At 72.2% G+C, this 56,407-nt stretch carries 52 protein-coding genes (1 of these 52 only partly in view); 33 read left to right on the top strand and 19 right to left on the bottom strand.

The window, feature by feature from the left end; translation table 11 throughout:
- The 6 genes from ACFCXS_RS29270 to ACFCXS_RS29245 all read left to right on the top strand — a co-directional run.
- Positions 1-404 carry the 3' end of an NUDIX domain-containing protein gene (locus ACFCXS_RS29270; RefSeq protein WP_376646345.1) on the top strand. It extends 640 nt beyond the left edge of the window, so 404 of the gene's 1,044 nt are visible here — the last part of the coding sequence; the start codon falls outside the window, past its left edge; the stop codon is at positions 402-404.
- 306 nt (positions 405-710) lie between these two features.
- Entirely contained in the window at positions 711-1,742 is a 1,032-nt protein-coding gene (locus tag ACFCXS_RS29265) for an ABC transporter permease (RefSeq protein ID WP_376646344.1), read from the top strand.
- Between the two features lie 80 nt (positions 1,743-1,822).
- Positions 1,823-3,508: an ABC transporter substrate-binding protein gene (locus tag ACFCXS_RS29260; RefSeq protein ID WP_376646343.1), complete on the top strand. Its 1,686-nt coding sequence runs from the start codon at positions 1,823-1,825 to the stop codon at positions 3,506-3,508.
- A gap of 74 nt (positions 3,509-3,582) precedes the next feature.
- Complete coding sequence (locus ACFCXS_RS29255) at positions 3,583-4,575, top strand: ABC transporter permease (protein ID WP_376646342.1); 993 nt, start codon at positions 3,583-3,585, stop codon at positions 4,573-4,575.
- A gap of 26 nt (positions 4,576-4,601) precedes the next feature.
- Complete coding sequence (locus ACFCXS_RS29250) at positions 4,602-5,702, top strand: ABC transporter ATP-binding protein (RefSeq protein WP_376646341.1); 1,101 nt, start codon at positions 4,602-4,604, stop codon at positions 5,700-5,702.
- On the top strand, positions 5,699-6,826 hold the full coding sequence (locus ACFCXS_RS29245) for an ABC transporter ATP-binding protein (protein WP_376646340.1): 1,128 nt from the start codon (positions 5,699-5,701) through the stop codon (positions 6,824-6,826). The genes ACFCXS_RS29250 and ACFCXS_RS29245 overlap by 4 nt, the downstream gene beginning before the upstream one ends.
- A gap of 123 nt (positions 6,827-6,949) precedes the next feature.
- Here the strand turns inward: ACFCXS_RS29245 and ACFCXS_RS29240 are convergent, their stop codons facing one another.
- Complete coding sequence (locus ACFCXS_RS29240) at positions 6,950-8,305, bottom strand: dipeptidase (RefSeq protein ID WP_376646339.1); 1,356 nt, start codon at positions 8,303-8,305, stop codon at positions 6,950-6,952.
- 189 nt (positions 8,306-8,494) lie between these two features.
- Between ACFCXS_RS29240 and ACFCXS_RS29235 the strand changes: the two genes are divergently transcribed.
- Positions 8,495-9,736, top strand: coding sequence for a geranylgeranyl reductase family protein (locus tag ACFCXS_RS29235; protein ID WP_376646338.1), 1,242 nt, complete (start codon positions 8,495-8,497; stop codon positions 9,734-9,736).
- On the opposite strand, the gene ACFCXS_RS29230 is transcribed toward ACFCXS_RS29235, so the two are convergent.
- Entirely contained in the window at positions 9,720-10,169 is a 450-nt protein-coding gene (locus ACFCXS_RS29230; protein WP_376646337.1) for a nitroreductase family deazaflavin-dependent oxidoreductase, read from the bottom strand. The genes ACFCXS_RS29235 and ACFCXS_RS29230 overlap by 17 nt on opposite strands.
- Before the next feature lie 173 nt (positions 10,170-10,342).
- Between ACFCXS_RS29230 and ACFCXS_RS29225 the strand changes: the two genes are divergently transcribed.
- The 3 genes from ACFCXS_RS29225 to ACFCXS_RS29215 all read left to right on the top strand — a co-directional run bounded on the left by ACFCXS_RS29225 (position 10,343) and on the right by ACFCXS_RS29215 (position 13,036).
- A complete protein-coding gene (locus ACFCXS_RS29225; protein WP_376646336.1) occupies positions 10,343-11,038 on the top strand; it encodes a TetR/AcrR family transcriptional regulator in 696 nt (231 codons plus the stop codon).
- Between the two features lie 100 nt (positions 11,039-11,138).
- Positions 11,139-12,374: a sensor histidine kinase gene (locus ACFCXS_RS29220; RefSeq protein ID WP_376646335.1), complete on the top strand. Its 1,236-nt coding sequence runs from the start codon at positions 11,139-11,141 to the stop codon at positions 12,372-12,374.
- Complete coding sequence (locus ACFCXS_RS29215; RefSeq protein ID WP_376646334.1) at positions 12,371-13,036, top strand: response regulator; 666 nt, start codon at positions 12,371-12,373, stop codon at positions 13,034-13,036. Before ACFCXS_RS29220 ends, ACFCXS_RS29215 begins: the two co-directional genes overlap by 4 nt.
- Here ACFCXS_RS29215 and ACFCXS_RS29210 read toward each other — a convergent pair.
- Entirely contained in the window at positions 12,997-13,281 is a 285-nt protein-coding gene (locus ACFCXS_RS29210) for a DUF6332 family protein (protein WP_376646333.1), read from the bottom strand. The two genes, ACFCXS_RS29215 and ACFCXS_RS29210, sit on opposite strands and share 40 nt — an antisense overlap.
- Before the next feature lie 80 nt (positions 13,282-13,361).
- Positions 13,362-14,849 (bottom strand): MFS transporter, encoded by a 1,488-nt coding sequence (locus ACFCXS_RS29205; protein WP_376646332.1) that lies wholly within the window; start codon positions 14,847-14,849, stop codon positions 13,362-13,364.
- Positions 14,850-14,935: 86 nt separating this feature from the next.
- Between ACFCXS_RS29205 and ACFCXS_RS29200 the strand changes: the two genes are divergently transcribed.
- Positions 14,936-15,331 (top strand): MarR family winged helix-turn-helix transcriptional regulator, encoded by a 396-nt coding sequence (locus tag ACFCXS_RS29200; protein WP_376646331.1) that lies wholly within the window; start codon positions 14,936-14,938, stop codon positions 15,329-15,331.
- A gap of 16 nt (positions 15,332-15,347) precedes the next feature.
- Here the strand turns inward: ACFCXS_RS29200 and ACFCXS_RS29195 are convergent, their stop codons facing one another.
- The 3 genes from ACFCXS_RS29195 to ACFCXS_RS29185 all read right to left on the bottom strand — a co-directional run bounded on the left by ACFCXS_RS29195 (position 15,348) and on the right by ACFCXS_RS29185 (position 18,301).
- A complete protein-coding gene (locus ACFCXS_RS29195; RefSeq protein WP_376646330.1) occupies positions 15,348-16,076 on the bottom strand; it encodes a maleylpyruvate isomerase family mycothiol-dependent enzyme in 729 nt (242 codons plus the stop codon).
- A 65-nt stretch (positions 16,077-16,141) separates the two neighbouring features.
- Complete coding sequence (locus tag ACFCXS_RS29190) at positions 16,142-17,020, bottom strand: SDR family oxidoreductase (RefSeq protein ID WP_376646329.1); 879 nt, start codon at positions 17,018-17,020, stop codon at positions 16,142-16,144.
- Between the two features lie 99 nt (positions 17,021-17,119).
- Complete coding sequence (locus ACFCXS_RS29185; RefSeq protein WP_376646328.1) at positions 17,120-18,301, bottom strand: MFS transporter; 1,182 nt, start codon at positions 18,299-18,301, stop codon at positions 17,120-17,122.
- Between the two features lie 141 nt (positions 18,302-18,442).
- Here ACFCXS_RS29185 and ACFCXS_RS29180 point away from each other — a divergent pair, with 141 nt between their 5' ends.
- Positions 18,443-19,921: a glutamate-cysteine ligase family protein gene (locus ACFCXS_RS29180; protein WP_376646327.1), complete on the top strand. Its 1,479-nt coding sequence runs from the start codon at positions 18,443-18,445 to the stop codon at positions 19,919-19,921.
- A 2-nt stretch (positions 19,922-19,923) separates the two neighbouring features.
- Here the strand turns inward: ACFCXS_RS29180 and ACFCXS_RS29175 are convergent, their stop codons facing one another.
- Genes ACFCXS_RS29175 through ACFCXS_RS29165 form a run of 3 tightly spaced genes read right to left on the bottom strand, consistent with a single transcriptional unit; the run spans position 19,924 to position 22,614 of the window.
- On the bottom strand, positions 19,924-21,033 hold the full coding sequence (locus ACFCXS_RS29175; protein WP_376646326.1) for a Gfo/Idh/MocA family protein: 1,110 nt from the start codon (positions 21,031-21,033) through the stop codon (positions 19,924-19,926).
- On the bottom strand, positions 21,003-21,713 hold the full coding sequence (locus ACFCXS_RS29170; protein WP_376646325.1) for a ThuA domain-containing protein: 711 nt from the start codon (positions 21,711-21,713) through the stop codon (positions 21,003-21,005). The genes ACFCXS_RS29175 and ACFCXS_RS29170 overlap by 31 nt, the downstream gene beginning before the upstream one ends.
- A gap of 49 nt (positions 21,714-21,762) precedes the next feature.
- Positions 21,763-22,614 carry a class I SAM-dependent methyltransferase gene (locus tag ACFCXS_RS29165; RefSeq protein ID WP_376646324.1) on the bottom strand — a complete coding sequence of 284 codons (852 nt, stop codon included), beginning with the start codon at positions 22,612-22,614 and terminating at the stop codon, positions 21,763-21,765.
- A gap of 106 nt (positions 22,615-22,720) precedes the next feature.
- Here ACFCXS_RS29165 and ACFCXS_RS29160 point away from each other — a divergent pair, with 106 nt between their 5' ends.
- On the top strand, positions 22,721-23,152 hold the full coding sequence (locus tag ACFCXS_RS29160; RefSeq protein WP_376646323.1) for a helix-turn-helix domain-containing protein: 432 nt from the start codon (positions 22,721-22,723) through the stop codon (positions 23,150-23,152).
- 95 nt (positions 23,153-23,247) lie between these two features.
- Entirely contained in the window at positions 23,248-24,516 is a 1,269-nt protein-coding gene (locus ACFCXS_RS29155) for an MFS transporter (protein ID WP_376646322.1), read from the top strand.
- 16 nt (positions 24,517-24,532) lie between these two features.
- Here ACFCXS_RS29155 and ACFCXS_RS29150 read toward each other — a convergent pair whose 3' ends face one another.
- The 3 genes from ACFCXS_RS29150 to ACFCXS_RS29140 form a co-directional block, all read right to left on the bottom strand.
- The gene (locus tag ACFCXS_RS29150) at positions 24,533-25,330 is read right to left on the bottom strand and encodes a DeoR/GlpR family DNA-binding transcription regulator (protein ID WP_376646321.1); all 798 of its coding nucleotides are present in this window, start codon (positions 25,328-25,330) and stop codon (positions 24,533-24,535) included.
- Between the two features lie 70 nt (positions 25,331-25,400).
- Positions 25,401-26,375 carry a 4-hydroxythreonine-4-phosphate dehydrogenase PdxA gene (gene pdxA, locus ACFCXS_RS29145; protein WP_376646489.1) on the bottom strand — a complete coding sequence of 325 codons (975 nt, stop codon included), beginning with the start codon at positions 26,373-26,375 and terminating at the stop codon, positions 25,401-25,403.
- A gap of 74 nt (positions 26,376-26,449) precedes the next feature.
- The gene (locus ACFCXS_RS29140; protein WP_376646320.1) at positions 26,450-27,691 is read right to left on the bottom strand and encodes a four-carbon acid sugar kinase family protein; all 1,242 of its coding nucleotides are present in this window, start codon (positions 27,689-27,691) and stop codon (positions 26,450-26,452) included.
- A gap of 218 nt (positions 27,692-27,909) precedes the next feature.
- On the opposite strand from ACFCXS_RS29140, the gene ACFCXS_RS29135 reads away from it, so the two are divergent.
- The 9 genes from ACFCXS_RS29135 to ACFCXS_RS29095 all read left to right on the top strand — a co-directional run bounded on the left by ACFCXS_RS29135 (position 27,910) and on the right by ACFCXS_RS29095 (position 37,105).
- Positions 27,910-29,508: an ABC transporter substrate-binding protein gene (locus ACFCXS_RS29135; protein WP_376646319.1), complete on the top strand. Its 1,599-nt coding sequence runs from the start codon at positions 27,910-27,912 to the stop codon at positions 29,506-29,508.
- A 3-nt stretch (positions 29,509-29,511) separates the two neighbouring features.
- On the top strand, positions 29,512-30,441 hold the full coding sequence (locus ACFCXS_RS29130; protein WP_376646318.1) for an ABC transporter permease: 930 nt from the start codon (positions 29,512-29,514) through the stop codon (positions 30,439-30,441).
- Between the two features lie 3 nt (positions 30,442-30,444).
- Positions 30,445-31,359 carry an ABC transporter permease gene (locus ACFCXS_RS29125; protein WP_376646317.1) on the top strand — a complete coding sequence of 305 codons (915 nt, stop codon included), beginning with the start codon at positions 30,445-30,447 and terminating at the stop codon, positions 31,357-31,359.
- Positions 31,356-32,186 (top strand): ABC transporter ATP-binding protein, encoded by an 831-nt coding sequence (locus tag ACFCXS_RS29120; RefSeq protein ID WP_376646316.1) that lies wholly within the window; start codon positions 31,356-31,358, stop codon positions 32,184-32,186. Before ACFCXS_RS29125 ends, ACFCXS_RS29120 begins: the two co-directional genes overlap by 4 nt.
- Positions 32,183-32,995, top strand: coding sequence for an ATP-binding cassette domain-containing protein (locus tag ACFCXS_RS29115; protein WP_376646315.1), 813 nt, complete (start codon positions 32,183-32,185; stop codon positions 32,993-32,995). The genes ACFCXS_RS29120 and ACFCXS_RS29115 overlap by 4 nt, the downstream gene beginning before the upstream one ends.
- Positions 32,992-33,972 (top strand): aldo/keto reductase, encoded by a 981-nt coding sequence (locus tag ACFCXS_RS29110; protein WP_376646314.1) that lies wholly within the window; start codon positions 32,992-32,994, stop codon positions 33,970-33,972. The genes ACFCXS_RS29115 and ACFCXS_RS29110 overlap by 4 nt, the downstream gene beginning before the upstream one ends.
- Before the next feature lie 29 nt (positions 33,973-34,001).
- Complete coding sequence (locus tag ACFCXS_RS29105; protein WP_376646313.1) at positions 34,002-34,796, top strand: HpcH/HpaI aldolase/citrate lyase family protein; 795 nt, start codon at positions 34,002-34,004, stop codon at positions 34,794-34,796.
- A complete protein-coding gene (locus ACFCXS_RS29100) occupies positions 34,793-35,980 on the top strand; it encodes an exo-alpha-sialidase (protein ID WP_376646312.1) in 1,188 nt (395 codons plus the stop codon). The genes ACFCXS_RS29105 and ACFCXS_RS29100 overlap by 4 nt, the downstream gene beginning before the upstream one ends.
- Positions 35,981-36,088: 108 nt before the next feature.
- A complete protein-coding gene (locus ACFCXS_RS29095; RefSeq protein ID WP_376646311.1) occupies positions 36,089-37,105 on the top strand; it encodes a LacI family DNA-binding transcriptional regulator in 1,017 nt (338 codons plus the stop codon).
- Here the strand turns inward: ACFCXS_RS29095 and ACFCXS_RS29090 are convergent.
- Positions 37,102-41,046, bottom strand: coding sequence for a glycosyl hydrolase (locus tag ACFCXS_RS29090; protein WP_376646310.1), 3,945 nt, complete (start codon positions 41,044-41,046; stop codon positions 37,102-37,104). The genes ACFCXS_RS29095 and ACFCXS_RS29090 overlap by 4 nt on opposite strands.
- A gap of 209 nt (positions 41,047-41,255) precedes the next feature.
- On the opposite strand from ACFCXS_RS29090, the gene ACFCXS_RS29085 reads away from it, so the two are divergent.
- From ACFCXS_RS29085 to ACFCXS_RS29070, 4 genes are all read left to right on the top strand, one after another.
- Positions 41,256-42,512: an MFS transporter gene (locus ACFCXS_RS29085; RefSeq protein WP_376646309.1), complete on the top strand. Its 1,257-nt coding sequence runs from the start codon at positions 41,256-41,258 to the stop codon at positions 42,510-42,512.
- Positions 42,513-42,605: 93 nt separating this feature from the next.
- Complete coding sequence (locus tag ACFCXS_RS29080; protein ID WP_376646308.1) at positions 42,606-44,069, top strand: arabinose isomerase; 1,464 nt, start codon at positions 42,606-42,608, stop codon at positions 44,067-44,069.
- A 191-nt stretch (positions 44,070-44,260) separates the two neighbouring features.
- Complete coding sequence (locus ACFCXS_RS29075) at positions 44,261-45,010, top strand: LysR family transcriptional regulator substrate-binding protein (protein ID WP_376646307.1); 750 nt, start codon at positions 44,261-44,263, stop codon at positions 45,008-45,010.
- Positions 45,011-45,196: 186 nt separating this feature from the next.
- Complete coding sequence (locus tag ACFCXS_RS29070; protein ID WP_376646306.1) at positions 45,197-46,459, top strand: cation:proton antiporter; 1,263 nt, start codon at positions 45,197-45,199, stop codon at positions 46,457-46,459.
- A 318-nt stretch (positions 46,460-46,777) separates the two neighbouring features.
- Here ACFCXS_RS29070 and ACFCXS_RS29065 read toward each other — a convergent pair whose 3' ends face one another.
- Positions 46,778-47,434 carry a response regulator gene (locus ACFCXS_RS29065; RefSeq protein WP_376646305.1) on the bottom strand — a complete coding sequence of 219 codons (657 nt, stop codon included), beginning with the start codon at positions 47,432-47,434 and terminating at the stop codon, positions 46,778-46,780.
- Positions 47,435-47,882: 448 nt separating this feature from the next.
- Here ACFCXS_RS29065 and ACFCXS_RS29060 point away from each other — a divergent pair, with 448 nt between their 5' ends.
- The 4 genes from ACFCXS_RS29060 to htpG all read left to right on the top strand — a co-directional run bounded on the left by ACFCXS_RS29060 (position 47,883) and on the right by htpG (position 51,882).
- Positions 47,883-48,170 carry a DUF3040 domain-containing protein gene (locus tag ACFCXS_RS29060; protein ID WP_376646304.1) on the top strand — a complete coding sequence of 96 codons (288 nt, stop codon included), beginning with the start codon at positions 47,883-47,885 and terminating at the stop codon, positions 48,168-48,170.
- A gap of 195 nt (positions 48,171-48,365) precedes the next feature.
- Positions 48,366-49,076 carry a hypothetical protein gene (locus ACFCXS_RS29055; RefSeq protein ID WP_376646303.1) on the top strand — a complete coding sequence of 237 codons (711 nt, stop codon included), beginning with the start codon at positions 48,366-48,368 and terminating at the stop codon, positions 49,074-49,076.
- 116 nt (positions 49,077-49,192) lie between these two features.
- The gene (locus ACFCXS_RS29050) at positions 49,193-49,897 is read left to right on the top strand and encodes a class F sortase (protein ID WP_376646302.1); all 705 of its coding nucleotides are present in this window, start codon (positions 49,193-49,195) and stop codon (positions 49,895-49,897) included.
- A gap of 86 nt (positions 49,898-49,983) precedes the next feature.
- Positions 49,984-51,882 (top strand): molecular chaperone HtpG, encoded by a 1,899-nt coding sequence (gene htpG / locus ACFCXS_RS29045; RefSeq protein ID WP_376646301.1) that lies wholly within the window; start codon positions 49,984-49,986, stop codon positions 51,880-51,882.
- Between the two features lie 13 nt (positions 51,883-51,895).
- On the opposite strand, the gene ACFCXS_RS29040 is transcribed toward htpG, so the two are convergent.
- From ACFCXS_RS29040 to ACFCXS_RS29030, 3 genes are all read right to left on the bottom strand, one after another.
- Positions 51,896-52,147: a twin-arginine translocase TatA/TatE family subunit gene (locus ACFCXS_RS29040; protein WP_376646300.1), complete on the bottom strand. Its 252-nt coding sequence runs from the start codon at positions 52,145-52,147 to the stop codon at positions 51,896-51,898.
- Positions 52,135-52,800 carry a hypothetical protein gene (locus ACFCXS_RS29035; protein ID WP_376646299.1) on the bottom strand — a complete coding sequence of 222 codons (666 nt, stop codon included), beginning with the start codon at positions 52,798-52,800 and terminating at the stop codon, positions 52,135-52,137. The genes ACFCXS_RS29040 and ACFCXS_RS29035 overlap by 13 nt, the downstream gene beginning before the upstream one ends.
- A gap of 79 nt (positions 52,801-52,879) precedes the next feature.
- A complete protein-coding gene (locus ACFCXS_RS29030; protein ID WP_376646298.1) occupies positions 52,880-53,455 on the bottom strand; it encodes a TerD family protein in 576 nt (191 codons plus the stop codon).
- 145 nt (positions 53,456-53,600) lie between these two features.
- Here ACFCXS_RS29030 and ACFCXS_RS29025 point away from each other — a divergent pair, with 145 nt between their 5' ends.
- Positions 53,601-53,987: a BlaI/MecI/CopY family transcriptional regulator gene (locus ACFCXS_RS29025; protein WP_376646297.1), complete on the top strand. Its 387-nt coding sequence runs from the start codon at positions 53,601-53,603 to the stop codon at positions 53,985-53,987.
- A 6-nt stretch (positions 53,988-53,993) separates the two neighbouring features.
- Entirely contained in the window at positions 53,994-55,025 is a 1,032-nt protein-coding gene (locus ACFCXS_RS29020) for a M56 family metallopeptidase (protein WP_376646296.1), read from the top strand.
- 124 nt (positions 55,026-55,149) lie between these two features.
- Here the strand turns inward: ACFCXS_RS29020 and ACFCXS_RS29015 are convergent, their stop codons facing one another.
- A complete protein-coding gene (locus ACFCXS_RS29015; RefSeq protein ID WP_376646295.1) occupies positions 55,150-56,205 on the bottom strand; it encodes a sporulation protein in 1,056 nt (351 codons plus the stop codon).
- Between the last annotated feature and the right edge of the window lie 202 nt (positions 56,206-56,407).

The following is a 56,407-nucleotide window of genomic DNA, read 5'->3' as shown; positions in this document are numbered from 1 at the left end:
ACCGGGTGCTGCTCGTCGACCCCACGTACAAGGCCGGCTGGGAGTTCCCCGGCGGTGTCGTCGAACCCGGAGAGGCGCCCGCGCGCGCCGGAGTGCGGGAGGTCGCCGAGGAGACCGGCATCCACCTCGACGAGGTGCCGGGCCTGCTTGTCGTCGACTGGGAACGCCCCGCGCCCCCCGCGTTCGGCGGTCTGCGGCTCCTCTTCGACGGCGGCCTGCTGCACTCCGCCGAGGCCGGACGGCTGCTGCTTCCCGGCCCGGAGCTGCGCGCCTGGCGGTTCGTCACCGAGGCGGAGGCCGCCGACCTGCTGCCTCCCGTGCGCTACGAGCGGCTGCGCTGGGCCCTGCGGGCACGCGAACGCGGAGCCGCGCTCTATCTGGAAGCCGGGGTGCCGGTCGGCTGACGCCGGGCCCGCCGCCCGCCCCCTTTACCCGGCACGGGGGATTCCGAGGGAAAAGCAAAAGGAAACGCAGGCGTGGCCACGGCCAATCGCTGCCCAAGGAATCTCCCCGGAACACTCACGCCCCGGGTAATCGCATTCCCTGCTCTCGTCAACACTTTTCCATCTCAGCAAACAATCCCTTTTCTCGCCCCTGCGCGGCTTGACCGGGCTCGCACACGGTTGCGAAAGTCCGCAGAGTCTCACGGCGGAAGCAATGACCGCCACCCAATTTCCTTGCCTCAGGGGCAGATCCGGGATGTCCGTACGATGACCACGCAACACCAGCCGGTCGACACCGGCGGCGGCACCGCGCTGCTGCCCGAGCCGTCGACCCAAGGCTCCAGACCCGGCGGCACGGCAGTCGCCGGCCGCTCACCGGCCCGGATGGCCTGGCGGCGGATCAGGCGGGACAAGGTCACCACGGTCGCCCTGGCGGCCACTCTCTTGTTCATCGCGATCGCGCTCCTCGCCCCGGTGCTCACCGCACTGACCGGCTGGGGGCCGATCACCCCCGACAACAAGGCGATCAATCCGGACACGGGCAATTTCCCCTACGGATCGCTGGGCGGCATCAGCGCCGAGCACCTGCTCGGCGTCGAACCGGGCACGGGTTATGACCTGTTCGCCCGCATCGTCTACGGCCTGCGCACCTCGCTCTACGTGGGATTCGCCTCGGCGCTGCTGTCCACCGCGGTCGGTGTGGTGGCCGGGCTGGCCGCCGGATACTTCGGTGGCTGGGTCGACTCCCTGCTGTCCCGGATCATGGACGTCATGCTGGCGTTCCCGCAGCTGCTTTTCATCATCGCGCTCACCCCGGTGATCCAGAACGCACTGCAGACCAACAGTCACGGCGGCACCGACGAGAACCTCCGGCTCCTCGTCCTGGTCCTCAACATCGCGGTCTTCGCCTGGGCCTACACCGCCCGGCTGGTGCGCGGGCAGGTACTGTCCCTGCGCGAGCGGGAGTTCGTAGACGCCGCGCGGCTGATGAGCGCCGGCCGCCGCCACATCCTCTTCCGGCAACTGCTGCCCAACCTGTGGGCGCCGATCCTGATCTCCTTCGCGCTCGCCGTCCCGCAGAACATCACCACCGAGGCGGCGCTGTCGTACCTGGGCGTGGGTGTCATCCCGCCCAACCCCGACTGGGGAGCCGTGCTGTCGGACGCCTCCCAGTTCTTCCTCCAGGACCCGATGTACCTCTTCGTGCCCGGCGTCCTGCTCTTCCTCCTCGTGCTGGCACTCAACCTGCTCGGGGACGGCGTCCGGGACGCCCTGGATCCCCGCGCCCGGCGCGGCTGACAAGCCACCTTCTCCCGAGTGTCGCCCCGGCGGTCCCACGAACGGCCGCCGAGCCCGTAGCAAGAAACGGAGTTTCCCCCATGACGCGCACCACGCGTACCACGCGCAGATCGCGCACGGTCGCTCTCACGGCAACCGCCGTGGTGATCGCCCTCGGAGCCACCGCATGCGGAGGGTCCTCCGGCAACAGCGCCGGCGGCTCCCCGTCGAAGGGCGGCACGCTGACGATTCTCGACGACGCCGACTTCAACCACATCGACCCTCAGCGGACGTACACCACCGAGGGTTCGAGCATGGACTACGAACTCGTGCGCACCCTCACCGGATGGGACGAGACGGGCTCCCAGCCCAAGCTGGTCGGCGACCTGGCGACCGACACCGGAACGCCGAGCAAGGGTGCCACGGTGTGGACGTTCCATCTGCGCCACGGGGTCAAGTGGCAGGACGGCAGCGAGGTCACGTCGCAGGACGTCAAGTACGGCGTCGAGCGGGCCTTCTCCCCGGACATCAACGGCGGCCCGCCGTACGCCAGTCAGTGGCTGGTCGGCGGTGACTCCTACAAGGGCCCGTACCAGGGCAAGCAGCTGTCCTCGATCCAGACACCGGACAAGTACACCATCGTCTTCCATCTGAACCAGCCGGTCGCCGACTTCAACGAGACGACCGCGATGACCGGTTGGTCGGGCGTGCCCAAGGCCCACGACACGGGCGCCACGTACGACACGCATGTCTGGTCCGACGGGCCCTACATGATCAAGTCGTACACCAAGAACAAGGAAATGGTCCTCGTCCGGAACAAGAACTGGAGCCGGTCGAACGACCCGATCCGGCAGCAGAACCTCAACGAGATCGACGCGAAGTTCGGGCAGGACCAGGCCGCCATCGACCAGCAGATCAAGTCGGACGGCGGCTCCGCCCAGACCGCGATCACCCAGACGCCGATCGCCGGCTCCGACCTGACGACGATGGCAGGCGACCCCTCGCTCAAGTCGCGCTACTACAAGATCCCGGCCCCGGGCATCAACTACCTGGCGATCAACATGAACCGGGTCAAGGACCTGAAGGTCCGCCAGGCCATCGAGTACGCCATCGACAAGACCACGGTACGCGGCGCCTTCGGCGGTTCGGCCTACGGCAACTACGCCACCACGATGCTCGCCCCCGGCATCGACGGCCACAAGGACTTCAACCTCTACAGCAGCAACCCCGCCGGTGACCTCACCAAGGCCAAGGCCCTGATGAAGCAGGCCGGCACCCCCAAGCCGACGATGTCCCTCGCGGTGGAGAACATCCCCACGCACGAGCACTTCGCGGACGCCGTGAAGACCGCGCTCGCGAAGATCGGCATCACGGTGAACATCACCCCGATCGACAAGAACAACTACTTCAGCACCGTCGACAACGTGAAGAACCAGTACGACCTGACATGGGGCGACTGGATCGCGGACTGGCCCAACGCCTCCACCGTGCTGCCCACGCTCTTCGACGGACGCCAGATCAAGAAGCTCCCGCAGTCCAACAACGACCTCGCCTATCTGAACGACCCCAAGGTCAACGCGCAGATCGACAAGATCGGCAAGATGACCGACATCAAGCAGCGCAACGCGGCCTACGGGGAGCTGGACGAGCAGATCCTCAAGGACGCCGCCGTGATCCCGCTGATGTACATGAACTTCAGCGAGGTGAGCGGCTCGAAGGTCGGCGGTGTCATCAACGACTCGATCATGGCCGAACCCAGCCTGGTGCACGCCTACATCAAGCAGTGACGCAACCCCTCTGAACCCCGCCGGCGGCCTCGGCCGCCGGCGGGCACCCCACTCACGTCAGGTCCCGGCACCCCATGTTTCGTTACCTCATCAGACGCCTGCTGGCAGCGGCTGTGATCATGCTGGTGATCACCACCATCACCTTCTTCATCTTCTTCGCGCTGCCGTCCAACCCCGCGCTCCTGGCCTGCGGAAAGACCTGCTCGCCCTCCCGCCTCGCGGAGATCAAGCACTCGCTGGGCCTGGACCAGAGCTACCTGACGCAGTACTGGGAGTTCCTCAAGGGGCTGGCCGTGGGCCGTGACTACGGCGACCAGAGCGTCCGCATCCACTGCGGCGCGCCCTGCCTCGGCATCTCCTTCCAGACCGACACCCCGGTCCTGACGACGCTGCTCCAGGACTTCCCGGCGGACCTCTCCCTCGGACTCGGTGCCGCGGTGGCGTTCCTGATCCTGGGCGTCGGCCTCGGCACCGTCGCGGCGGTGCGCAGGGGCCGGGCCGCGGACAAGGCGGCGGTGGGACTCGCCCTGTTCGGTGTGTCGGTGCAGATCTACTTCATCGGTCTGCTCCTGCTCTACCTCTTCGTGGACAAGTTCCAGATCCTGCCGACGTCCGGCTACACGCCCTTCACCGAGGACCCGGCCGGCTGGTTCCAGGGGCTGATCCTGCCCTGGTCCACCCTCGTCATCGTCTACCTCGCGATGTACACCCGGCTCACCCGCTCCTCCATGCTGGAGGTCTTCTCCGAGGACTACATGCGCACGGCCCGCGCCAAGGGCCTGCCGGCCGCCACCGTCGTCCTCAAGCACGGACTGCGGGCCGCGATCACCCCGATCATCACCATCTTCGGCATGGACGTCGGCTCCCTGATCGGCGGCTCCGCGGTCATCACCGAGTCGGTGTTCGGCATCAACGGCATCGGCAAACTCGCCGTCGACTCCGTCCAGAACTCGGACCTGCCGGTCATCCTCGGCACCACGCTCTTCGCCGCGACGTTCGTCGTCCTCGCCAACGTCGTCGTCGACCTGGTGTACGGCCTCGTCGACCCGCGCGTGCGCCTCGCCTGAGCCCTTCTTCGTCCTTAGGAACACCCGTGTCCGTATCGACCTCACCGCAGCCCGCGGACGTCACCCCCGCGCCCGCACCCTTCCTCGACGTACGCGACCTGAGGGTGCACTTCCCGACCGAGGACGGCCTCGTCAAGTCCGTCGACGGCGTCTCCTTCACCCTGGAGAAGGGCAGGACCCTCGGTATCGTCGGCGAGTCCGGCTCCGGCAAGTCGGTGACCTCACTGGCCCTGCTCGGACTCCACAAGGGCACCCGCGCCCAGGTCTCCGGCGAGATCTGGCTGGAGGGCAGGGAACTCGTCGCCCTGCCCGAGGCCGGGATGCGTGCCCTGCGCGGCCGCACCGTCTCCATGATCTTCCAGGACCCGCTGTCCGCGCTGCACCCCTTCTTCACCGTGGGCTCCCAGATCGCCGAGGCCTACCGGGTGCACCACAAGGTCTCCAAGAAGGAGGCGAAGGAGCGCGCGGTCGAGATGCTGAAGCGGGTCGGCATCCCGCAGCCCGAGCGCCGGGTCAGGGACTACCCGCACCAGTTCTCCGGCGGTATGCGCCAGCGCGCGATGATCGCCATGTCGCTGGTGTGCGACCCCGCCCTGCTCATCGCCGACGAGCCCACCACCGCCCTGGACGTCACCGTCCAGGCGCAGATCCTGGACCTCATCCGCGACCTCCAGGAGGAGTTCGGCTCCGCCGTCGTCATCATCACGCACGACCTCGGCGTCGTCTCCGACATCGCCGACGACATCCTGGTCATGTACGGCGGCCGCCGCATCGAGTACGGCACCACCCGCGAGGTGCTCAAGCAGCCCCAGCACCCCTACACCTGGGGCCTGTTGCAGTCGATGCCGCACCTCGGCGGCGACGTCGGCGAACGGCTCAACCCGATCCCCGGCACCCCGCCGAGCCTGATCAACCTGCCGGACGGCTGCTCCTTCCACCCCCGCTGCGCCTACAAGGGCTGGGTGACGGAGGGCCGTTGCACGGCGGCACGGCCCGAACTGCGCCTCGTCTCCGGCAGCGAACGGCACCTCGCCGCCTGCCATCTGAGCGACGAGGCCAAGCAGGAGATCCGCGGCGGGGCCGGTCCGGAGGACCGGGACGCCGCGGGCGCACGGGCCGCGCGATGAAGCCGGCGGACGAAAGGGACCATGCCGTGAGCACCACCGAGCCCCGCACCGGACAGAGCACCGACCGCCCCGCCGGCGAGAGCCGCGGCGAGAACCTGCTGGAGGTACGCGGTCTGCAGAAGCACTTCCCGATCCGGCAGGGCATCATCTTCCAGCGGCAGATCGGAGCCGTCCGCGCCGTCGACGGCATCGACTTCTCGGTCGGCCCCGGCGAGTCGCTGGGCCTGGTCGGCGAGTCCGGCTGCGGCAAGTCGACCACCGGCCGTCTGATCACCCGGCTGCTCGAACCCACCGGCGGCTCCGTCGTGTTCGACGGCGAGGACATCACGCACCGGCCCGCCGCGCGGATGCGGGAGGCCCGCCGCAACCTCCAGATGATCTTCCAGGACCCCTACTCGTCGCTGAATCCCCGCCACACCGTCGGCACCATCATCGAGACGCCGATGCGGCTCAACGGCATCAACCCGTCCCAGGGCCACAAGAAGCGGGCCCAGGAACTCCTGGAGACGGTCGGTCTCAACCCCGAGCACTACAACCGCTACCCGAACGAGTTCTCCGGCGGCCAGCGCCAGCGCATCGGCATCGCCCGCGCCCTCGCCCTCAGGCCGAAGCTCATCGTGGCCGACGAACCCGTCTCCGCGCTGGACGTCTCCATCCAGGCGCAGGTCGTCAACCTGCTCCAGGACCTCCAGCGGGAGTTCGGCATCGCCTTCGTCTTCATCGCCCACGACCTGGCCGTCGTACGGCACTTCTCGGAGCGGGTCGCCGTCATGTACCTCGGAAAGATCGTCGAGGTCGCCGACCGCGAGTCGCTCTACACACGGCCCCGGCACCCCTACACGCACGCGCTGCTGTCCGCCGTACCCGAGGCCGACCCGGACGCCGTCGGACGGCGTGAGCGCATCCGGCTGGCGGGGGACGTGCCCTCCCCGATCGACCCGCCCTCCGGCTGCCGCTTCCGCACCCGCTGCTGGAAGGCGCAGGACAAGTGCGCCCTCGAGGAGCCCGTGCTGGTGCGCGTCGAGGGCAGCCCCTCCGGGCACCTGACCGCCTGCCACTTCCCCGAGGAGCCGTCCGTCACCGCGCGCGAGGAGGACATCGTGCTGGACCCGGCCCTCGGCTAGGGACCGTCGTTCGGGTCGGCCCGGCCGAGGGGGACGGCACCTTTCCCGGACGCGACACCGACATGGGACCGCGGCGGATGGCCCCCGTCCCCGGACGGGGGCCATCCGCCGCGGGCAGGGCGGTCAGCTCGCCGCGTAGTTGCGCAGGAACAGGGCCTCCGTCACCGACAGCCGCTCCAGTTCCTCGGGGGACACACTCTCGTTCACCGCGTGGATCTGCGCCTCGGGCTCGCTCAGCCCGATGAGCAGGATCTCGGCACGCGGGTACAGCGCGGCCAGCGTGTTGCACAGCGGGATGGAGCCGCCCTGTCCCGCGTACTGCATCTCCTGCCCCGGGTAGGCCACCGTCATCGCGGCCGCCATGGCCTGGTACGCGGGGCTGGTGGTGTCGGCGCGGAACGGCTGGCCCTGGCCGATCTGTTCGGTGCTCACCCGTGCCCCCCACGGCGTGTGCGCCTCCAGATGCGCCTGCAGCAGCTTGGTCGCCTCGCCCGCGTCCACGCCCGGCGGCACCCGCAGGCTGATCAGCGCGCGGGCACCCGCCTGCACGGACGGAGTGGCTCCGACCACGGGCGGGCAGTCGATACCGAGAACGGTGACGGCTGGGCGCGCCCAGATACGGTCAGCGACCGTCCCGGAGCCGATCAGTTCGACGCCGTCCAGGACCTTGGCGTCCTGCCGGAACTGCGCCTCCTCGTACTGCAGGCCTTCCCAGCCCGCGTCGGCCGAGAGACCGTCGACGGTCGTCGAGCCGTCCTCGGCGCGCAGCGAGTCCAGCACACGGATCAGCGCCGCCAGCGCGTCGGGTGCGGCACCGCCGAACTGGCCCGAGTGCAGATTGCCCGCCAGGGTGTCGACCTGGACGCGCACCAACGTCATGCCGCGCAGGGTGGAGGTGACGGTCGGCAGGCCGACGCGGAAGTTGCCCGCGTCGCCGATGACGATCGTGTCCGCCTCCAGCAGGGCGGGGTGCTCCTCGGCGTACCGCTCCAGACCGCCGGTGCCCATCTCCTCCGAGCCCTCGGCGATCACCTTCACATGGACGGGTACGCCGCCGTTGGCCTTGAGCGCGCGCAACGCCAGCAGGTGCATGACCAGGCCGCCCTTGCAGTCGGCGGCCCCGCGCCCGTACCAGCGCCCGTCCCGCTCGGTCAGCTCGAAGGGCGGGGTCGTCCAGGCGGCCTCGTCCAGCGGCGGCTGCACGTCGTAGTGGGCGTAGAGCAGGACGGTCTTCGCGCCCTCCGGGCCGGGCAGGTAGCCGTAGACCGACTGGGTGCCGTCGGGGGTGTCGAGCAGGGCCACGTCCTCGAACCCCTCGGCGGTGAGCGCGTCGGCGACCCAGCGGGCGGCGCCCTCGCTCTCGCTCCTGGGGAACTGGTCGAAGTCCGCCACCGACCGGAAGGCCACCAGTTCGGTGAGCTCCTGCTTCGCCCTGGGCATCAGCGAGGCGACGGTCTCGGCGACCGGATTCGACGGCATGGGCACGCTCCTCGTGGGTGCGACGTTGTCATGATGCGTACCTTCGGTACGCGTGATCGTGTGGTGCGGGCGCGTCCCCGTGTAAGGGCCACCCACGCCGCCGATCCTCCCACAGCGGCCTGCGGTGACCGCCGCCGTAGGATGCGGGAGACAGCGGCAGGCGGCTTTGATCGGGAGCAACAGACCATCGTGAGCAGCGAGAACTCTTCGGCGGACGACGTGCGGCAGGTGTGGGACGTCGTCGTGGTGGGCGCGGGACCCGCGGGCGCTTCGGCCGCGTACGCGGCGGCGGTGGCCGGCAGACGCGTGCTGTTGCTGGAGAAGGCGGAGCTGCCGCGGTACAAGACGTGCGGCGGCGGCATCATCGGCCCCTCGCGCGACGCCCTGCCGCCCGGCTTCGAGCTGCCGCTCAGGGACCGGGTGCACGCGGTGACGTTCTCCAACAACGGCCGCTTCACGCGCACGCGCCGCTCCAAGCAGATGCTCTTCGGGCTGATCAACCGGCCCGAGTTCGACCAGCAACTGGTCGAGCACGCGCAGAAGGCGGGCGCCGAGCTGCGCACGGGAGTCACCGTCCAGCGGGTCGAGCAGCACGGCTCGACGGTGCCCGACCGGCGCACCGTCGCCGTGGTCCTGCAGGGCGGCGAGGTCGTGCTCGCACGGGCCGTGGTCGGGGCGGACGGCAGCGCCAGCCGGATAGGGGCGCACGTCGGGGTCAAGCTCGACCAGGTGGATCTCGGTCTCGAGGTGGAGATCCCGGTGCCGGACACCGTCGCGGAGGACTGGAAGGGCCGGGTGCTCATCGACTGGGGTCCCATCCCCGGCAGTTACGGCTGGGTCTTCCCCAAGGGCGACACCCTCACGGTCGGGGTCATCTCGGCCCGCGGCGAAGGTGCAGCCACCAAGCGGTACTTGGAGGAGTTCATCGGCCGGCTGGGCCTCGCGGGGTTCGAACCGAGCATCTCCTCGGGGCACTTGACCCGCTGCCGCGCCGACGACTCGCCGCTCTCGCGCGGGCGGGTGCTGGTGTGCGGTGACGCGGCGGGGATGCTGGAGCCGTGGACCCGTGAGGGCATCTCCTTCGCGCTGCGCTCCGGACGGCTCGCGGGGGAGTGGGCGGTGCGGATCGCCGAGGCGCACGACGCGGTGGACACGCGCCGGCAGGCTCTCAACTACGCGTTCGCGATCAAGGCCGGTCTCGGGGTCGAGATGAGCGTCGGCAAGCGGCTGCTCACGGCGTTCGAGCGCCGTCCCGGGCTGTTCCACGCGGCGCTGACGGGCCTGCGTCCGGCCTGGAAGGCGTTCAAGGACATCACGACGGGCGCCACGACACTGGGCGAGATGGTCCGTCTGCGTCCGATGGCCCAGCGGGCACTGGCGGCGCTGGACGGCCGTCCCGCCGCGGCTTCGGAGGTCAGCTCCTCCGAGTGATCTCGAAGACGGGGTGGTCCGGGGCGATGCGGCGCAGCTCGTCGTCCGGGGAGTCGGGGCCGACGCCGTTGAAGAAGACCCCGACCTCCGCCTTCCAGTGCTTGAGGTAGGCGCGCAGGATCGGGGTCTTGTCGTCGTCACCCACCTCGGCGGCGGTGAAGGTGTCCACCTGCTTGCCGAGGTGCAGTTCACCGCCACCCGCGGCGCGCATGTTGTGCGTCCACTGCACATGGCCGCGGGGGGCGACCAGGTACTGCCTGTCGTCGAGGGTCAGCACGTTGACCGGGGTGGTGCGCCACTGGCCGCTCTTGCGGCCGCGGACGGCGAGGACGCGGGAGCCCCGGACGCTGATGCCGCGACGGGTCAGCCAGGCCACGGAGCGGTTGAGGACGTTGACGGTGAACCAGCCGGGCTTCTGGACGTGCGTGGCCATCGGGGCCCCCTCGTGTGATGGCGAAGCAGTGCTTCCTTTTGTGAGCACTGCTCTCGCTCTTTCCGGTGCCAGTCTGCATGAGACCGGCACGACAAAGCAAGAGCACTGCTCTCATTTTGCTTCACCGCTCTCATTTGTGTGCAGTGATCTGTATTCATGGGAGACTGGCGGGCATGAGCACCGCACACGGCGCCCGTGCCCGGGCCAGGATCGAAGTGACCGCGGCCATCAAGGACGAGGCCCGCAGACAGCTCGCGGCGGAGGGCGCCGCCCGGCTCTCCCTGCGGGCCGTCGCCCGTGAACTGGGCATGGTCTCCTCCGCGCTGTACCGCTACTTCCCCAGCCGTGACGACCTGCTCACCGCCCTCATCATCGACGCCTACGACTCCCTCGGCGAGAGCGCCGAGGTGGCCCACGAGGCCGCCCGCGACGCTGCCTCCGGCCCCTTCGAGCGCTGGATCGCGGTCTGCGAGGCGGTGCGGCGCTGGGCGCTGGAACATCCGCACGAGTACGCGCTCATCTACGGATCTCCCGTGCCCGGCTACACGGCCCCCGAGGTCACCGTCCCGGCCGCCGCCCGGGTCGGCCTGCTGCTCATCGGCATCACGCGCGACGCCCACCACGGCCCGGGCCTGGCCCGGCCCCCGCTGCCGGCCGGCCTCCGCCCGGAGGCCGAACGCATGACCGCCGACCTCGCCCCGGATCTCCCCCCGGAGGTCGTGACCGCACTGGTCGCGGCCTGGGCCCAGCTGTACGGACTGGTCGGCTTCGAACTGTTCGGCCAGTTCAACCGGGTGGTGGAGGACCGGGCGACGTTCTTCCGGCACGCGGCGGAGCAACTCGCCGGGGGAGTGGGGCTGGTGCCGTAGGTGTGCTGTCCCGGTGAGCGGGCGTACTTCCCGGGGAGTACGCGTGATCACCACGCGAGGGTGACGCGGCCGCGGGAGCGGGGCGTCTAGCGTGGCCGGTATGGACGAGCAGCGTGCGCGGGGCGGTCCGCCGCAGTGGTGGCGGCACGGGCCCGCGTCGCCGGACCGGTGGGAGGGGGGGTGGCCCTGGCGGTCCACGGTCCTCGTGACCGTGTTCGTCCTGGCCGGGTCGAACTTCGCCGCCCAAGGGCAGCAGGGCGAGCGGGCGGAGCTGGATCTCTTCGCACGGGCGCTGCTGCTGGTGGCCGCGGGGTCGCTGCTGTGGCGCAAGCGGTATCCGGTGGCCGTGGTGTTCGGCACGGCGGGCGCCGTCATGGTCTATCTGGGGGCCGGCTACCCCTACGGGCCGGTGCTCATCACCGTCGCCCTGGCCTGCTTCAGCGCCGTCGTCGACGGCCACCGCCGAGCGGCGTGGACCGCGATGGGCATGCTCTGGGCCGGGCACGTCCTGGTGGCGCACTGGCTCTTCAGGTGGCTGCCGCCGTCCGGGGACTCCGCCGTCTCCTGGGGAGAGGAGATCGTGGTCGCCACCTGGGTGGTGGCCATCGCGGCGGTGTCGGAGCTGTTCCGTGTCAGGCGAGAGCAGTGGGCCCGCGAACGGGCCGAGCGGGCCGAGGCCGCACGGCGGCGGGCCGACGAGGAGCGGCTGCGGATCGCGCGGGAGCTGCACGACGTCCTCGCCCACAGCATCTCCGTCATCAACGTCCAGGCGGGCGTCGGCCTCGCACTGCTCGACACCGACCCCGAGCAGGCCCGCACCGCCCTCACCACGATCAAGGACCAGAGCAAGGAGGCGCTCGGCGAGGTGCGCCAGGTGCTCGACACCCTGCGCGCCCCCGGCGCCGCGCCGCGCACCCCTGCGCCCGGCCTCGACCGGCTGCCCGAACTGGTGGAGCAGGCCGCGAGCGCCGGCCTCACAGTGGACGTCGAGGGAGAGCCGCCGCGCCTCGGGCCGGGCACGGACCTCGCCGCCTTCCGGATCGTCCAGGAGGCCCTGACCAACGTCGTACGGCACTCGGGTTCACGGTGCGCGCGTGTCCACCTCGCGCACGACGCGGGCGTCCTGCGGCTGCGCGTGGACGACGACGGACCCGCGACCGGTGACGACGCGGGCGGCAGCGGCAACGGGCTCGCCGGGATGCGGGAGCGGGCCGCCGCCCTGGGTGGCACCATCGAGGCGGGCCCGCGCCCCGACGGAGGGTTCCGGGTGCTCGCCGTGCTGCCGCTGTCGGCGTCCGCCGGCGCGTCCGCCGCACCGCAACAGGAGGACCGGTGATCCGTGTACTGCTCGCCGACGACCAGTCACTGGTGAGGGCGGGATTCCGGGCGCTGCTCGACGCACAGCCCGACATCGAGGTGGCCGCGGAGGCCGCCGACGGTGCGGAGGCCGTGCGCCGGATCCGTGAACTGCGGCCCGACGTGGTGCTGATGGACATCCGCATGCCGGAACTCGACGGCCTGGCCGCGACCCGGCAGGTCACCGCAGATCCGGACCTGGGGGACGTCAAGGTGGTCATGCTCACCACCTTCGAGCTCGACGAGTACGTCTTCGAGGCGATCCGCTCCGGCGCCTCCGGCTTCCTGGTCAAGGACACCGAGCCGGAGGAACTCCTGCGCGCCGTACGGGCGGTGGTCGCGGGCGACGCACTGCTGTCGCCGGGTGTGACGCGGCGGCTGATCTCCGAGTTCGCCTCCCGCTCCAAGGAACCGGCGGTGGCCGGCGCGCTGGACCGGCTCACCGAGCGGGAGCGCGAGGTGATGGCGTTGGTGGGGATGGGCCTGTCCAACGAGGAGATCGCCCGCCGCCTGGTGGTCAGCCCGCTCACCGCGAAGACCCACGTCAGCCGCACGATGGTGAAGCTCGGGGCCCGCGACCGGGCCCAACTGGTCGTGCTGGCCTACGAGTCGGGGCTGGTGCGGCCGGGCTGGCTGGGTTGATCCGCCCTCCGGAACCGGAGCAGCACACTGACGACCCGGGCGGCGAAGAGAACCGACGCGAGCACCAGACCGGCCCGCACCAGCAGGCGCTCCGGCGTCTGCGGCAGGTCGAAGAGCAAAGCGGGCCCGGCCATGGCCCCGAAGACCACCGCCGCCGCGAAGGCCGCACTGCACAGCGCGTACCCGATCTCGACGGTGATGGCATCCCGTTCGGCCTGACTGCGCCGTCCCCCGTGACTGGTCATACGGACGAGTCAAACAGGGGTGCGCCCGGCGGGCAAGGCAGCCCGCCGAGCGCACGGCCGGAGACGCTCCCCCGGTCGCGCTAGTCGCGTACGGCGACGCGCTCCGCCTCCTTCGGGGCGGACCTGGCGACGACGACGGACGGTCCCGCGGACTTCCTCCCCCGGCGGGGCCGCAGGCCGGTGAGGGTGATCAGCAGGCCGGCGACGGCGATGCCCGTGGCGACCATGAACCCGGGCCGGTAGCTGTCCAGGACGGCCTGCGGAGTGGGGTCCGCGGGGGCGCCGGCGGTCACCACGGCCGTGACGACGGCCAGGAAGATCGCTCCGCCGACCTGGACGGAGGTGTTGAGCAGGCCGGAGACCATGCCCTGCTCGTGGTCGTCGACGCCGTTGGTGGCCTGGATGTTGAGAGACGGGAAGACCAGGGCGCAGGCGGCGCCGATCAGCAGCATGCTCGGCAGGATCACCGCGGCGTACACCGGGTCCAGGTCGACGCGCAGGAACAGCGCGTACCCGAGAACCATGAGCGCGAAGCCCCCCGCGATCAGCCGCCGGGTGCCGAACCGGTCGACGATCGTGCCCACCATCGTCGACGACACCGCCACCAGCGCGCCCGCGGGCAGGAAGGCCAGCGCCGTGTGCAGCGCCGACCAGCCCAGCAGCGACTGCATGTAGAGCGTCGCCAGGAACTGGAAGCCGACATACGAGCCGAAGAACGCCATCGCGCCGAGCTGGGCGCGGATCTGGCTGCCGGAGCGCAGCACGCCGAGCCGGATCAACGGTCCCGCCGAGCGCCGCTCCACCAGGACGAACACCGTCAGCAGCGCGGCCGCCGCGAGGAAGGACAGCAGGGTGCGGGCCGACGCCCAACCGACCTCCGGTGCCTGGACGACAGTGAAGACCAGCAGCAGCATCGACGCGGTGCCGAGGACGGCGCCGGGGACGTCGTAGCCGTTGTGGTCCTTCTCCCGCTCGCTGCGCGGCAGCAGCTTCAGACCGGCGACGAGCGCGATCAGGGCGATGGGTGCCGGCAGCAGCATGGTCAGGCGCCAACTGGCCTCGGTGAGCAGGCCCGAGAGCACCAGGCCCATGGAGAAGCCGGTGGCCGCGCAGGTGGTGTAGATGGAGAGCGCGCGGTTGCGCAGCGGGCCCTCGGGGAACGTCGTGGTGATGATCGACAGGCCCGCGGGTGCCGTGAAGGCCGCGCTCAGGCCCTTGATGAAGCGGCTGGCGATGAGCAGCGGCCCCGAGTCCACGAGGCCTCCGAGCAGCGAGGCGAGTGCGAAGACGCCCAGCGCCACCAGGAAGACCTGCCGGCGGCCCAGCAGGTCGGCGGCGCGTCCGCCGAGGAGCAGCAGGCCGCCGTAGCCCAGGATGTAGCCGCTGACGATCCATTGCAGTGCTGAGGTCGACAGGCCGAGGTCGGCGCCGATGGACGGCAGGGCGACGCCGACCATGGACACGTCCAGGGCGTCCAGGAACATCGCGGCGCAGAGCACGAGCAGGGTGCCCCAGAGCCTTGGCGTCCAACGCCCCTCGGACGTGGGGGAGATGAGCGGAGAGGTCATACCCGGGACATTACATGCGTATGCATGGAATGCAAATGCATTTAATTCGGGTGCAACAATATCGGTTCTCTGTTACGGTGCGGCGCATGACGGCTCAGCAGGCCGAACAGGCCCTCGTGGCACAGTGGCGGGACATCCTGGCGCTGCACGCGCGTACGCAGTGCGAACTCGACCGGGCGCTGCACGGCCACGGTCTGTGCGCCAGTGACTTCGAGGTGCTCGACGTCCTCGCCGGGTGCCGGACGCCCAAGGGCACGCCGTCCTACCGCGTGCAGGAGATCTCCGAGCGGGTTCATCTGAGCCAGAGCGCGCTGTCGCGGCTGATCGCCCGGCTGGAGAAGGAGGGGCTCGTCGAGCGCGGCATGTGCCCCGAGGACCGGCGTGGCGTGAAGGTGTGTCTCACCGCCCGGGGGCGCGCGCTGCACGGCGAGGTGCTTCCCGTGCAGCGCGCGGTACTGGCGAGGATGCTCGCCGACGGCTGACCGCCCGCCGGTGGCCTCAGATCGCCGACGTCTCCCGCCACATTGTGGCGAGCGCCTGGTCACCCGTCGCGGCCGGGAGGGGAGCCCGGTTCCACAGCGCCAGGTACAACTGCCCGGCCGGGGCGGACAGTTCGCACTCGGCCTCCCCGGAGTCGTCCCGCGTGGTCACGGGCGGCTCCGGCGACAGCCGCAGCGTCCACACCGCTCCGGTGTCCTCGGTACGGATGCGCAGGACCCGTGGCTCGGGGGTGCGTACACGGCTCCTGGAACGGGCGTGGAAGCCGCGCAGCAGTTCGTCGATGCCGTCGGTCGCGAACTCGGGGGTGACGTCCGTCGGGGCCGCGCCGCGAGCGGACTCCGCGTCGACCCGGTGCACGGCCGTCTCGTGCGCCTGTCGCCGGGCCCAGAAGGCCAGCGGGGAGGGCGCGGGCAGGAAGGTGAAGCACTCCACGTCGGGCGAGGCGTCGGCCAGTGTGCCGACGAGCCGGTGGTGGCTGTCGCGGTACCAGGCGATGAGCTCCGCGCCGTCGAGGCCGGTGGGTTCCACCAGGGGGCGGCGTTCGGTGAGCCGCTCGGCGACGAAGGCGGCGGCCCAGCGGTGCACCGCGCCGGTGTGCCGCAGCAGATCGCGCACCTGCCACTCGGGACAGGTCGGCACCTTCGCGCCGGTCCCGGCCTCCTCGGCGGCCGCGGCCAGCAGCCGGCCTTCCGTCTCCAGTGCTCGAAGGAACTCGGCGGTCTCCATGGCGCCGAGTCTGCCGCATGAAGCGCTCTTCGGGCCCTGGCATTTCCGGAGGCCGGCCCCGGCGGCTACGGCAGCGGCGTCCCGCCCGTCGCGTTGACGATCTCGGCCGTGATGTACGACGCCTCCTGCGAGGCGAGGAAGACGTACGCCGGAGCCATCTCCGCGGGCTGGGCGGGCCGTCCGATGGGGGCCTGCTTGCCGAACGTCCGCGTGTCCGGCAGGGTCGCCGGGATCAACGGCGTCCACACCGGGCCCGGCGCGACCGCGTTGACGCGGACGCCCTTCTCGATCAGCATCTGCGCCAGCCCCTGCGTGAAGGTGACGATCGCGCCCTTCGTCGTCGCGTAGTCCAGCAGATGCGGACTCGGCTTGTACGCCTGCACCGACGTGGAGTTGATGATGCTGCCGCCCTCCGGAATGTGCGGCAGGGCCATCTTGCACAGCCAGAACATGCCGTACAGGTTCGTGCGCAGCACCCGGTCGAACTGCTCGGTGGTGATCGCCTCGATGCCGTCCGGCTGGGACATCTGGTACGCCGCGTTGTTCACGAGCACGTCGATCCGGCCGAACTCGTCCACCGCGCGGTCGATCAGCGCCCGGCAGTTCCCCTCCTCCCGTACGTCGCAACCGACGGGCACGGCACGCCGGCCGGCCTCCTCGACGAGCCGGGCCGTCTCGGCGGCGTCGTCCTTCTCCTCATCCAGATGGGTGAACAGCACGTCGGCACCCTCGCGGGCGAACGCCAGGGCCACAGCGCGGCCGATCCCGGAGTCGCCACCGGTGATCACGGCCTTGCGGCCCTCCAGCCTGCCGCTGCCCCGGTAGGACTCCTCACCATGGTCCGGGGGCGGGTCCATCGGCCCCGTCCAGCCCGGGTGCGGCTGGTCCTGGGAGGGAAACTCCGGGGTCGGGTGCTGCTCACCGGGGTGCTGCTGTTCGGTCACGGGTCTGCCTCCTTGTACATGGCGTACGGCCCGGTGATCACCACGGGCGTCGCCACGGGTACCCAGGATCACCGGCATCCCCCCGGCCGACTCCCCTCTTCAGCTCCCGTCCGCCCGTCGGGCGGCAGAGCCCACCAGCGCACCCACGGCCGCGGCCGCCGCCGACAGGACCGCCACACTGGTCAGCGCGGCGGGCAGGGTGAACCAGTCCGCCATGAAGCCGATCGCGGGCGGGCCGAGGAGCATGCCCCCGTAGCCCAGGGTGGAGGCCGTGGCGACGCCGCCGGGGCCCGCCAGAGCGCCCGCGCGCTCCACGGCCACGGGGAAGAGGTTCGCGAGGCCGATGCCCGTGATCGCGTAGCCGAGCAGGGCGGCCCAGAGGGAGGGGGCGAGGGAGCCGAGCAGCATGCCGGCCGCCGCGGTGGTGCCGCCGGCGACGACGGTCCGGGTCCGCCCCAGACGTTCCAGGAGCATCGTGCCGGTCAGCCGTCCCACCGTCATGGCGAGGGCGAAGCACGAGTAGCCCACGGCCGCGGCGCCCGCCGAGGCGTGCAGGTCCTGTTCGAGGTGCAGGGCGCCCCAGTCGGCCAGCGCCCCCTCGCCGTACGCGGTGCACCCCGCGATCAGGCCGAAGACCAGGACCAGTCCCCTGGTGCGGCGATCCAGGCGGCGCGGCACGTCTTCGACGGGCCGCTCCCGCTCCGGGGGCACCGGCGGCTCGTGCCGCAGGAGCGTGGGGCCCGCCGCGGCGGTCACGAGCAGGCCGGCGACCGTGAGCAGCAGCAGGTGCCGCGTGGGGGAGAGGGACCCGGCGACCAGCGCGCCCAGCCCCGCCCCGACCATGCCGCCCAGGCTGAACGCCGCGTGGAAGCTCGGCATGACCGGCCGCCGCAACGCGGCCACGAGCTCGACGGCCGCGCTGTTGAAGGCCACGTTGATCCCGCCGTACGCGGCCCCGAAGAGCAGCAGGACCAGGCCCAGTGCGAGCGCCGAATGGGTGAGCGGTGGCAGGGCGACGCCGAGGGAGAGCAGCACGGCGCAGACGACGGTGACCCGGTGGTTGCCGTAGCGGCGGCACAGCCGGCCCGTGAGGGTCATGGTGACGACCGCACCGGCGGAGACGCCGAGGAGGGCGAGGCCGAGGGTGCCGGCGGAGGCGCCGGTCTGCGCCTTGATGGCGGGGATGCGCACGACCCAGCCGGCGAAGACGAAGCCGTCGAGGGCGAAGAAGACGGTGAGGGCGATCCGGAGCCGGGTCAGGGAGCTGCTGTGGCCCGGCACGTCCTTGTGCGTTCGGGCTTTGTTTATTTGCGGCACAAACTGAGGCTAGGTGGGTGCGGGGTCGAGGACAAGGTGCGACTCTGGGACGAGACCCGTCCACCGAGGAGCGGATGCATCCGCCGAAGGAGCGCAGGAGGGCACATGGGACGTGACGTGCCGGCCCTGGTGTTCACCCGGGAGGACCGTCGTCGGTACCGCGAGAAGATGCACACCGACCTCGAGGTGCTCGCCCGGATGCTCAGCGAGTCCGGGTTCGAGAGCGAGCGCCCTCAGGTCGGACTGGAGATCGAGCTCAACCTCGTGGACGACGAGGGGCTGCCCGCGATGCGCAACACCGACGTGCTCCAGGCGATCGCCGATCCCGCCTGGTCCAGCGAGCTGGGCCGCTTCAACCTGGAGATCAACATCCCGCCGCGGCTGCTGACGACCGGCGGCCCGGGCTCCTGGGAGCAGGCGATCCGGGACGCCCTCAACCACGCCGAGGACCGTGCCGCGGCGGTGGGCGCGCACCTGATCATGGTCGGCATCCTGCCCACCCTCGGCGAGTCGGACGTCAGCGAGTCGGCGCTGTCCGGCGACCCTCGCTACCGCCTCCTCAACGAGCAGATCTTCGCGGCCCGGGGCGAGGACCTGCGGATCAAGGTCGACGGAGTGGAGCGCCTGTCGACGTACGCCGACACCATCACCCCCGAGGCCGCCTGCACCAGCACCCAGTTCCACCTCCAGGTCGACCCGAGGGAGTTCCCGCACTACTGGAACGCGGCCCAGGCCATCGCGGGCGTGCAGATCGCCCTCGCGGCGAACTCGCCCTTCCTGTTCGGCAAGGAGCTGTGGCGCGAGACCCGCGTCCCCCTGTTCGAGCAGGCCACCGACACCCGCCCCGAGGAGATCAAGGCCCAGGGCGTACGGCCCCGGGTGTGGTTCGGGGAGCGCTGGATCACCAGCGTCTTCGACCTCTTCGAGGAGAACGTGCGCTACTTCCCCGCCCTGCTGCCGCTGTGCGAGGACGAGGACCCGCAGAAGGAACTGGACAACGGAGGCGTCCCCCAGCTGGGCGAACTGACCCTGCACAACGGCACGATCTACCGCTGGAACCGGCCCATCTACGCGGTCACCGAGAGCGGCCCCCATCTGCGCATCGAGAACCGGGTCCTGCCCGCCGGCCCCACCGTGGCCGACATCATCGCCAACGGCGCCTTCTACTACGGCCTGACCCGCGCCCTGGTCGACGAGGACCGGCCGGTGTGGTCGCGGATGTCGTTCTCGGTCGCCGAGGAGAACCTGCACACCGCGGCCCGCGACGGTATCGACGCCCGCCTGTACTGGCCCGGCGTGGGCGAAGTCCCTGTCACGGAACTGGTGTTGCGGCGGCTGCTGCCCCTGGCCCACCGGGGCCTGGAGCTGACCGGCATGGACGCCGCGTGGCGCGAGCCCCTGCTCGGCATCATCGAGCAGCGTTGCGTCACGGGGCGCAACGGCGCCCTGTGGCAGGCGGAGATGGTGCACCACCTGGAGAAGGCCGGCATCTCCGACCGGCGGGAGGCACTGCGGCAGATGACCAGGACGTACATGGACTACATGCACATGAACGCCCCCGCCCACACGTGGCCCGTGGACTGACGTCACTCCTGCCGGCCGTGCCACCGCGCCGCACTCGTCAGGGGCACGGCAGCCGGCACCTTCGCGGAGGTCGTCAGTTCGATCCGGCACCCCTCGGCCGCCGAACGCAGCAGCGCCGTCATCGTCTCCAGTACGTGCAGGGCGAGGTCGCCGTTCGCGCGCGGCGGCCGCTCACCGTCGGCGGTGAGGAAGTCGAGCAGGCCGACCCCGCGGGCGCCGTCCTCGTAACCCGCCGACGCCGCAAGTGTGCGCCAGCGGGTGTCGCCGAGCGCGTGCAGACGTACCTCGCCGTCGAAGCGGTTGGGGTCGGGTACCGCGAGGGTGCCGCTCTCGCCGTGCACCTCGATCGGCGCGGCCGTGGTGGCCACGCCGTCGAAACTCGTCGTGAGCGTCGTCAGCGTCCCGTCCACGTGCTCCAGCACTCCGGAGACATGGCTGTCCACCTCGACCGGTATGCGCTCGCCGGCACGCGGGCCGGAGCCGATGACGCGCTCGGACCGCAGCCGGCCCGCCGCCCCGGTCACGGCGCGCACCGGCCCCAGCAGATGGACCAGTGACGAGAGGTAGTACGGCCCCATGTCCAGCAGCGGACCGCCGCCCGCCGTGTAGTAGAAGTCCGGGTTCGGGTGCCAGCGTTCGTGGCCCGGGGTGACCATCACGGCCGAAGCGAACTGGGGGCGCCCGACGGTGCCCGCCTCCACGGCCGCCCGCGCGGTCTGGACTCCCGTGCCCAGCACGGTGTCCGGGGCACAGCCCACACCGCTGCCCGCCTTCGCGGCGGCCTCCAGGACGGCCCGGGCGTCCTCCAGGCCCGCGGCCAGCGGCTTCTCCCCGTAGACGTGCTTGCCGTGCCGGATCGCCCCCAGGGCTATCCCGGCGTGCGCCGCCGGTGTGGTCAGGTTCAGCACCGTGTCCACGTCCGGGCTGCTCAGCAGCTCCTCGACCGTCAGGGCCCGGGCGCCGGGCAGTTCGGCGGCGGCCGCGGCCGACCGGGAGGCGTCGAGGTCGGCGACCGCGGTGATCCGCACCGTGGGATGGCCGGCGAGCGTGTCCAGATAGGCGCGGGAGATGACGCCGAGCCCTACGATCCCGACGCGGTGCGCGTCGCCCACAGCATGCCCCTCTCGACGATGGTGCGGACGTTTGGGTTCTCCAGCACGTCGACGCTGTGCCCCGGCGTCGTCACCACGATCCGCCCGGCACCCCACCGGCGGGTCCAGACCGCCGGGGAGGTGACCGGCCGGTGCCAGGGCTGCCACGGCCGGGTGGGGTGCGTGGTGGTGGCCAGGACGTCGATGAGGTCGTCGTGGAGCACCCAGTACTGCTCGGTGTCCAGCGTGAAGTCCTCGACGCCGGCGGTGATCGGGTGTGCGCGGCCGGCCTCGGTCAGGGTGATGGTGTGGGGCAGGAAGTTGTCCGCCGCCTCACCCCGCCGCTCGCACGGTTTCTTGCCGGGGTGGGTGGCGAACTGGCCGCCGACCAGGTGCAGATAGTCCGAGGAGGCGCGGAACGAGTCGGCGATGCCGCCGTGCCAGCCGGTGAAGCCGGTGCCGGCCACGACCGCGGAACTCAGCCCCGCCAGCTGGTCGCGCGAGATCTCCGACATCGTCACGCACTGCACGACCAGGTCCGTACCGGCCATCTCGGCGGCATCCGCGTAGATCCCGGTCGACTCCTCGACCCGGACCTCGTATCCGTTGCTCCGGAGAAAGGGCAGGAACAGTTCCGTGGCCTCGACCGGCTGATGGCCTTCCCAGCCGCCCCGGACCACCAGCGCTCTCTTCTGCGTCATCGATCTCACTATGCGCCGGTGGCCGGCGTTCGGAAAAGGGGGCCGGACCTCACGAAAGTTTCGCGCCGGCGGCCCGCGCCGACACCGTCCAGCAGGCGGCGGTGTAACGGACTTCCTCGCCCTGCACGAAGGGTTCGAAGGCGGGGCGGACCACCTCGACGATCTCCGCCCGGGTCCGCTCGTCGGCATCGGGCAGGACCGTGCCGAGCGGGCCGAGCCGGCTGAAGTACGTCACGAGGTCCTTCTCGGGCAGGGTGCAGACCGTGTCGACCGGGCGGATGTCGATCCCGGCCCAGCCGCTCTCCGTCAGAACACGGTGGACCCGCTCCGGGTCCGCGAACGCGAACTGGCCCGGCTCGTCCGGCCGGCGCTCGGGAAGCTCCGGCAGGAACGGGGCCGCGGCGCGCTCCGCCGTCGTCATGAACGGGTTCTCCTCGGCGCCCCGCCACACCACGCACCACAGCCCGGCCCCGTCCCGCACCGTGCTCCGGAGATTGGCGAAGGCCCGCACGGGGTCGCTGAAGAACATGACGCCGAAGCGCGAGACGACCGCGTCGAAGGCGGCCGGTTCGAACGCGTACTCCTGCGCGTCGGCCTTGACGAAGGACGCCGGTACGCCCTCGCGTTCGGCGCGTGCCCGGGCCTCCTCGATCATCGGGCCCGAGATGTCGACCCCGACGCAGTGACCGGCCCGGCGTGCGACGGCCCGGGTGAGGGCGCCGGTGCCGCAGCCGACGTCGAGCACACGCGTCGGGTGTTCGGCGGCCACGGTGTCGGTGAGCAGCTCCTCGATGGGCCTGAACATCCCGTTCAGCACCTCCTGGAGGTCCACCCAGGCGTGGCCGGCGGGCCCGTTCCAGCGTGCGGCCTGCTCGTCGTGGGACCTGCGTGCGGCGTTCATGTCGTTTCTCCCTCTGCTCGTCTTCGTCCCGCTCGTCCTCGTCCCGCTTGCCTTCGCCGGGACGGGATGACAGCGTTCTGCTTCAAGTCGACTTGAGGTCAAGACAATGACAGAACTGGACATAGCGGAAGTGGCGCACCGTGCCGGGGTTCCCGCTTCGACCCTGCGGTTCTACGAGGACAAGGGGCTGATCGCCTCGACCGGCCGGCGCGGCCTGCGGCGCCAGTACGACAGCGGGGTGCTGGAGCGGCTGGCGCTGATCGCGCTGGGGCGGACGGCCGGATTCTCGCTCGACGAGATCGCGCGGATGTTCGCGCCGGACGGGCGGCCGCGGATCGACCGGCGCGTGCTGTCGGCCAAAGCGGAGGAACTGGACCGCAGGATCCGGGAACTGGGGGCCCTGCGTGACTCCCTGCGGCATGCCGCCGCGTGCCCCGCGCCCAGCCATCTGGAGTGCCCCACCTTCCGCGGCCTGATCGACGCGGCGGCGTCCGGCGGTGTCGCGGCGCCGGGAAGGCGGCCCCCCGAGCGTCGTTGACGGGCCACCTGCGCTCTTGGTCCAAAACTGGGCCGTGCTTTGCCCGATTTCCGTCACCGCGCACCTAGGGTCTGTTGCGAACTCCGGGAGGCGCCGTGCTGAAGACCGTGAAAGGCCAGGCAGCGGGTCTGACGAAGGACCAGCGCAACGCTTTCGTGGCCGCCTATCTCGGCTGGGCGATGGACGCGTTCGACTACTTCCTGGTCGTGCTCGTCTACAGCGAGATTGCCGACGACTTCCATGTCTCCCTCACCGACATGGCCTTCCTCACGACCGCGACCCTGGTGATGCGGCCGGTCGGCGCGCTGCTCTTCGGCATGTGGGCGGACCGCCGGGGCCGCCGCGTCCCCCTCATGGTCGACGTCGTCTTCTACTCGATCGTCGGCTTCGCCTGCGCCTTCGCACCCGACTACACCGTGCTGCTGGTGCTGCGCCTGCTCTACGGCATCGGCATGGGCGGCGAGTGGGGTCTGGGCGCGGCCCTGGCCATGGAGAAGATCCCCACCGAACGGCGCGGCTTCTGGTCGGGCCTGCTGCAGAGCGGCTACTCGCTGGGGTACCTCCTGGCCGCCGTGGCGTTCTTCGTCATCGAGCCGGTCTTCGGCTGGCGCGGCCTGTTCGCGTTCAGTCTGCTGCCCGCCCTGGTCGCGCTGTGGGTGCGCAGCAGGGTGGAGGAGAGCGAGGTGTGGGAGAAGAGCGTCGCGCTCAACCGCACCCCGGCGCACCAGGTGTTCAGGAATCCCGCGGTGCTGCGGCGCTTCGTCTACCTGGTCGCGCTGATGACCGCCTTCAACTGGATGTCGCACGGCACCCAGGACATCTACCCGACCTTCGTGAAGAAGGGCCTCGACCTGTCGGCGAACACGTCGATCGCGATCGCGGTGGTCTACAACATCGGCGCGATGATCGGCGGGGTGCTGCTCGGCGCGTACTCCGAACGGCTGGGCCGCCGCCGGACGATCATGATCGCGGCAGCGGCGGGTCTGGTCGTGGTGCCGTTCTTCGTGCTGTCCACCACCGTCGGATGGCTGATGCTGTCGTCCTTCCTGATGCAGGTGTGCGTGCAGGGCGCGTGGGGCGTCATCCCGGCGCATCTGACCGAGATGAGCCCGGACGCCGTGCGGGGCTTCTACCCGGGCGTCACCTATCAGCTGGGCAATCTCATCGCCGCGCTCAACCTGCCGATCCAGGAGGCCCTCGCCGAGCGCCACGGGTACCCCTCGGCGATGGCGTGGACCATCGTGCCGACCCTGGCCGTGGTGATCCTGCTGAGCGCGCTCGGCAAGGAGGCCAAGGGGATCCGCTTCGGGAGCGGTTCGGCGGCGGCACCGAGCGGTGCGGCGACCGGCACGGCGGCGTCCTGACCGCCGCGTGCTCGTCCTACCGTTCTCCCTCTCCGACCGGTTCCGGTGTCGTCGTCACCGTTCGCACCCCGCGCGCCCGCAGCAGCTTCAGCACGTTCTCGTCGGCCGCGTCGTCCGTCACCAGCGTCCAGCCCTCGCGCAGGGCCGTCCAGGCGTGGAAGGGCCGGCGGCCCAGCTTGGCCGCGTGGGCGAGGACGTAGACGTGCTCGGCGCGGCGGGCCATCAGTTCCTTGAGGCGGGTCTGGCGCAGATCGGCCTCGCAGATGCCGAGGTCGGGGGAGATGCCGTCGGTGCCGAGGAAGACCCGGTCGAACGTCATGCGTTCCAGGGCCGCTTCGGTGAGCGGGCCGACGAATCCCTGGCTGAGCGGGCGCAGGGTGCCGCCGAGACATTCGACGTGCACCGTCTCGACGTCGGACAGCGCCTGCAGGGCGGTCAGTCCGGTGGTCGCCACGGTGAGGTCCCGGGCGGTGCGCAGTTCGTGGGCGAGCGCGCCGACCGTGGAACCGGCGTCGAGCAGCAGCGTCTCGCCGGGCCGCACCTGGTCCGCCGCCCAGCGGGCGATGGCCTGCTTGGCCTCGAAGGCCTCACCGACGCGCTGCCGCAGCGACGCCTCGGGGTGCGCGGCCAGCGCCATGGCACCGCCGTAGGTGCGGGCCAGACGGCCGTCGGTGGTGAGCTTGGCCAGGTCGCGGCGGATGGTCGAGGCCGTCACGCCGAACAGCTGCGACAGCTCCTCCACGCTCGCCAGGCCGGTGGTGGTGGCGAGGTGGACGATGCGGTCGCGCCGGGCCCGGGAGCCGATCACAGACATCGGTTCGGTGTCCTTCGGTGTCCTGAGCCAGAGGTCCTGGGCTGTGGGTGAACCTGCCGTCGGACGACGGTCAGCGGGCGGCCGGAGCGGTCGACATCTCGGCGGCCTGGCGCAGGGCCTCGACCATGCTACCGGGCTCGGCCCGGCCGGTTCCGGCGATGTCGAAGGCCGTGCCGTGGTCCACGGAGGTGCGGATCACCGGCAGTCCGACGGTGAGGTTGACCCCGGCCTCGATGCCGAGGACCTTGACGGGGCCGTGGCCCTGGTCGTGGTACATCGCGACGATGAGGTCGTAGTCGCCGCGCGAGGCCAGGTAGAACGCCGTGTCCGCGGGCAGCGGCCCGCGTGCGTCGATGCCGTCGGCGCGGACCGCCTCCAGCGCCGGGACGATCTTCGTCTCCTCCTCGCCGTAACCGAACAGGCCGTTCTCGCCGGCGTGCGGGTTGATGCCGCAGACGCCGATGACGGGTTCGGCGGTCCCGGCGCGCACCATCGCCTCGTGGCCCCGCCGCACGGTGCGCTCCACCAGGCCGGGCTCGATGCGGTTCACGGCGTCGATCAGACCGATGTGGGTGGTGACGTGGATGACCTTCACCTTCGGCGTGGACAGCATCATCGACACCTCCTCGACACCGGTGAGATGGGCGAGGAGTTCGGTGTGGCCCGGGTAGAGGTGGCCCGCGGCATGCAGGGCCTCCTTGTTGAGCGGTGCGGTGCAGATGCCGTCCACCTCGCCGCGCAGCGCGAGTTCGGCGGCGACGCGGACGTAGTGGAATGCGGCGTCGCCCGCGACGGCGGACAGCTCGCCCCAGGGCAGGTCGGCGGGGAGCAGCCCGAGGTCGATCACATGGACGCGGCCGGGCGTGAACTCCGCCTGGCCGGGGTGCTCCACGGGCACGATCTCACAGGCGGCACCGACGATCCGGGCCGCCTGGCGGAGCCGCTCGGCGTCGCCCACGACGACCGGACGGCAGTCGCGCAGAGTGTCGGGGTGCAGCAGCGCCGGCACGATGACCTCGGGCCCGATGCCCGCGCCGTCGCCCATGGTGACCGCGATGACCGGCAGCGGCCGAGTGGTGTCCGCGTTCTGGGCGGCGGTGGCGGCGGAGGGTGCTGCGTTCACGGTGCTACTCCTGTGGGGTCGGTCGGAACGGGGCCTTCGGGTGCGGAGCCCGCGGGTGCGGGGCGCAGGGCCCGGACGATGCGGCGCAGCGAGTCGGCCTCGCCGTAACTGCCGGGCCGGGTGACGACCGAGCGGCCGTCGGGTGTGACGGCGTGCACCGCGCCGTGGTGGATCTGTCCGGCCGGGCGCAGGTCGGTGATGCGCAGGACGTCCAGGACGCGGCGGGCCGTCTCGCCTCCGGTGAGGACCAGGTCGCAGTCGCGCGCCGCGTCGGCGACCGATTCGGCGAGTGCGGCGACGAGCGGGCGTGCCAGGGCGGGGCCGGCCGCGCCGGTGATGCGGACGACCGTGACGGCGGCGACCGGGGGTCTGAGCCGCCGCGGGGAGTGCAGGAGCTCGCGGGTGGGGAGCGGGACGTGCTGCGCCCCGTCCGCCAGGAGGTGCGCGACCTGTACCCGGGCGGTCGGCTCGGCGGTCCCCACGACGACCAGCAGCGGCCGGGCGGCGTGCACGGGGGCGGGGGAGGGGCCGCCGCCGGTCCCCAGGAGGCGTCCGACCGCACCCGCGAGACCGCCCGTGCCCAGCAGCCTTACGTCCGGGCCCAGTTCGAGCGATGCCGCGGCGATAGCGTCGAGGTCGGCGTCGGTCTCCGCGTCACACACCGGATGGCGTCCCTGCGCGAAACACGCACGCAAGACCTCCCGGAGTGCGCCGAACGCGCCGCGCACGGCGGGAAGCGGCACCGGGGCCGTCGGCAGGTCGCCGAGCGCGGCGGCGACCGAGCGGGGGGCCGGCCGGGTCTCGGCACGCCAGGCGGTCGTCTCGTGCAGGGGGACCCCGTCGAGGTGGACGACACCGCCCCGGACCGAGCGCCGGGCCGGCGGCAGCGCGGTGGCGATCACCACGCCCCGGGCGTCCCGGGCGTAGGCGGCGGCCTCGGCGGCGAAATTTCCCCTGAGCAGCGAGTCGACCTTCTTGAACAGCACCGTCCCGCCGACGGCCGCGAGCGTGGCGTCCCGTACCGCCCGGGCCGCGTCGGCGGCGGGCAGTTGCCGGGAGTCGAGGTCGAGCACCAGCGACTCGCCGGGCGGAGGTGGCGCGGGCGCGGGGACCGGCCCCAGCACGATCCGGCCCGGTGAACGCAGCGCCACCGCGGTCTCGGCGGCGCCGGACAGGTCGTCGGCCAGGGCGAGCACGGGGCGGACAGGACCGCCGGGGCCGGCTGCGGAGAGGAACACGGGTACCTCCTCGGGCGGCCCGGTCGGGCTGCCTCGGGACTCGATGATGACATGGCTTGCGCGAAATGCGCGAGACCCCTTGCGCACTTCGCGCAGTCGTGCCACCTTTTCCGGCGCGACACCCCTTCGTTTCTCCGCCGGCCGGCCCCCGTCCGGGCCGCGGCGGAGCCGCACGAACACCACGAGCCGGTCGCCCCCGGAACGCGAGAAGGTCGACGATGACCCCAAGCCCACACCAACCCCCGGACCGCCCCGCCCCGCGCGATCACGTCCGCCGCCGCACCCTGCTCCGCCTCGGCGCGTTCGGCGGCACCGGTCTCGCCCTCGGCCCGCTGTCCGCCTGCGCCGGACCCACCGGAGCACCCGGACCCGGCACCCTCACCCTCGGCCTGAACCGCTCGCTGGTGAGCCTGGACAACAAGCTGAACCAGTTCGACGCGGCCGTCACCGTGCAGCGCGCGATCCGCCAGGCCCTCACCCGGATCGGGCCCGGCATGCGGGTCCAGCCCGTCCTCGCCGACCGCTTCACGATGACCGGGCCGACCATCTGGAGCGTGCGGCTGCGCGAGGGCGTGCGCTACTCCGACGGCAGCCCCGTCACCGTCGAGGACGTCGCCACCGCCGTGGAGATGTACGGCAAGGTCAACGGCTCCTTCCTCCTCGGCCTCTTCCCCGAGCTGCCCACCGTCGAGAAGACCGGCGAACGCACCTTCCGGCTGCACACCGAGCGCCCGGTGACCGTCCTCGACCGGCTGATGGCCAACATCCACATCACCCCGGCCGCCGCCAACCGCCCCGAGGAACTCCAGAGCGGCGTCGGCTCCGGCCCCTACAAGGTCATCGAGGCCGACAGCGGCGCCGGCGAGTACACCCTCGCCCGCAACCCCCGCTACTGGGGCCGCCCGGCCCACGTCGACACCGTCCGCGTGCGCTTCGTGCCCGAGGAGTCCAGCCGCGTCATCGCCCTGCGCAGCGGCGAACTCGACGTCGTCGACACCCTCACCCCGGACTCCGCCGAGCAGCTCACCGGCCTGCCGGGCGTCACCGTCCAGGAGACCGCCGGCGCCCGCATCAACCAGCTCTTCTACAACTTCCGCAAGAAGCAGGGGGAGCCCCTCGCCGACCCCCGGGTCCGCCGGGCCCTCACCTACGCCGTCGACGGCGACGCCCTGATCAAGGACGTCCTCACCGACTCCGCCCAGGAGGCCCAGGGCGTCGTCCCGCTCGCCCTGGAGGGCGCGATCCGCACCGGCGGCTACACCTACGACCCGGGCCGGGCGAGGTCCCAGCTGAAGTCGCTGGGCGTCGAAGGGCTGCGGATCCGCATCATCTGGGAGTCGGGCGAGTTCGCCGCCGACAGCTCCGTCATGGAGGCCGTCGCCGACATGTTCCGGGACATCGGCGTCCGCGCCTCCCTGCTCCAGTTCGAACCGGGCGGCGACATCCTCAAGTGGCGGCAGGGCCGCGGCGGCGACTGGGACGTCATCGGCAACGGCTTCCCCGGCACCACCGGCCAGGCCCTCACCTCCCTGCAGGGCATGTACGGCGGCACCCCCGAGCGCGAACGCACCCGCGACACCTACATGGGCTACGTCGTCCCGGACGTCCAGCGCCGCCTGGAGGACGCCGCCACCGAGACCGACGCCGCCGCGCGCGACCGCAAGCTCTCCGCCGCACAGCACACCATCTGGAACACCTGGCCCAGCCTGTGGGCCTTCGCACCCAAGACGATGCTCGCCCATCGCGACCGCGTGCACGGCCTGGGCCTGCTCAAGCTCAACTCCTACGACCTGTCCGCCGTACGGCTGGAGGGCTGAGCCGTGGCCACCTACCTCGCCCGCCGCATCGGCCAGAGCCTGCTGGCCGTCTTCCTCACGCTCACCACGGTCTTCCTGCTGCTGCGCCTCGCCCCCGGCGACCCGGCCGCCGCCTACGCCGCCCCCAGCGCCACCGCCGCCGATCTGGCGCGCATCCGTGCCCGGTTCGGACTCGACGAACCGCTGATCAACCAGTACGGGATCTTCCTCAAGGACCTGTGCACCGGGAACCTCGGCACCAGCTACTCCTTCCACGCCTCCGCGTTCGACGTCGTCATGGACCGGCTGCCGTACACCATCACCCTCGCCGTCTGCGCGATCGCGCTCACCACCGTCGTCGCCGTGCCGCTCGGCGTGTGGATGGCCCGGCGCGCCGACACCAAACGGGAGCTGGGCGCCAACGTCCTGACGATCACCGGCCAGTCGATGCCGGACTTCTGGACCGGCGTGATGCTGCTGACCGTCTTCGCCGTGCTCCTCCCCGTCCTGCCCGCCTCGGGATTCACCTCCTGGAGCGGACTGATCCTGCCCACCGTGACCGTGGCCGTCCTCCAGCTCGCCCTGATCTCACGCCTAGTGCGCCGCGAGATGACCACCGCCCTCGCCGCCCCCTACACCACCGTCGCCCGCTCCCGAGGCGTCTCCGAGCGCGCCCTGACCTGGAATTACGGCCTGCGCAACTCCGCGGTGCCGCTCGTCACCGCCCTCGGTACCCGGTTCGCGGCCCTGCTCAACGGAGTCGTGGTGGTCGAGGTCGTCTTCGGCTGGCCGGGCGTCGGCTCCCTCGTCGTCCGCGCGCTGGAGACCCGCGACTACCCCCTCATCCAGGCCACCGTCCTCGTGACGGCCACCCTCGCGATCCTCGTCCAGCTCCTCGTCGACCTCGCCTACCCGCTGTTCGATCCGCGCGTACGACTCGGAAAGGCGGCCTGAGCCATGGCCGGTGTCATCTCCACCCCGGTCGACGGTGCCGAGCGGCCCAGCGCCGTCACCGCACGCGACCTCGCCCGGGCCACCGCGACCCGGCAGCGGCGCGGCGCCCGCTTCAAGATCTGGGCCGGGTCGGTGTGCACGGCCCTGGTGGTCCTGCCCGTGGCCCTGGCCGGCCTGCTGCCCCTGCCGGACGCCAACGCGCAGGACCTGTCCGAGCGCAGGCTGCCGCCGCTCACCGGCGGGCACCTGCTCGGCACCGACCAGCTCGGCCGCGACCTGCTGTCGCGGATCCTGCACGGCGGCCAGGTCTCCCTGTCGGTCGGCGTCCTCGCGGTCCTGGTGTCCGGGCTGATCGGCATCGTCGCCGGGTCCGCCGCGGGGTTCTTCGGCGGCTGGGTCGACGCGCTCGTCTCCCGTTTCCTGGAGGCCCAGCTCGCCCTGCCCCTGCTGATGATGCTGCTGCTCGTCGTCGCCCTCTTCGGGCCGTCCGTCACCGTCATCACCTGCGTGATCGCCGTCGCCCAGTGGCCCGAGGTGGCACGGCTGACCCGCTCCCTCGTCCTGGTCGAACGCGAGAAACCGTACGTCGCCGCCGCGCGCGTCCTGGGCCTGCGCGGCTGGTCGATCCTCACCCGGCACGTCGTGCCCAACGTCGTACGGCCGGTGAGCCTCGTCGTGCTGCTCCTGCTGGCGCAGGCCGTGCTGCTGGAGAGCGCGCTGAGCTTCCTCGGGGCCGGGCCGCAGCGGCCGTTCGCCACCTGGGGCCGGATCATCTCCGACGGCCAGGCCTACATCACCACCTCCTGGTGGCTGGTCACCCTGCCCGGCCTGGTCATCGCCGTCCTCGTGGTCGGGGTCAACCTGCTGGGCGACGGGCTGCGGGACCGCACCCGCCGCAGGAAGGGAGCACGCGCATGACACCGCTGCTGGACGTCCGCGACCTGCAGATCGAACTCATCACCGCGCACGGCGTCGTCCGGGCCGTCGACGGCGTGAGCTTCACCGTCGCACGCGGCGAGACCGTGACCCTCATCGGCGAGTCGGGCTCCGGCAAGTCGACCACCGCGATGGGCGTGCTGCGCCTGCTGCCCGACGGCCTCGCCGTGCTGTCGGGCAGCGTCCGCATCGGCGGCCGGGACGTCGTCACCGACCCCGGCGCGGCCCGCTCGGTGCGCGGACGGACCGTGTCCCTGATCCCGCAGGACCCCATGACCGCCCTCAGCCCCGTCCACACCGTCGGACGGCAACTCGGCGACGCGCTGCGCCTGCGGCACCCCGGACTCTCCCGGGCGCAGGCCCGCGAGAAGGGCGTCGACCTGCTCGGGCAGGTGCGCATCAGCCGCCCCGAGACGCGCTGGACGTCCTACCCGCACCAGTTCTCCGGCGGCATGCTGCAACGCATCCTCATCGCCATCGCGCTGGCCGGCGACCCGGAACTCCTCGTCGCCGACGAGCCCACCTCGGCCCTGGACGCGACCGTGCAGGCCGGTGTCCTCGACCTGCTGATGGAGCTCCAGGAACGGACCGGCATCGGCATGCTGATGATCACCCACGACCTGGGCGTGGCCCGGCTGGTCTCCGACCGCATCCACGTCATGAAGGACGGCCGCTTCGTCGAGTCCGGCCCGGCCGAGCAGATCGTCGAGCGGCCGGCCGAGCCGTACACGCGTGACCTTCTCGCCGCCGTCCCCCGCCTGGGCGCCTGGGACGAGGACGCAACCGCCGTAGAGGGAGCCACCCCATGACGCTGTTGTCCGTCGAGGACCTCGTCGTCGAGTACCCGACGCCGAACGGTCCCTTCCGCGCCGTCGACCAGGTCGGCTTCCGGCTCGGCAAGGGCGGATCGCTCGCGGTCGTCGGCGAGTCCGGCTGCGGCAAGTCGACCCTGGCACGGGCCCTGGTCCGGCTGCTCACCCCGCGGTCGGGCCGCATCGTCCTGGACGGCACGGACATCGCCGCCCTGCCCGAGCGCAAGCTGCGGCCGCTGCGCCGCCGGGTGCAGATGGTCTTCCAGGACCCCTACGGCTCCCTGGACCCGCATCTCACCGCCCAGCAGATCGTCGCCGAGCCCCTGCGCGTCGCCGGAGTGTCCGACCGCGCCGAACGAGCCCGCCGGGCAGCGGAGTTGCTCGACCAGGTCGGCCTGCCCCCGTCGGCGCTGGAGCGCCGCCCGGCCGACTTCTCCGGCGGCCAGCGCCAGCGCATCGGCATCGCCCGCGCGCTCGCCTCCCGCCCCGACCTGCTCGTGTGCGACGAGGCGACCTCGGCGCTCGACGTCTCGGTGCAGGCCCAAGTGCTCGCCCTGTTGCGGGAGTTGCAGGCCGAGACCGGCATCGCCTACCTCGTGATCGCGCACAACCTGGGCGTGGTGCGCGAGATGAGCACCGACGTCGTGGTCATGCGGGCCGGCCGCGTCGTCGAGGCCGGGCCGACCGAGACCGTCCTGGCGGCGCCCGCCGACCCCTACACCCGTGCCCTGCGCCGCGCTGCCCTCGACCCGACCGCCATCCACGGTGTGAAGCCCCGCCGTGTACTGGAAGGAAGCTCCTCGTGACCACCGGCATCACCCTGCCGCACACCACCGTGCCGCTCTCCCGGCTGGTGCTCGGCACCATGACCTTCGGCGACACCGTCGACCGAGAGGGAGCGGCGGCCATGCTGGACGCCGCGCTGGACGCCGGCATCACCGGCGTCGACACCGCCAACGGCTACGCGGGCGGTGACAGCGAGCGGCTGCTCGGGGAGCTGCTGCCCGGCCGCCGCGACCGCATCGTGCTGGCCACCAAGGCCGGCATCCCGCACCCCGACCAGGGCGACCACGCGCCCCTGTCACCCGCGGGCCTGCGCGCCGCCCTCGACGGCAGCCTCAAGCGCCTCGGGGCCGACCACGTCGACCTCTTCTACCTGCACCAGCCGGACCGCTCGACGCCGCTCGCCGAAACCCTCGCCACCGTGGCCGAGTTCGCCGCCGAGGGGAGGATCGGCGCCCTCGGCGTCTCCAACTTCGCGGCCTGGCAGATCTCCGAACTCGTCCGCACCGCCGACGAGGTGGGCGCCCCGCGCCCCGTGATCGCCCAGCAGCTGCACAACCTCCTGGCCCGCCGCGTCGAGGAGGAGTACGTCGAGTACGCGGCGGTCACCGGCCTGCGCACCATGGTCTACAACCCGCTCGGCGGTGGCCTGCTGACCGGCCGCCACCACTTCGGGCAGGACCCCGGCGCGGGACGCTTCGGTGACTCCCGGCTCGCCGCCATGTACCGGCAGCGGTACTGGGACGAACGGCTCTTCACCGCCGTGGAGGAACTGACCGCCGTGGCCGGGCAGGCGGGCCTGCCGCTCACCGAACTCGCCCTGCGCTGGCTGCTGGACCGCCCCTCGACCGACGCGCTGCTCCTCGGCGGCTCCCGGCCGGAGCACCTGCTCGCCAACATCGGCGCCGCCGCGGCAGGACCGCTCCCCGCCGACGTCACCGCGGCCTGCGACGAGATCGGCGCCCGGCTGCGCGGCCCGATGCCCGCCTACAACCGCTGACCACCCCCCACGTCCAAGGAGACCGCCCCATGTCCGACGCCCCCGGCACACCCGCCGCCTTCGCCGCCGCCCTGCGCGCCCGCGAGCAGCTCATCGGCTACTGGTCCGTCCTCGACTCGCCGGTCTCCACCGAACGCCTCGCCCGTCTCGGCTACGACTACGTCGCCCTCGACGCGCAGCACGGCCTCATGGAGTACGCGGGTGTGCTGCGCTCCCTCACCGCCATCGACACCAAGGGCTCGACCGCGGTCGGCCTGGTCCGCGTCGAGGCCAACGACCCGTCCCCGATCGGCAAGGCACTCGACGCGGGTGCCGCCGGTGTCATCGTCCCGCTGATCGACTCGGCCCAGGACGCGGCAGACGCGGTGGCGGCGGTGCGCTACCCGCCCCTGGGCCGCCGCAGCTACGGACCGATGCGCTCCGGGCTGCGCATCGGTCCCGACCCGGCCGCCGCCCACACCCGCACCGTCGTCCTCGCCATGATCGAGACCGCCGAGGGTCTGGCCGACGTCGAGGCCATCTGCGCCACCGACGGCCTGGACGGTGTCTACGTCGGCCCCTCGGACCTGCGCCTCGCGCTCGGCGGAGCCACCTCCACGGATCCGGCCGTCGCCGACGAGTTCGAAGCCGCGCTCGCCACCGTCCGCACGGCCGCGGCCAGGGTCGGCATCGCCGCCGGCATCCACACGGCGGACGGCACGGCCGCCGCCAAACGCCTGGCCGAGGGCTTCACCTTCGCCACCGTCGCCTGCGACCTCGTCCACCTGGAACAAGCGGCCGCCGGCCATCTCAGCGCCGCCCGCCAGGCGGGTGAGGCCCGATGACCACCCCCGACGGCACCCTGCGCCCCCACCACACCGAGCCGGGCCGCGCCGAGACCCACCTCGCCGCCCCCGCCGTGCAGAACCACGCCGCCAGCCTCACCGTCCTGCCCGGCGGCGACCTGGGGTGCGTCTGGTTCGGCGGGACCCAGGAGGGCGTCGCCGACATCTCGGTGTGGTTCTCCCGTCTCGCCCCCGGCGCGGACACCTGGTCCGAGCCGGTCCGGCTCTCCGCCGACGACACCCGCTCCGAGCAGAACCCCCTCCTCTTCCCCGCCCCCTCGGGCGAACTCTGGCTCCTGCACACCGCACAGCGCGCCGGACACCAGGACACCGCCGAGGTCCGGCTGCGCGTCAGCCAGGACGGCGGCGCCACCTGGGGCCCGGCCCGCGTGCTGTTCCCGGCCGGCGAGCAGGGCGGCGTGTTCGTGCGCCAGCCGATCGTCCGGGTCCTCGGCGGCGAACGGCTCCTGCTGCCCGTCTTCCGCTGTGTCGCCGCACCCGGCACGACCTGGTCGGGCGACCGGGACACCAGCTCCGTCATGCTCAGCGACGACGGCGGACACACCTGGCGCGAGCGCCCCGTCCCGGGCAGCACCGGCCTGGTCCACATGAACGTCGGCCCGCGGCCCGGCGGTTCGCTCCTGGCCCTCTTCCGCAGCCGCCGCGCCGACGCGGTGCACAGCAGCGTGTCGTACGACGACGGCGAGACCTGGTCCCGGCCACGCCCCCTGGACCTGCCGAACAACAACTCCTCGATCCAGTACACCGGGCTGGCCGACGGCCGCCTCGCCCTGGTCTACAACCACAGCAGCGCGGCCGACGCCGTGGCCCGCAGGGTCTCCCTGTACGACGAGATCGACGACGAGGGCGTGACCGGGACCGCCGGGGCGACCTCCGGAGCGGCCCCCACCGGCGACGCGTTCTGGGGCGCCCCCCGCGCCCCGCTCTCCCTGGCCCTGTCCTCGGACGACGGCCGTACCTGGCCGCTCCGCCACGATCTCGAAACCGGCGACGGCCACTGCCTCACCAACAACTCCCGCGACGGCCTCAACCGTGAACTGTCCTACCCCTCACTCGCCCAGACCCCGGACGGCGCCCTCCACATCGCCTACACCCACCACCGGCGCACCATCAAACACATCCGCCTGGACGGTGATTGGCTGAAGAGGGAGTTCCCCGCCTGATCATCGACGGGCCGGGTGGGAAAAACGTTCCACACCCGGCCACGCTATACTTTCCGCGCTCATGTAGGCCATCGTCGTGCCTGGTCGCGCGGCCGCAACAGCGAGGGGGTGGACGCCGTTCCGGCACGCCCCGCCCGCATCCAGGACGTCGCCGCGGCCGCCGGTGTCTCGGTGTCGACCGTCTCGAACGTTCTCAACCGGCCCGAGCGTGTCACCGCCCGGACCGCCGAGCGCGTCCGCATCGCCGTCGCCGCGCTCGACTACGTCCCCCACCCCGGAGCCGCGGGGCTGCGCACCGGCCACTCCTTCGCGATCGGGCTCGTACTGCCCGACGTCACCAACTCCTTCTACGCGCGCATCGCGCGAGGCGCCGCGGACGCGGCCTACGAACACGGCTACTCCCTCGTGCTCTGCCACTCCGGTGACGCCCCGGAACGGGAGCAGGGCTACTTCAGCATGCTCGTCGAACAGCGGGCCGTCGGAGCCGTGGTCGTGCCGCTCAGCGCCGACCCCGGCCGGCTGGCCCGACTGCGCGAGCGGGGCATCCCGCTCGTCCTGGCCGACCGCGCGATGCCCGACAGGGAAGGCTGCTCGGCCTCGGTCGACGACATCGCCGGCGGCCGCATCGCCGTCCAGCACCTCCTCGACAGCGGGGCCCGCGACATCCTCGTCGTCAACGGCGAGCGTGGCATACGCCAGTGCTCCGACCGCTACCAGGGCGCCCGGCAGGCCGTGCGCAGCCGTCGAGGGGCCCGGCTCGGGCAGGTCGTGGCCGAGCGGATGACCGTCGCGTACGGCACGGAGATCGCCCGCGGGCTGACGGACCTGCCCGACGGGGTGTTCTGCACCAACGACTTCCTCGCCGCGGGCCTGTGCCGGGGCCTGGCCGAACGGGGCGTGCGGGTCCCCGAGGACGTGCAGGTCGTCGGCTACGGCGACCTCGACGTCGCGACCTTCGGGGCGACGACGCTGACGACGGTCCGGCAACCGGTCGAGGATCTCGGCCGGGCGGCCGTGGAGATGCTGCTCGACGAGATCGACGCCCGCGCGGACCACCTCCACGAGACCCGCGTCTTCGCCCCGGGCCTCGTCCTGCGCGACTCCACCCGGCCCTCCGGCCACTAACCCCCGGTCGGAACCCGCAGCGTCACCGGCCCCCACAGCCCCGACGACAGCTGCGACGCGAACGCCCAGGCGGTCGGCGTGGCCTGGGCGAGATACGGCGCCAGCGTGCCCCGGACCGTCACCTCCAGCCGGACGGTCCGCCCCGCCGCAGCGCGCAGCGGGAAACGGTACGGCGCACAGAACGCCTCCCCGGCGAACTCCCCGTCGACCGACACCTCCACACTGCCCCGCACCCGCCCCAGATCCAGCACAGGATCGGGCCCGGGCGGCACCTCCACCGACCGCGCGTACGTGACGCCCCCGCTCCAACCGCCCAGCCCCACCTCTCGCCAGTCGCCCAGCGCCAGCGGCGCCGGCACGGCCCGCACCCGAACCGGCCCGCGCCAGGCCGAGCCGCCCCGCAGCACGGCCGTGGGCTCGGTGACCACCTCGACCCCGGCAGGTGCCCCCGACGGCTCACGGAGCGTCAGCCGGTCGCCGGTCACGTCCTGTTCCCTCCCGTCGCCGACCCGCACCCGCGCGCCCAGCGCCAACGGCAGCTCCAGCGAAACCGTTCCCGGCGGAACGGTGAACCGGAAGCGCTGCGGTGCCGCCCGGACGTCGTCGGTGGACCGCGACGGCCACACGGCACCGCCGACCACCGGAGCGCCGCCCAGCCACGCGGTCTCCGGGAGCGGGTGCGGCCGTACCGCCGCGTGGCAGTGCTGCAACTCGCCGCGCCGACGGACGTCTTCGACGGTCCGGCCCCGCCACGCGCCCGTCTCGGCCTCCCAGCCGGCACCACCGACCAGGGCCGTCACCCCGGAGGCCGACCGCGCCACCATGTCCACGTACACGGCGTCCCGGGCATCGGCGCTGTCGGCCACGATCTCCAGCGTGTGCTCGCCCGCGCCGAGTTCCGGCTCGTGACGGAAGAACATCGGCACGGCGCCCCAGTCCGCCTCGTAGTACTCCACCTTCTCCTGCCGCGCCACCACGTCCCCGTCGAGCAACACCGTCACCGCCGAGGCCGCACCCACGACCAGCACCGCCCGAACCTCCCCGGCCGGGGCCAGGATCTTCCCCCGATAGGCGACCCGGCCGTCGGGCCGGACCCCGTCCGGTGGACGCATGAACCGCGGCCGCGGTCCGAGCCCGCCCGGCTCGGACAGGCAGAAGAAGCTGCCCAGCGGCGTGCCGGCGGCGGCCGAGATCGTCGAAGGCCGGTCCTGGGCGTCGGACAGCTCGTACTCGAGCACGTTCCGCTCCCGGACCACGGTGACCGGGGCTGATGCCACATAGCCGTCTCCGCAGGGGCCCAGCGACTCCCCGTTCCACCACACCCGCTTGACCGCCTCCGCACCGACGTGCAGCTCGGCGGGGCCCCGGCGAGCGGTCTCCACGATCGCCCGGACCCGTGCGGCCGTGCCGCCGCCCGGCACGGGGACATGGACGAACTCCTCGTTCACCAGCCCTTTGGTGCCCAGCAGGCCGCCCTGGCCGAGGATGCCCCGGCTCGACGAGTACACCCCGACGTCCCAGGCCGACTCGGGCGGCGCCAGGGGCAGTTCACCGGCGAGGATCCGCTCCACGCACGCCGCGTCCAGCGGCTCGGGGACCCGGTCGAGGGGCACCGGGGGCAGGACACGGACCCGGTTGCCGTAGGTGACCCGGGCGGGCTGCCACGCCGCCCCCTCGGCCCAGTCCATGGTCCAGATCTGCGGCTCCGCCACGGACGTCCCCGGAGGCAGTGCGAGATCGCCCCATGTGTTGTCCAACGTCGGGACCAGCCGGCCCTGCCAGCCGGACGAGAGGTCGAGCACCCGGGCCACGGTGTCCCGGGCGGAGGGTGCCGGTGCCGAAGGGCCCTCGCGCCAGACGAGCAGCGCCGCCGGGGCGCCTTCCAGAGGCACCTCGACGGCCGATCGGGTGCCGTCCTTCGAAACCGTGACACGGGCGGGACCGCGCGAGCCGGTCGCCGGGTTCCAGACCTCGGCCTCCGCGACGCCGGCCCGGACGGTGACGGACGAGGTGCGCACGGGCTCGGGCACAAAGCCGGGCGGTCGCAAGGGGTGCGCGCCGATCTCCGGGAAGGCCGCCGTGACCAGTGCCACCGCGTCGTCGCCCCGCCGCCGGACGAGCAGCGGTACCTCGCCCGTGGCGTGTCCGGCCGCGTCCGCCACCGCCGCGGCGGCGGCCTCGGGGTCGTGCACCCTCTCCAGCCGGGGGTGGGCCAGCAGCGACGCCACGATCGAGTCGTCACCGCACCGGCCCGCCGCCCTCGCGGGCGCACGGCCCACGACCACCACCCGCCCGCCCGCGTCGAGCAGCCGGGCCAGCCGCCGCGCCGTCTCCTCCTCCAGCACGCTCGCCGAGGGCAGCAGCACCGCCCTGTACACCAGGTCTCTGATCCGCAGGGCACCGTCGGCGGTCTCGGCGCGCTGGACCGACGCGTCGTCGACGACGTCGAAGGAGATCCCGTGCCGGTCCAGGGCACCGGCGTGCGGCCGGAGCCAGTTGTTCGTGCCGCACAGGTCCAGGTAGTGCCGCTGCGTCTCGTCGGCGAGGGCATGGCCCTCGCCCAGCCGGCCGTCGCCGAAGTGCCGGACCGGCGCGTCCAGCGGCACGAGGGCCTGCATGGTGGCGGTGGGGTGCAGCACCGCCACATCGGCCGCGTAGCCGCCCCACGACATGATCGAGCAGATCCGTGCCACGGCCCGGGAGAACGCCGGGTACTGCCTCCAGTAGGGCTGGCGCCAGTCGGTCGACGGCGGCGCCCACTCGAACCAGCCGCCCGCGGTGCCGAAGTAACTGGCGTGCGGGTTGTACAGGTTGGCCCCACTGCGCAGGAACGGCAGCAGCCAGTCGTAGGTGTCCTCCAGCGTGCCGCCCCAGCCGGAGGAGTGGAACGCCTCGATCCAGACGCGCTCGTGGCCGTGGAGGTGGGCCATGGAGGAGTGCACCTTGGCATCGCCGTGGTGGTCGCTGCCCGCGGCGCTGTACCAGCGGTGGGTGCGGAAGTAGTCCGTGTACAGCTGCGTGGACTGGGCCGGGTACCCCGCGCGGGCGGGGTGGCTCTGGTCGCTGCCCAGCAGCAGACCTCGCTCGCGGTGCCAGGCGGCGAGCGGCCGGAACAGGGCCTCCTCGGTCAGCTCCGCGCGCACCGCGTAGTAGTCGCCGCGGATCTTCCCCTCCGGCACACCGGCGTCGGTGCCGAACAGGGCCGGCAGGTGGTCGAGCAGGTCGTAGCCGCGCCGGGCGCGGAACTCCTCGGCGAAACGGCTGCTCCATGCGTTGGTGCCGGGCAGTTCGTCCTGGAAGCTGCCCGCGACGACGGTGCCCAGGTACTGCGGTATCCGGCGGTCGTACTCGTGGTGCACGGCGTCCATCAGCAGGCCCACGGCGTGCGGGTCCAGGTAGTCGAACGCCGTGGGGACGGCGGTGACGAGCCGCACCTCGCTTCCGTCCGGGGCGGCGACGGCCCCGCCCGCGTCGAGATCGAGTCGCCGGCCCTGCCGGGAGTAGGCGGCCAGCGGCGTCTCGGCGTCCGCCGGGGCGACCGAGCCCCCAAGGACCCGCGCGTGGCGACAGCGCAGCGCGAGCCCGGCGGCCTCGGGGTGACGCCGCGTCACACCGCCCTGCACATTCGCCCCGGAGAACCCGATCTGGTCGTAGAACCACAGCCGCGTGCCCAGCTCCGCCGCGATCTCGCAGGCGTCGGCGAAGCGCGCCCACCACTCCTCGCCGAACCACGCCGGATCGTCGGCCCGGGCCCCGAACGTCGGGCCGGCCGGGGCCAGGTTGATGACGACGAGGTTGTGGACGCCGCCCTGCGCGAACGCCCGCAACTGCCAGGCGAGTCGCTCGCGGGTCACCTTCGCACCCGACCACCACCACAGGGGAGTGGGGCCGAAGTCGCGGGGCGGGTCGTCGAACAGTCGCCTCAGCTCGGGGGAGATCACGGACGCGGTCCTTCCCCTAAAACGTTTTTAGGCCACCTTCACCGTAGGTGAGCTGGAGCGGCCACGCCATATCCCCGCACGGTGTCCCCGGAACTCGACGTCATGTCAGCCATACCTGTGCGACACCTTGTTGCAACGTTTTTCTCGCTCTATATTCGCTGCGACCAGGCCCCCGGAACCGCGATGTCACCAGACGACGGAGTCGCATCATGGCCGGTACCCGCCCCATCCCCAGACCGCTCTGGAAGGCCGCCGCCCTGTCGGGCATGGCCTCCTACCTCGACGCCGGGCTGATCGTGAGCATCTCCGTCAACCTGGCCGTCTACCGCGACAGTTACGACATGGGCGTGTGGATGGCCGGGGCGATCAGCGCGATCGTCACCGGCTGCATCGCCGTCGGATCCCTCGTCGGCGGACGGCTCGCCGACCTCTTCGGCCGCCGCCGCGTCTACAACTGGGACATCTTCTGCTTCGCGATCGGCGCCCTCGTCATCACCCTCGCCCCGGACGACATCACCCTGCTGGCCGGCGTGCTCGTCGCGGGGCTCGCGGCCGGCGCCGACCTGCCCACCTCCCTGGCCGTCGTCTCGGACGCGGCGCCCTCCTGGGCCCGGGGAAGGCTGGTGGCGTTCACCCAGGTCATGTGGATGCTGGGCATCACCGTCGCCATCTTCCTCGGTTTCGCCCTGTCCACCACGGGCATGACCGGGGCCCGGATCGTCACCGGGCAACTGGCCGTCGCCGCACTCGTCACCTGGGCCCTGAGGTCCCGGCTGAAGCTGTCCGACGGGCCCGCGCAGACGGACACCCGGGCCGTCCCCGAGGGCATCTCCCTGAAGAACGTGTGGACCCGCGCCGCGATGCTGCCGATGGCCGCGACGTTCCTCTTCTACGTGTCCTGGGGGCTCGGGGCCAACACCTTCGGCCAGTTCGGCACCTACCTGCTCGTCACCGTCAGCGATGCCTCGCAGAGCCTGGCCACCGGGGTCAACCTGGCCTTCATCCCGGTCGGCGTGCTGCTCACGTTCGCCTTCGTACGCGTCGCCGACAGCCCCTGGCGCGACCGGCTGTTCCACGTGGCCGCGGTGGTGCAGATCCTCGCGTTCGTCATCGCGTCCCTGACCGCCGGCGCACTCGCCGGCATGCTCGTCTTCTTCGTGCTCTACCAGCTCTCCCACCCCTTCGCCGGAGAGACCAACTACAAGGTGTGGTCGCAGCTCACGCTGCCCGCGGACACCCGCGGCACCACCCAGGGCCTGACCTACGCCCTGTCACGGGGCGTCTTCGCGGTCGCCGCGTTCTTCACCCCGGCCCTTGCCGACCACAGCCCGTCCGTCCTGCTCTGGACCATCACCGGCTGCATGACGGTGGCGGCGTTCGCGGGCGTGTTCATCATCCGCGTCCTGGTCCCGCGTTCCGCGAGCGCCGTGCAGGACCGGGCCGACCTGCGCGTGCCCAGTACCTGAGCCGCAGCATCCCGACGAGGAACAGGTGCCGGACCGCGCCGACCCGAGCGTGCCCAGCACGTGAACCGCAGCACCCGACAAGGAGCACCGACCATGGCAACGACCGCGGACCGCACGGCCGTACGGACCGTCGCCCCCGACGAACTGCTCCCGCCGGTCACCCGGCGCCGCACCCGGATCGGACTGGTCGCGGGCGGACTGGGCACGTACTGGCCACAGTTCCCAGGCCTCCTGCCGCGGCTCAAGGAGTCGGCCGCCTATGTCGCCGAGCGCTTCCGGGAGATGGACGCGGAGGTGACCGACGCTGGGTTCGTCTCCGACGCCCAGGAAGGCGCCCGCGCCGCCGAGGAGCTGCGCAGGGCCGACTGCGATCTGATCGTGCTGTTCCTGACGACCTACCTCACCTCGTCGATGATCCTGCCGATCGCCCGGCGCTCGCACACACCCGTCCTGGTCATCGACCTCCAGCCGTCCGAGCGGATGGACCACGCCGCCTTCGACACCGGGGACTGGCTGGCCTACTGCGGGCAGTGCCCCGTCCCCGAGGTCGGCAACGTCTTCCGGCGCGCCGGCATCCCCTTCCGGTCGGTGTCGGGCTGGCTGCGCCAGGAGTCCGCCTGGCGGCGCATCGAGCAGTGGATCCGGGCCGCGCACATCCGCGCCGCACTCCGGCACGCCCGGCACGGCCTCATGGGGCACGTGTACCCCGGCATGCTCGACGTGCAGACCGATCCGACGCTGCTCGCCACGACGTTCGGCTCGCACGTGGAGGTCCTGGAGTTCGACGACCTGCGGCACCGTGTGGAACGGGTGACCGAGACGGAGACCCGGGAGCGGATGGCTCTCGCCCGGCAGGTCTTCACCCTCGACGAGAGCGTGGTGGAGGAGGACTTCGCCTGGGGCGCGACCGTGTCCGTCGCCCTCGACCGGCTCGTCGCCGACTTCGAACTCGACAGCCTCGCCTACTACCACCGCGGACTCGACGGTGAGCTGCACGAGCGGCTCGGCGCGGGCATGATCCTCGGCGCCTCGCTGCTCACCGCCCGGGGCGTGCCCGCGGCCGGCGAGTACGAACTGCGTACGTCCGTCGCCCAGCTGGCGTCCCAGAGCATCGGCGCCGGAGGCTCCTTCACCGAGATCCAGGCCCTGAACTTCGAGGACGGCGTGGTGGAGATGGGGCACGACGGCCCCGCCCACCTCGCGGTCGGCGCCCGCGACCCGCTGCTGCGCGGGCTCGGCGTCTACCACGGCAAACGCGGCTGGGGCGTGAGCGTCGAGTTCGACGTCCGGCACGGGCCCGTCACCCTGCTCGGCCTCGGCCAGGACGCAGACGGCAGTCTCTCCTTCGTCACCTCCGAGGGAACCGTCGTACCGGGACCGCTGCTGGAGATCGGCAACACCACCAGCCGCGTCGACTTCGGCCGGGACCCAGGTGAATGGGTCGACGCCTGGAGCGCCACGGGCGTCGGCCACCACTGGTCCCTCGCGGTGGGGAGCCACACGGCCGATTTCCGGGCCGCCGCGAGCCTGCTGGGCATCGACCACCGGCAGGTCTGACGGCCCTGGCCACCGGCAGGTCTGCCGGGCCGGGCGGCTCCGGCACCGGGCGCGAGGGATGGTCGACCGCCCCGACGAGCGGGACGTGCCGTCTCGTACGGGGACCTGGGGGCCTCTTGTACCGGAGGCCTGGGGGCCGGGGCCCCGGCCCCCTTCTGACCCACTCGTACCTGCACGGCCACCAGCGCCCGGTGCCGGCCGGACTGCGCTCCCAGACGCTGCTGGACGAAGAACTGGTCCTGGTCGCGGAAGCCGGGCGCCCCCTCATGTCCGACGACTCTCCTTCGCACTGGTCGGAGCCGGCGGGCACGCCGCTGATCAGCGGACGTCCGGGCCTGGCGAACCGGGAGGCGCGCGAGGCCCTCTTCGCCGGCCGGTCCATGGCACCGCCCCTGATCGCTTTCGAAACGTCGAACTACTCGGTGGCGTGCGCCCTCGCCGGCAGCGGGGTCGGTGCGGCCTGCGTGCCGCGCATGGCCGCGGAAGCGAGCCCGGCCCCCATCAGCACGCGCCCGTTCGCCGCTCCGGCCCCGCACGGTCAGCCTGCTGGGGCGTTCCTCGGGCAGCACGCCGTTGCTGCGCACGGCGCGCCGCATGCTGCAGGAGGTCTTCGCGCAGGCGCCCGGCGATCCCTGCGCGGTCTGGTACCGCGGCCGGCACCAGGATCCGGGCGCTCTGCGCGCCGGACGGGCCGTGCCGGCGGCAAGGCGCCCCTGCGGGCACCGAGCCGGGGTGAACAGGACCGGGCGGGAGTGCCGGACGAGGGAGTCCACCAGGTGCCCGGCCGTGTGCAGGGCCGCGTGCAGTCGGCGCAGATCGGCGTCGATGCGGCTGTGTGCAGAGGTGCCTTCCGCCGACCGCAACGACGCGGCAGGCACGGCACGGCACGGACGGGGTGGGTGCCGTCACCGCCCGGAGATGGGTGTCGTCACCGATGGTGACGCCACCGGTGCCCGTGTGAGGCTGGCGGTACCGCCCGGGCCGACGCGCCGATGATCATGGCCGCGGTCCCGGGGCCGCCCTCACAGGCGCACACCACTGCCCGTCACGGCCCCCTGAAGGAGGAGCCCCTATCCATCCCCGTTCGGTGAAACGATCCGCCTGCGCGTCCACGAAGGTGGTGATCCGTGGGACACGCTGACAGCCTTCTCGCCATGGGCGGAGCCTTCCTGGCCGCCGCCCTCCTCGCCCGCCTCGGCGGCAGAATCGGGCTCCCCACGATCCCGCTGTTCATGCTCGCGGGCATCCTGCTCGGCCCCCACACTCCCGGCCTGGTCATCGTCCAGGACGCCCACGACTTCGAGATGCTCTCCGCACTCGGACTGGTGCTGCTGCTGTTCTACCTCGGCCTGGAGTTCCACCTCGACGACCTCAGAAGCGGCGGCCGGCGCCTGCTGACGGCGGGTGGGATCTACCTGCTGCTCAATGTCGGCGCGGGGCTGGGGTTCGGCTTCGCCCTGGGCTGGGGAGTCCGCGAGGCACTGGTCCTCGCCGGTGTCCTCGGGATCTCCTCGTCCGCCATCGTCACCAAGATCCTCATCGACCTCGGGCGCATCGGCCGCCCGGAGACACGCCTCATCCTCGGCGTCATCGTGGTGGAGGACATCTTCCTCGCGCTGTACCTGGCCGCCCTCCAGCCCGTCATCAGCGGCGCCGAGGGCGTCGGCGACATGGTCCTGCAGGGCGCCAAGGCCTTCGGCTTCCTGCTGCTGCTGGCCGCGGCGGCCCGGTACGGCACCAAACCCGTGGGGCGGCTCATCGCGACCCGCGACAACGAACTGCTCGTCATCAGCTTCCTCGGCGCGGCCGTCCTCGTGGCGGGAATCGCCGAGGTCCTCGGAGTAGCCGACGCCATCGGCGCGTTCATGGTCGGTCTGATCCTGGCCGGCACCCCCTCCGGACCGCGCATCCGGGACCTCGTGCATCCGCTGCGCGACGCCTTCGCGGCCATCTTCTTCTTCGCCTTCGGCCTCTCCATCGACCCCGGCGACATCGTCTCCGTGGTCGGACCGGTCGCCGCGGCGGCCGCGCTGACCCTCGTGATGAACGTCGCCGCCGGTCTCCTCGTCGCCCGTGTGTACCGCTACGGCCTCGATCCCGCCGCCGAGATCGCCACCACCCTCGTGGCCCGCGGGGAGTTCGCACTGATCCTGGCCGCCATGGCCGCCGGTGCCGGCCTAGACGCCCGTCTCGCCCCGTTCATCGCGGGATACGTCCTCGTCCTCGCGGTCCTCGGCCCCATCGCCGCCGGACGCGCACATCTGCTCGCCCGCGCGCTCCGGGCCGGGCAGGGCTTCCTGCCCCGCCGCACCACGGCCCCGTCGTACGACGGCGAGCCCGCGGGCGACAGCACACCGTCCGCGCCGCAGCCCGCCGAGGTTGAGCGCTGAGGTCCGTTGCGGAAGCGGCGCCAGCTGTGCGGCGTCCGGCACGCACTCTCGGCGCACCGCCCAGAAGCCCGAGTACGCCCGGTACGAGGGCTTTCGGGCGGCACGCCGAGAGCACGCACCGGGCGCCGCACGGCCGCCCTTCGGGCGAGGGCGCCACCTTCGCAGCGGACCCCGGTCCCGACAGGCGATGTGCGCTCCGCCCCGACCCCGGCGCTGCCCATGCCTACGCCGGGGGCCGGGGGCAGGCACCCGGCGCCGCTCCGCGACGGGCGCACGCTGCCTGTCGCGGAGCCGGAGGGCGACCGGTCGCGGGCGCGCTCAGGGTTCGATCAGCCCGACGCGGATGGCGTAGCGGGTCAGTTCCAGCCGGTCCTTCAGGCCGAGCTTGTGCAGCAGGTTCGCGCGGTGCCGCTCCACCGTCTTGGGGCTGATGACCAGCAGGTCCGCGATCTGCTGCGAGGTGTGGCCCTCGGCGACGAGCTTGAGGATCTCCTCCTCACGGTCGGTGAGGGACCGTGACGCCCCCGTGCCGCCCTCCCGGACCCGCTCGAGATGGTCGCGGATCAGCGCCTCGACCGCGCCGGGATACAGGAACGGCTCGCCCCGCATCGTGGCCCTGCACGCCTCGACCAGGTCACGGTCCGCGACGGACTTGAGCACGTAGCCCGAGGCCCCGGCGCCGAGCGCCTCGAAGAAGTACTGCTCGTTGTCGTACATGGTCAGCATCAGGATCCGCGTCCGCGGGCAGGTCCGGGACAGCTCCCGGGCGGCCTGGAGCCCCGTCAGACGCGGCATGGCGATGTCGAGGACGGCCAGGTCGGGCCCGTGCTCCCGGGCCCGGGCGACGGCCTCGGCACCGTCGTCGGCCTCCGCGACCACGGTGAGGTCGGGCTCGGCGTCCAGGATGAGCCGGACACCGCGCCGCACCAGGGCGTGGTCGTCGGCGAGCAGGATGCGGGTGGGGAAGTCACTCATGGCGGCCGTTCCGGTCGGGATCGGGTACGAGGGCGGGACGGGACGGTGAAGCAGGCCCCGACGGATCGCGGCGAGACCGGCCGCCGGCGGGACGATCCGCCGTGACAAGGGCACCGCGTGCCCGCTGCCCGGGACCTCACCACCCAGGGTGTGCGCCGCCCGGCCCCGCCACCATCCGTGACAGCACCCATCCTCGAACCGAACGCCCGGCTCTCGGAACGGCGTTCGTGGGGGGCGGCCCCCGGGAAGGATGAGGGTGGGGCCCGATGGTGGAAGCCGCTGGAGGGGGGAGAGGCTGAAGCCCTGGTGAGACAGCCGAGGCACTGCGCTCCACCGCGTCGGCGGCCCTGTCTCCCCCCGTGCCGTCACAGGGCCCGACACCCCAGGACTTGTCATGGCCTCGGCCGTGCCCTGCCTCGAAGCGCTCGGGTTCCGGGAAGGAGAAGCCGTGCCCCAGTCCGAAGACCACTCTCTGGTCGATCTCGAAGCACGACTCGAGCGGGAGGACCCCCGGTTCACCCGGGCCATGAGATCCGGCCGCCCCGCCCGCCCCCGCGAGTACCGGCGGACCGGCGCCTGGTGGGGGCTGGCCTTCGGCGTCGCCGTGCTGGGCTCCGGCATCGTCTGGGCCCAGGGCCTGCTCATCGCGTGCGGGCTGGTCCTCGTCGGTGTGGCGGGCCAGCTGGCCGACCCGGACCCGGCCCGTACGCCCCACCGGGGGTTCGGACGCCGCTGACGGGGCGCACGCCGAGAGGCCGTGGGCGGCGGGCGCACGGCCGGGGTCATGCCGCCGTCGGAGTGTTGTCGTAACCCGTGTGATCGCCCCGGATGGTGGGACGGACCGGCATGACTGACGGTGGTTCACGTCGAGACCGGGTCTCGTGAGCTGGCGAGGCGTCAGCTGCCCGGACCGCGACGGAAGGACTCACCGATGCGCTCTGCCCGCATGCTGCTCGCGACGGCCACGGCAACGGCCGCCCTCGCGATCGCCGCACCCGCCGCCTACGCCGAGGCGACGGGTGACTGGGACCACGACACCTCCTCTTCCTACAGCAAGGAGCACCACAAGGACGGCAACCACGACGGGCCGCGCGGCGGCATGCACACGGGTGGCGGAGCGCTGTCCGCCGTGTCCGCCGACGACTGGGACGGCTCCCGGCACGACGAGGACTCCGACGCCGCCAAGCGCGACGAAGGGGGCAAGCACGAGGAGCACGGCAAGGAGAACGGGCACGAGAAGGGCGACTGGGAGGGCAAGCACGACGGGCACGGCAAGCCCCACGGCGGCGTGCACACCGGCGGCGGAGCGCTGTCCGCGGTGAACTCGGACGACTGGGGCAACCCCAAGCACGACCCCGACACGTACAAGGACGAGGACGACTGGGGCGACAGGCAGGAAGAGGACGGCTACGGCGACAAGGGCGACTGGGGCGCCAAGGAGGAGAAGGGCGACTGGGGCGACAAGGAGGAGAAGGGCTCCTGGGAGGGCAAGCACGACAAGCCGCGCGGTGGCATGCACACCGGTGGCGGCGGGCTGGCCTCCGCGCCGGGCGTGACCGCCGGTGGGCTGGCCGCGCTGGCCGTCGCCGGTACCGGCATGTACGCGCTGCGCCGCCGGAAGACCGCGCAGGGCGCCGTATGACCGATGCCTGACGTCATAGCCGCCGTGGCCGCCGCACGTGCCCGTCACGTCGCGGCGGCCCGGCTCGTCCCCCCGCGTGTCGTGCCCGCTGCCGTGCCCGAATGAGGTGGTCCCTGATGGCAGCCCCTCCCCCCGCTCTTTCCGACCTCGGCCCCGCGCCGTCGAAGCGGCGGTTGCGCGCCGTCATGACGGTGGTCTGGTCGGTGGCCGCCCTCGTGCTGACCGTGAACCTGTTCGGCGGCAGCGGTGAGTCGTCCGACGACGCCGGCCCGCCGCACTCGCCGCCCGCCGTGGCGGCCGCTTCGTCCGTCCCCGACCTGCCCGACACGCCCGCGTCCACGGCGCCGGACCGGTCCGGCGGCCCGCACCTGCCCCGGTCCCGGCCCGTCCGTCTGCTCATCCCCAAGATCTCGGTCGACGCGCCCTTCACCGACCTCGCCATCAACGACCTCGGCCAGCTGGAGCCCCCGCCGCCGGACGACATCAACCTCGTCGGCTGGTACGCCAAGGGCCACACGCCCGGAGAGGCCGGCACCGCGATCATCGCCGGGCACGTGGACACGGCGACCTCACCGGCCGTGTTCGCCGGACTCGGCGAGCTGAAGAAGGGCGACCGGTTCCGGGTCGTGCGGGCCGACGGCAGCAGGGCGACCTTCGCCGTGGACGCCACGGAGTCGTTCGAGAAGGACGACTTCCCCAGCGAGCGCGTGTACGGCGACACACCGAGAGCCCAGGTCCGCCTCATCACGTGCTCGGGCTCCTACGACCGCCAGGCCCGCGACTACACCGAGAACCTGGTCGTCTTCGCCCACCTCGTCTGACTTCCGGGGCCCCCACCTGACTTGGTGTTTTAGAGTTACAGCCACCAGTTCAGGCGACTGTGGGACCTGTGAGGGATTCGCTAACCATGACGACCGAAACGTTTGAGTTCCAGGTAGAGGCACGTCAGCTGCTCCAGCTGATGATCCACTCGGTCTACTCGAACAAGGATGTCTTCCTGCGGGAGCTCGTCTCCAACGCCTCCGACGCGCTCGACAAGCTGCGTCTGGAGAAGCTGCGGGACGACTCCCTCGACGCCGATGTGTCGGACCTGCACATCGAGCTCGACGTCGACAAGGAGGCCCGCACCCTCACCGTGCGGGACAACGGCATCGGCATGTCGTACGACGAGGTCGGGCAGCTCATCGGCACCATCGCCAACTCGGGGACGGCCACGTTCCTCAAGGAGCTGAAGGAGGCCAAGGACGCGGGCGGGGCCGAGGGGCTCATCGGCCAGTTCGGTGTCGGCTTCTACTCCGGCTTCATGGCCGCCGACGAGGTCACGCTGGTGACCCGCCGCGCCGGCGAGAGCCAGGGGACCCGCTGGACCTCGCGCGGCGAGGCCACGTACACCCTGGAGAGGGTCGACGACGCGCCGCAGGGCACGTCCGTGACGCTCCACCTCAAGCCCGCCGACCCAGAGAACCAGCTGCACGACTACACCTCCGCGTGGACGATCCGGGAGATCGTCAAGCGCTACTCGGACTTCATCACCTGGCCGATCAGGATGGTGCCGGAGTCGGGTGACGGGGAGGGCGTGCCCGAGCCCGAGACGCTCAACTCCATGAAGGCCCTGTGGGCGCGCTCGCGCGACGAGGTCTCCGACGACGAGTACCACGAGCTGTACAAGCACATCAGCCACGACTGGCGCGAGCCCCTGGAGACGATCCGGCTCCAGGCCGAGGGGACCTTCGAGTACCAGGCCCTGCTCTTCGTCCCCTCGCACGCCCCGCACGACCTGTTCACGCGGGACTTCAAGCGCGGCGTCCAGCTGTACGTGAAGCGCGTGTTCATCATGGACGACTGCGAGGCGCTGCTGCCGCCCTACCTCCGCTTCGTCAAGGGCGTCGTCGACGCGCAGGACCTCTCGCTCAACGTCTCGCGCGAGATCCTCCAGCAGGACCGGCACATCCGGATGATGCAGCGCCGGCTGACCAAGAAGGTGCTGTCCACGGTCAAGGAGATCAGGACCAAGGACGCCGAGCGCTACGCGACGTTCTGGCGGGAGTTCGGCACCGCCCTGAAGGAGGGCCTGGTCACCGACTCCGAGAACCGCGACGCCATCCTCGCCGTCTCCTCGTTCGCGAGCACGCACTCCGCCGACGAACCGACCACGCTCGCGCAGTACGTGGAGCGGATGAAGGACGGCCAGGACGACATCTGGTTCATCACCGGAGAGTCCCGGCAGAGCATCGAGAACTCCCCGCACATGGAGGCGTTCCGCGACAAGGGCATCGAGGTCCTGCTGCTCACCGACGCCGTCGACGAGGTCTGGGTCGACGCCGTCGGCGAGTACGAGGGCAAGAAGCTGCGGTCGGTCACCAAGGGCGAGATCGACCTCGGCGCCCAGGACGAGGAGAAGGCCGCGCAGGAGCGGGAGAAGCAGGCCGAGGAGTACGCCGGGCTGCTCGGCTGGATGCGGGAGCGGCTCGACGAGGACATCAAGGAGGTCCGCCTCTCCACCCGGCTCACGGTCTCCCCGGCCTGCGTCGTCTCCGACGCGCACGACCTGACCCCGGCCCTGGAGAACATGTACCGGGCCATGGGCCAGGAGGTGCCGCGCACCAAGCGGATCCTGGAGCTCAATCCGGGCCACCCGCTGGTGAAGGGCCTGCACCAGGCCTACCAGGCGAGCGAGGAATCTGAGCGGCTCGCCGAGTCCGCCGAGTTGCTGCACACCCTGGCGGTGCTCGCCGAAGGCGGTCAGCCCAAGGACCCGGCGCGCTTCGTGAGGCTCGTGGCGGACCGCCTGGAGCGCACGCTGTAGTCACGGGGACGGATCAGGAGTGGTCAGGGGCGCCCGCCGGCCGGGCGCCGGGCGGGGTGGTGCCGGTGCCCGGCGGGATCACCTCGCCCTGGACCACCTGCGGCGCGGGGGCCGTCCCCGCCTCCTCGTCCTTCGCCGCGCGTGCCTCGGCCTTGAGGATGCGGGCCGCCTTCCCGGCCGAGCGGGTCAGCTCCGGGAGCTTCTTCATCCCGATGACGGCTATGACGACGATGAGAATGATCGCGAGCTCGCTCAGTCCGAACATGGTGTCCTGTCCTCTCTCGCCCGGGCCGGGCACGGCGCGAGCGTATCGGGCGGCGAGCACGGGGTGACCGCCGTCTCGGGATGCGGCACCAGGTGCCGGTGCAGGTGGGGCAGCATCCCGCGGTCGAGCAGCTCCTGCCGCCACACCAGCCGGGCGTGCTCCACCTGGTCGGCGGCCGGGGGCCCGCCGCGCCGGCGCAGGGCCGTGTGCAGCAGCGCGGTCAGGGCGGCGAGGCCGGTCAGGGCCGCCACCAGTGCCAGGGTCCAGCCGGCCGCGATCAGCGATCCGGGCAGGGGGCCGAGGGCGTCGGCGATGTGGAGCAGGCCGCCGGTCAGGAGCAGCGCCGCGGCGGACGTGCCGGACACGAGCGGGGTGAGCACCGCGAGGGCCGGCAGCAGTTCGCCCGGGCCGAGCGGGTGCCGTGCCTCGTGCCGGGCCGCCCGGCGCACGGCGAGGTAGGAGCGGTAGGGCTGCTCGGCCGCCGCCGCGATGTCGTCGGCGTGGGCGAGCGCGTGGGCGCGCAGGTGCGCTGCCGCCCGGCCGGTCGGGTCGGCGCCCAGGGCTCCACGGATGTCCGCGGTGCCCAGCGCGTGGTGCAGTACGGCTTCGAAGTCCGCGCGGTCGTCCGGGCGGAGGCGGGACAGGTCGGCCACAGGGTCTCCCGGTCGGTTGGTGATACGGCCGCCGGGCCCGGCCACACGCGGTCGGGCCCGGCGGCGCGGTCGGTCCGTGTCAGACGTTGACGCCGAAGTCGGAGGCGATGCCGGCCAGGCCCGAGGCGTAGCCCTGGCCGACCGCGCGGAACTTCCACTCGCTGCCGTGCCGGTAGAGCTCGCCGAAGACCATCGCGGTCTCCGTGGAGGCGTCCTCGGACAGGTCGTAGCGGGCGATCTCCTGGCCTCCCGCCTGGTTGACGACCCGGATGAAGGCGTTGCCGACCTGCCCGAAGCTCTGCCCGCGGTTACCGGCGTCGTGGATCGACACCGGGAACACGATCTTGTCGATGTCGGCGGGCACGGCGGCGAGGTTCACCTTGACGGACTCGTCGTCGCCCTCGCCCTCACCGGTGAGGTTGTCGCCGGTGTGCTCGACCGAACCGTCCGGGCTCTTGAGGTTGTTGTAGAAGACGAAGTGCTGGTCCGAAGGCACCTTGCCGGAGGCGTCGAGGAGCAGGGCGGAGGCGTCGAGGTCGAAGTCGACGCCCGTCGTGGTGCGCACGTCCCAGCCCAGTCCGACCAGGACGGCGGTGAGGCCCGGCGCCTCCTTGCTGAGCGAGACGTTGCCGCCCTTGGACAGGGAAACTCCCACGGGGTACTCCTTCTTGAGCGTTTGACGTGTGCGGTGTGATGTCACTCTGAAATCTACAGCACTGTAGAAGTAAGTGGGGTCGGGCCGGTGGATCTATACGATGGCCGGGAGGGCAACACACGGCGGCGTGAGGGAGGGCAGGGCGGTGACGGATCCCGGACAGCGTCCCCGGCGAGGACAGGGCGAGCTGGAGGCGCTGGTGCTGTCGGCGCTGCGGGAGGCGGACGGCCCGGCCACGGCCGGCTGGGTGCAGGAACGCCTCGGCGGTGACCTCGCGTACACGACGGTGATCACGATCCTGACCCGGCTGCTGGGCAAGGGCGCGGTCACCCGGGAGCGGGTCGGCCGGTCCTTCGCCTGGACACCGGCCTCGGACCAGGCAGGTCTGGCCGCGCGCAAGATGCGCAAGGTGCTGGACGCCGAGAGCGACCGCGGGGCCGTACTGGCCAGCTTCGTCACCGGCCTCGGCCCGGACGAGGAGCGGCTGCTGCGTGACCTGCTCGATCAGGCCCAGGGCGAAGGGGAAGACTGACACCTCATGGGGGTTTTCGTCTTTCTGCCACTCGTCCTGCCGCTCACGGCCTGGCCGGTGGCACGCCTGGCCGAACAGCATCTGCATCCGCGCACCGCTACCCGGCTGCTGACGGTGCTGGCCGTGGTGCTGGCGCTGTGCAGCACGGTGTGTCTGGCGCTGGTGATGGTGGTCGGCACCGCCCAACTGCCCGGCAACCCGCTGCCGGACGGCTGGTCCGACCCCGAGGTGCGGGCGGCGGTGCCCCACGACGAGGTCGTGGGCAAGGCCGCGATTCCCGCGCTGTGCGCCGTGGTCGTCGCCTGTGCCCGCACGCTGCGGCGGCACGGACGGGTGCGCCGCCGGGCGCATCTGGCCCTCGCCGGGCTGCGGGGGACGGAGGTGGCGGTACTGCCCGACGCCGAGCCCTACGCGTACGCGCTGCCGCCCGAAGGCCGCCGTGGGGGTGCGGTGCCGCCGGCCGGCCGGCGCCGCGCTGCGGGCATGCCCGGTCCGGCCGTCCCGGCCGCCGGCGGCCGGGACCCGCGCCGAGGGCGTGGCCGTGTCGTGGTGACCACGGCCCTGCTGGACCGGCTGCGGCCGGGCGAGCGGCGGGCTCTGTTCGCCCATGAGCGGGCGCACCTCGCCGCACGCCACGACCGCTTCCTGCTCGCCGTGCAACTGGCCGCCCGTGCCAACCCGTTCCTGCGGCCGCTGCGCACCGCCGTGGCGTACACGGCGGAGCGGTGGGCGGACGAGGAGGCGGCCCGGGCGATCGGCAGCCGCCGCACGGTGGCGCGGGCGATCGGCACAGCCGCGCTCGTCTCACGGGGCACCCCGCATCCCGCCCTCGCCGGACTCGCCGCCCCCGGGCCGGTACCGCGCCGGGTGGCGGCCCTGCTCGGCCCCGCCCCCACGCCGCGCCACTGGCCGCCGGCGTTCACGGCGGTCGGACTGGCGGCGTGGGGCGCGGCCGCGGGCACGGCCGCATCGGCGATGTCGTCGGCGAACTCGGCGGTGACGATGGTCCTCATCCTGCACGCGGCGACACCGCTCTGACCGACGTGCCAGAGCGGTGGGCGCGCGCCCGCAGGGGGCGCGGGGAACCGCGCGACAAGCCACGATGGCGCTGCACCCGGCAGGCGGCGGGAAGTGCCACCCCGGGAGCCGCCGAGGCGCGGCCTCAGCCCTCGTCCTCCTCGTCGCCCTCGAAGAAGTCCCCGACCTCGTCGACGACTTCGCCCGCGACCATGCCGCCGACGACTCCGGCCGCCAGTCCGGCCGCACCCGCGGCGACGGCCGTGCCCATGCCGGGGCCCGAGCGGCGGCCGTCATGGTGCTCCCCCTTGTGCCCGTGGCCGCCCGGGCCGAAGGGCGCGGGGGAGCCGTGGCCCATGGGTGAGCCGTAGCCGGCGGGGGAGCCGTGGCCCATGGGCGAACCGTGACCGGCGGGGGCGCCGTACGACGCCCGGTGCTCGGCCAGTTGCCGCATCCAGCCGTCGACGATCGAGGGCCAGTCCTGCTGCCCCACCCCTTCGTGGGAGACCGTGAACCGGGTGAGGGCGTCGTGGCCGGGGGACAGGAGGCCGCCCCGCTTGTCCGCCTCCAGCACGACCTCCATGCCGCCCGGGTTCGCGAGGAACGTCAGCTCGATCTCGTTGATCTGCTGCGCGTACTGAGGAGCGGGGACGAGCTCGATCTCCTGGTAGAAGGGCAGCCGCTGGCCCGTGCCACCGATGCGCCCGTACTCGAGGTCGGCCGACCTGAAGCCGAACCCGAGCCCGCCGAGGGCCTCCAGTACGGCCTCCTGCGCGGGCAGCGGCGAGACGTTCAGCTGGTCCAGGTCGCCCTTGTCCTTCGCGCCCGCCACCGACAGCTCGGTGCGCACCCCGAGGACCACGCCCAGGTTCTGCCCGTGCAGTTCGGTGACCGGAGTCTCCCACGGCAGGACCACGCTGAACGGCACGCTGCGCTGCTCACCCTCGGCGAGCCGGAAGCCGCCGCCGACGGTGAACCGGTCGAAGGCCACGACGCCCTCGCTCTCACCGCCCTGGTGCTCCGCCTCGACCCGGGCAACCAGCTCCAGGGTGATGTGCTCGATCTCGAAGTCGGCCTTGCCGCCGGTGAGGTGGATGTGACCGGTGAGGGTGCCGCCGGGCCGGACGGGAGCGGGGTCGAGAACCGTGTCGACCGTGGGGCCGCCGACACCGAGCGCGCCGAGCAGTCGTTTGAACACCATGGTGGCGTCCACTCCTTCATGTGCGTGTGCTGTCTTCTACAAGCTTGTAGAAGCATAGGGGGTGCGGACGGAGGAGGACCGTGCGGCGGGTCCCTGTGCGAGGGATTGGCTGAAAAGGGATCACCCTCCGACGCGACGGTGCCGCAGCCCGCCTCCACGGCGGGCGGCGGCCCCCGCTACGTCCCGCACCCCACCGCGCAGC

This window comes from Streptomyces sp. NPDC056373 (genome assembly GCF_042262425.1).
Taxonomy (GTDB): Bacteria; Actinomycetota; Actinomycetes; order Streptomycetales; family Streptomycetaceae; genus Streptomyces.
Note: the sequence above shows the minus strand (reverse complement) of the source record. Positions and strands in the feature narration are given on the sequence as shown.

Coding starts and splice junctions, on each gene's coding strand:
- ACFCXS_RS29265 (WP_376646344.1), top strand. CDS start 711: ATGACCACGCAACACCAGCCGGTCGACACCGGCGGCGGCACCGCGCTG.
- ACFCXS_RS29260 (WP_376646343.1), top strand. CDS start 1,823: ATGACGCGCACCACGCGTACCACGCGCAGATCGCGCACGGTCGCTCTC.
- ACFCXS_RS29255 (WP_376646342.1), top strand. CDS start 3,583: ATGTTTCGTTACCTCATCAGACGCCTGCTGGCAGCGGCTGTGATCATG.
- ACFCXS_RS29245 (WP_376646340.1), top strand. CDS start 5,699: ATGAAGCCGGCGGACGAAAGGGACCATGCCGTGAGCACCACCGAGCCC.
- ACFCXS_RS29240 (WP_376646339.1), bottom strand. CDS start 8,305: ATGCCGTCGAATCCGGTCGCCGAGACCGTCGCCTCGCTGATGCCCAGG.
- ACFCXS_RS29230 (WP_376646337.1), bottom strand. CDS start 10,169: ATGGCCACGCACGTCCAGAAGCCCGGCTGGTTCACCGTCAACGTCCTC.
- ACFCXS_RS29225 (WP_376646336.1), top strand. CDS start 10,343: ATGAGCACCGCACACGGCGCCCGTGCCCGGGCCAGGATCGAAGTGACC.
- ACFCXS_RS29220 (WP_376646335.1), top strand. CDS start 11,139: ATGGACGAGCAGCGTGCGCGGGGCGGTCCGCCGCAGTGGTGGCGGCAC.
- ACFCXS_RS29210 (WP_376646333.1), bottom strand. CDS start 13,281: ATGACCAGTCACGGGGGACGGCGCAGTCAGGCCGAACGGGATGCCATC.
- ACFCXS_RS29205 (WP_376646332.1), bottom strand. CDS start 14,849: ATGACCTCTCCGCTCATCTCCCCCACGTCCGAGGGGCGTTGGACGCCA.
- ACFCXS_RS29200 (WP_376646331.1), top strand. CDS start 14,936: ATGACGGCTCAGCAGGCCGAACAGGCCCTCGTGGCACAGTGGCGGGAC.
- ACFCXS_RS29195 (WP_376646330.1), bottom strand. CDS start 16,076: ATGGAGACCGCCGAGTTCCTTCGAGCACTGGAGACGGAAGGCCGGCTG.
- ACFCXS_RS29180 (WP_376646327.1), top strand. CDS start 18,443: ATGGGACGTGACGTGCCGGCCCTGGTGTTCACCCGGGAGGACCGTCGT.
- ACFCXS_RS29170 (WP_376646325.1), bottom strand. CDS start 21,713: ATGACGCAGAAGAGAGCGCTGGTGGTCCGGGGCGGCTGGGAAGGCCAT.
- ACFCXS_RS29165 (WP_376646324.1), bottom strand. CDS start 22,614: ATGAACGCCGCACGCAGGTCCCACGACGAGCAGGCCGCACGCTGGAAC.
- ACFCXS_RS29160 (WP_376646323.1), top strand. CDS start 22,721: ATGACAGAACTGGACATAGCGGAAGTGGCGCACCGTGCCGGGGTTCCC.
- ACFCXS_RS29150 (WP_376646321.1), bottom strand. CDS start 25,330: ATGTCTGTGATCGGCTCCCGGGCCCGGCGCGACCGCATCGTCCACCTC.
- pdxA (WP_376646489.1), bottom strand. CDS start 26,375: ATGGGCGACGGCGCGGGCATCGGGCCCGAGGTCATCGTGCCGGCGCTG.
- ACFCXS_RS29135 (WP_376646319.1), top strand. CDS start 27,910: ATGACCCCAAGCCCACACCAACCCCCGGACCGCCCCGCCCCGCGCGAT.
- ACFCXS_RS29125 (WP_376646317.1), top strand. CDS start 30,445: ATGGCCGGTGTCATCTCCACCCCGGTCGACGGTGCCGAGCGGCCCAGC.
- ACFCXS_RS29120 (WP_376646316.1), top strand. CDS start 31,356: ATGACACCGCTGCTGGACGTCCGCGACCTGCAGATCGAACTCATCACC.
- ACFCXS_RS29115 (WP_376646315.1), top strand. CDS start 32,183: ATGACGCTGTTGTCCGTCGAGGACCTCGTCGTCGAGTACCCGACGCCG.
- ACFCXS_RS29105 (WP_376646313.1), top strand. CDS start 34,002: ATGTCCGACGCCCCCGGCACACCCGCCGCCTTCGCCGCCGCCCTGCGC.
- ACFCXS_RS29100 (WP_376646312.1), top strand. CDS start 34,793: ATGACCACCCCCGACGGCACCCTGCGCCCCCACCACACCGAGCCGGGC.
- ACFCXS_RS29085 (WP_376646309.1), top strand. CDS start 41,256: ATGGCCGGTACCCGCCCCATCCCCAGACCGCTCTGGAAGGCCGCCGCC.
- ACFCXS_RS29080 (WP_376646308.1), top strand. CDS start 42,606: ATGGCAACGACCGCGGACCGCACGGCCGTACGGACCGTCGCCCCCGAC.
- ACFCXS_RS29065 (WP_376646305.1), bottom strand. CDS start 47,434: ATGAGTGACTTCCCCACCCGCATCCTGCTCGCCGACGACCACGCCCTG.
- ACFCXS_RS29055 (WP_376646303.1), top strand. CDS start 48,366: ATGCGCTCTGCCCGCATGCTGCTCGCGACGGCCACGGCAACGGCCGCC.
- ACFCXS_RS29050 (WP_376646302.1), top strand. CDS start 49,193: ATGGCAGCCCCTCCCCCCGCTCTTTCCGACCTCGGCCCCGCGCCGTCG.
- htpG (WP_376646301.1), top strand. CDS start 49,984: ATGACGACCGAAACGTTTGAGTTCCAGGTAGAGGCACGTCAGCTGCTC.
- ACFCXS_RS29040 (WP_376646300.1), bottom strand. CDS start 52,147: ATGTTCGGACTGAGCGAGCTCGCGATCATTCTCATCGTCGTCATAGCC.
- ACFCXS_RS29020 (WP_376646296.1), top strand. CDS start 53,994: ATGGGGGTTTTCGTCTTTCTGCCACTCGTCCTGCCGCTCACGGCCTGG.
- ACFCXS_RS29015 (WP_376646295.1), bottom strand. CDS start 56,205: ATGGTGTTCAAACGACTGCTCGGCGCGCTCGGTGTCGGCGGCCCCACG.